This window comes from Pelagicoccus sp. SDUM812003, assembly GCF_031127815.1.
In the GTDB taxonomy this organism is placed as follows: domain Bacteria; phylum Verrucomicrobiota; class Verrucomicrobiia; order Opitutales; family Opitutaceae; genus Pelagicoccus.
On sequence record NZ_JARXHY010000014.1, the window covers coordinates 1 to 45,000 of the forward strand.

At 59.3% G+C, this 45,000-nt stretch carries 31 protein-coding genes and 1 pseudogene (1 of these 32 only partly in view); 21 read left to right on the plus strand and 11 right to left on the minus strand.

Features of this window, described 5'->3' with window-relative positions:
• Window positions 1-631, minus strand: a 631-nt coding sequence (locus tag QEH54_RS17120; protein WP_309019930.1) for a hypothetical protein, incomplete at its 3' end; no start/stop codon positions are given.
• A 99-nt stretch (window positions 632-730) separates the two neighbouring features.
• On the minus strand, window positions 731-1,309 hold the full coding sequence (coaE, locus tag QEH54_RS17125; RefSeq protein ID WP_309019931.1) for a dephospho-CoA kinase: 579 nt from the start codon (window positions 1,307-1,309) through the stop codon (window positions 731-733).
• Between the two features lie 206 nt (window positions 1,310-1,515).
• Between coaE and QEH54_RS17130 the strand changes: the two genes are divergently transcribed.
• The 7 genes and pseudogenes from QEH54_RS17130 to QEH54_RS17160 all read left to right on the plus strand — a co-directional run bounded on the left by QEH54_RS17130 (window position 1,516) and on the right by QEH54_RS17160 (window position 15,255).
• A complete protein-coding gene (locus QEH54_RS17130) occupies window positions 1,516-3,054 on the plus strand; it encodes a YifB family Mg chelatase-like AAA ATPase (RefSeq protein WP_309019932.1) in 1,539 nt (512 codons plus the stop codon).
• A 246-nt stretch (window positions 3,055-3,300) separates the two neighbouring features.
• Window positions 3,301-4,740: a circularly permuted type 2 ATP-grasp protein gene (locus QEH54_RS17135; protein WP_309019933.1), complete on the plus strand. Its 1,440-nt coding sequence runs from the start codon at window positions 3,301-3,303 to the stop codon at window positions 4,738-4,740.
• Between the two features lie 63 nt (window positions 4,741-4,803).
• Window positions 4,804-5,793 (plus strand): alpha-E domain-containing protein, encoded by a 990-nt coding sequence (locus QEH54_RS17140; RefSeq protein WP_309019934.1) that lies wholly within the window; start codon window positions 4,804-4,806, stop codon window positions 5,791-5,793.
• 220 nt (window positions 5,794-6,013) lie between these two features.
• Window positions 6,014-8,578, plus strand: a complete 2,565-nt coding sequence (locus QEH54_RS17145; protein WP_309019935.1) for a circularly permuted type 2 ATP-grasp protein — start codon at window positions 6,014-6,016, stop codon at window positions 8,576-8,578.
• Between the two features lie 4 nt (window positions 8,579-8,582).
• Window positions 8,583-9,461, plus strand: coding sequence for a transglutaminase family protein (locus tag QEH54_RS17150; protein WP_309019936.1), 879 nt, complete (start codon window positions 8,583-8,585; stop codon window positions 9,459-9,461).
• A 607-nt stretch (window positions 9,462-10,068) separates the two neighbouring features.
• Window positions 10,069-11,601, plus strand: a pseudogene (locus QEH54_RS17155) (endo-1,4-beta-xylanase).
• A gap of 276 nt (window positions 11,602-11,877) precedes the next feature.
• Window positions 11,878-15,255, plus strand: coding sequence for a transglutaminase family protein (locus QEH54_RS17160; protein WP_309019937.1), 3,378 nt, complete (start codon window positions 11,878-11,880; stop codon window positions 15,253-15,255).
• Here QEH54_RS17160 and QEH54_RS17165 read toward each other — a convergent pair.
• Complete coding sequence (locus tag QEH54_RS17165; protein WP_309019938.1) at window positions 15,242-19,057, minus strand: two-component regulator propeller domain-containing protein; 3,816 nt, start codon at window positions 19,055-19,057, stop codon at window positions 15,242-15,244. The genes QEH54_RS17160 and QEH54_RS17165 overlap by 14 nt on opposite strands.
• Window positions 19,058-19,359: 302 nt before the next feature.
• Between QEH54_RS17165 and QEH54_RS17170 the strand changes: the two genes are divergently transcribed.
• Complete coding sequence (locus QEH54_RS17170; RefSeq protein ID WP_309019939.1) at window positions 19,360-20,709, plus strand: HAMP domain-containing sensor histidine kinase; 1,350 nt, start codon at window positions 19,360-19,362, stop codon at window positions 20,707-20,709.
• Between the two features lie 85 nt (window positions 20,710-20,794).
• On the opposite strand, the gene QEH54_RS17175 is transcribed toward QEH54_RS17170, so the two are convergent.
• A complete protein-coding gene (locus tag QEH54_RS17175) occupies window positions 20,795-24,475 on the minus strand; it encodes a bifunctional proline dehydrogenase/L-glutamate gamma-semialdehyde dehydrogenase (RefSeq protein WP_309019940.1) in 3,681 nt (1,226 codons plus the stop codon).
• A 288-nt stretch (window positions 24,476-24,763) separates the two neighbouring features.
• Between QEH54_RS17175 and ald the strand changes: the two genes are divergently transcribed.
• The 3 genes from ald to QEH54_RS17190 all read left to right on the plus strand — a co-directional run bounded on the left by ald (window position 24,764) and on the right by QEH54_RS17190 (window position 27,708).
• Entirely contained in the window at window positions 24,764-25,897 is a 1,134-nt protein-coding gene (gene ald / locus QEH54_RS17180) for an alanine dehydrogenase (protein ID WP_309019941.1), read from the plus strand.
• Window positions 25,898-25,964: 67 nt separating this feature from the next.
• A complete protein-coding gene (locus QEH54_RS17185) occupies window positions 25,965-27,047 on the plus strand; it encodes an endonuclease/exonuclease/phosphatase family protein (protein WP_309019942.1) in 1,083 nt (360 codons plus the stop codon).
• 91 nt (window positions 27,048-27,138) lie between these two features.
• Entirely contained in the window at window positions 27,139-27,708 is a 570-nt protein-coding gene (locus QEH54_RS17190) for a rhomboid family intramembrane serine protease (protein ID WP_309019943.1), read from the plus strand.
• A 61-nt stretch (window positions 27,709-27,769) separates the two neighbouring features.
• Here QEH54_RS17190 and QEH54_RS17195 read toward each other — a convergent pair whose 3' ends face one another.
• From QEH54_RS17195 to QEH54_RS17215, 5 genes are all read right to left on the minus strand, one after another.
• A complete protein-coding gene (locus QEH54_RS17195) occupies window positions 27,770-28,771 on the minus strand; it encodes an NAD(P)-dependent alcohol dehydrogenase (RefSeq protein WP_309020062.1) in 1,002 nt (333 codons plus the stop codon).
• Between the two features lie 274 nt (window positions 28,772-29,045).
• The gene (locus QEH54_RS17200; protein ID WP_309019944.1) at window positions 29,046-29,918 is read right to left on the minus strand and encodes an SPFH domain-containing protein; all 873 of its coding nucleotides are present in this window, start codon (window positions 29,916-29,918) and stop codon (window positions 29,046-29,048) included.
• A 16-nt stretch (window positions 29,919-29,934) separates the two neighbouring features.
• Window positions 29,935-30,912: an SPFH domain-containing protein gene (locus QEH54_RS17205; RefSeq protein ID WP_309019945.1), complete on the minus strand. Its 978-nt coding sequence runs from the start codon at window positions 30,910-30,912 to the stop codon at window positions 29,935-29,937.
• Between the two features lie 221 nt (window positions 30,913-31,133).
• On the minus strand, window positions 31,134-32,528 hold the full coding sequence (locus tag QEH54_RS17210) for a hypothetical protein (protein ID WP_309019946.1): 1,395 nt from the start codon (window positions 32,526-32,528) through the stop codon (window positions 31,134-31,136).
• Window positions 32,529-32,675: 147 nt separating this feature from the next.
• The gene (locus QEH54_RS17215) at window positions 32,676-33,566 is read right to left on the minus strand and encodes a glycoside hydrolase family 43 protein (RefSeq protein ID WP_345785676.1); all 891 of its coding nucleotides are present in this window, start codon (window positions 33,564-33,566) and stop codon (window positions 32,676-32,678) included.
• A 254-nt stretch (window positions 33,567-33,820) separates the two neighbouring features.
• On the opposite strand from QEH54_RS17215, the gene QEH54_RS17220 reads away from it, so the two are divergent.
• From QEH54_RS17220 to QEH54_RS17250, 7 genes are read left to right on the plus strand one after another with little or no spacing between them, the layout of a single operon-like run.
• A complete protein-coding gene (locus QEH54_RS17220) occupies window positions 33,821-35,620 on the plus strand; it encodes a hypothetical protein (RefSeq protein ID WP_309019948.1) in 1,800 nt (599 codons plus the stop codon).
• A 54-nt stretch (window positions 35,621-35,674) separates the two neighbouring features.
• Window positions 35,675-36,463, plus strand: coding sequence for a DUF3450 family protein (locus QEH54_RS17225; protein WP_309019949.1), 789 nt, complete (start codon window positions 35,675-35,677; stop codon window positions 36,461-36,463).
• Window positions 36,460-37,884 carry a MotA/TolQ/ExbB proton channel family protein gene (locus QEH54_RS17230; protein WP_309019950.1) on the plus strand — a complete coding sequence of 475 codons (1,425 nt, stop codon included), beginning with the start codon at window positions 36,460-36,462 and terminating at the stop codon, window positions 37,882-37,884. The genes QEH54_RS17225 and QEH54_RS17230 overlap by 4 nt, the downstream gene beginning before the upstream one ends.
• On the plus strand, window positions 37,881-38,399 hold the full coding sequence (locus QEH54_RS17235) for a MotA/TolQ/ExbB proton channel family protein (RefSeq protein ID WP_309019951.1): 519 nt from the start codon (window positions 37,881-37,883) through the stop codon (window positions 38,397-38,399). The genes QEH54_RS17230 and QEH54_RS17235 overlap by 4 nt, the downstream gene beginning before the upstream one ends.
• Window positions 38,399-38,806 (plus strand): biopolymer transporter ExbD, encoded by a 408-nt coding sequence (locus tag QEH54_RS17240; protein ID WP_309019952.1) that lies wholly within the window; start codon window positions 38,399-38,401, stop codon window positions 38,804-38,806. The genes QEH54_RS17235 and QEH54_RS17240 overlap by 1 nt, the downstream gene beginning before the upstream one ends.
• Before the next feature lie 6 nt (window positions 38,807-38,812).
• Complete coding sequence (locus tag QEH54_RS17245; RefSeq protein WP_309019953.1) at window positions 38,813-39,511, plus strand: energy transducer TonB; 699 nt, start codon at window positions 38,813-38,815, stop codon at window positions 39,509-39,511.
• A gap of 2 nt (window positions 39,512-39,513) precedes the next feature.
• Window positions 39,514-40,920 carry a tetratricopeptide repeat protein gene (locus tag QEH54_RS17250; RefSeq protein ID WP_309019954.1) on the plus strand — a complete coding sequence of 469 codons (1,407 nt, stop codon included), beginning with the start codon at window positions 39,514-39,516 and terminating at the stop codon, window positions 40,918-40,920.
• Window positions 40,921-40,953: 33 nt separating this feature from the next.
• Here the strand turns inward: QEH54_RS17250 and QEH54_RS17255 are convergent, their stop codons facing one another.
• Window positions 40,954-41,916 (minus strand): alpha/beta hydrolase-fold protein, encoded by a 963-nt coding sequence (locus tag QEH54_RS17255; protein WP_309019955.1) that lies wholly within the window; start codon window positions 41,914-41,916, stop codon window positions 40,954-40,956.
• Window positions 41,917-42,084: 168 nt separating this feature from the next.
• On the opposite strand from QEH54_RS17255, the gene QEH54_RS17260 reads away from it, so the two are divergent.
• From QEH54_RS17260 to QEH54_RS17270, 3 genes are all read left to right on the plus strand, one after another.
• Window positions 42,085-43,137 (plus strand): SMP-30/gluconolactonase/LRE family protein, encoded by a 1,053-nt coding sequence (locus QEH54_RS17260; protein WP_309019956.1) that lies wholly within the window; start codon window positions 42,085-42,087, stop codon window positions 43,135-43,137.
• Window positions 43,138-43,209: 72 nt separating this feature from the next.
• Window positions 43,210-43,983, plus strand: coding sequence for a DUF1080 domain-containing protein (locus tag QEH54_RS17265; RefSeq protein ID WP_309019957.1), 774 nt, complete (start codon window positions 43,210-43,212; stop codon window positions 43,981-43,983).
• A gap of 132 nt (window positions 43,984-44,115) precedes the next feature.
• Window positions 44,116-44,652 carry a glutathione peroxidase gene (locus QEH54_RS17270; protein ID WP_309019958.1) on the plus strand — a complete coding sequence of 179 codons (537 nt, stop codon included), beginning with the start codon at window positions 44,116-44,118 and terminating at the stop codon, window positions 44,650-44,652.
• Between the two features lie 67 nt (window positions 44,653-44,719).
• Here QEH54_RS17270 and QEH54_RS17275 read toward each other — a convergent pair whose 3' ends face one another.
• On the minus strand, window positions 44,720-45,000 hold the final stretch of the coding sequence (locus tag QEH54_RS17275; RefSeq protein WP_309019959.1) for a hypothetical protein. The gene runs 883 nt beyond the window's last position; only the last 281 of its 1,164 coding nucleotides appear in the window; its start codon lies off the right edge, out of view; its stop codon occupies window positions 44,720-44,722.

Below are 45,000 nucleotides of genomic sequence, written 5' to 3' on the forward strand. Positions count from 1 at the left end.
GCCAGCCGCCGCCTTGCTTGCCGCGGTTCTTGTTCTTGTTGAACTGCCCGCCGCCTCCGCCTTGCTGGTTCGGGTTTCCGCCGCCCTTTTTCTTCTGCTTGAACTTCTGCTTCTTCTGCTGGCGCTGCTGGTTGTGGCTGGAGTTCTGCTGGTTGTGATTCGGATTCTGTCCCTGATGGTGCTGTTTGGGAGAATCGTTTCCGTCCTTGCTGGAGGAGGAACCGCGGTCCGACGCGGAGCTGTTGGCTTGCGGCTTGGGCGTTTCCTCGCGGGAGGGCTCCTGCTTCCTGCTGGAGTCGGCCACCACTTCCACGTGATTGCCATCGTCGCTGTGCGAGCCGCGGCTCTTGAAGTCGGTCGGGCGAAAATCGGAATCGCTGTGCTCCGACGGCTTCGGACGGGCCGCGGGGGCCACGCTTTCCACCTTCAGTTCGGAGGAGGAGCCGGTTTCGTCGCTGGGTCTAGCGGTCTTTCTGGCAACCTTCTTGGCCGCTTTCCTAGCGGTCTTCTTAGCCGCTTTTTTAGCTGCCTTCTTCGCGGCTTTCCTGGCCGCTTTCTTGGCGGGCTTTCCCTCGCCATAATCCAAGGGCAGGTCGCCGTCTTTATCGGTTGCTTCGAGATCGCTAGACATATCGATTATAAAACTTCGAGCAGCCCAAGTCGGCCGCCGGTATAGAGGTGGGAAAGACGACCACGCCGGTCGCGCTTTCGCGCAGAACAATAAGTTATACTAGTGGAGTTTTTTTATGCGGGGGATCAGACAATCCAGTTGTTCGTCGAGGGCAGTCAAGGATCCATCATTCAAGATGACGAAATCCGCTAGTTCTGCCTTCTCCGACAGCGGCATCTGCCGATTCATGCGGGCCAACGCTTGAGAACGATTCAGGCCTCTCTTCTCAAGCCGTTCGACTTGCGTCTCGAGATCAGAGAATACGCAAATCGTAATATCAACGTTTTTCTGTAGGTTTTTTTCGAAGAGCAGCGGGATCTCGATGACCCAATCCCCCCCTTGCGAAGCAGCCTTGGACCAGCGCTCGCGCACCCGCGGATGGAGGAGCGACTCCAGCTCTCCAAGCAGGGCCTTGTCAGAGAAAACGCGCTCGCCCAAGGCAGCGCGATCCACCCCGCCTCCAGGTTTCAGCACCTCCGGACCAAACAGCCTTTCCACAGCCGCGATGGTATCCGCGTCCTCGGCCAGCAGATCATGCACGATCCGGTCGCAGTCCAGCGTTTGAAACCCGCGCTCGGCGAAGCGCTTCGCCACCGTGGACTTCCCGCAACCGATTCCGCCTGTCAGACCTATCTGCATCCCTCAACCGCATAACGTCCACTAGACGCTGGTCTAGCCCAAAGCGCCGACCATCGCCACCCGGCAAACCGAGCGGACGCGACGCAGGCCTGGAGAAACGAGCCCCGAAATTGCCTTGCCTCCCCAAAGAGGCCACGCGAGCATCGAGCCACTGTTACCCAAGCTCTTACACGAAGCGCACCTCCACCTCAACCCTCCTCCCACTCATGCTCGCCATCGTATCAAGCGCGGCTCTTCAGGGCATCCACGCCGTGCCTGTTCTGGTAGAAGTCAACTCCGGCGAAAGCGGAGACCCACGACTCATTCTCGTCGGCCTGCCCGACGCCGCGGTGAAGGAATCGGACGATCGCGTCTTCTCCGCCCTGGCGAACAGCGGCTATCGCAAGCCGCAAACCCGCACCACTATCAACCTCGCTCCCGGCGACCTGCGAAAGGAGGGCCCCATGTACGACCTGCCGATAGCCCTAGGCATTCTGCAGGCCACCGGACAGCTATCCGGCGAGCGGCGGCTCGACGCGTTTCTGATCGCGGGCGAGCTGAGCCTCTCCGGCGCCACCCGTCCCATCCGCGGAGGGTTGGCCTTCGCCATGCAAGCCCGGTCAGCCGGCAAGCGGGGAGTGCTCCTTCCCATGGCGTCCGCCCGCGAAGCAAGCCTGGTGGACGAAATCGAAGTCTACGGAGTCGAGAGCCTAGCCCAAGCGGCTGGTTTTATCGAAGGCAAAACGGACCTGCCAAACCTCGCCGGAACGAACGCGTTCGAAAACGCCAAAGAAACAAGTGACGACGGTCTCGATTTCTCCGACGTGAAGGGGCAGACCGCCGTGAAACGAGCCGTGGAGATCGCGGTCAGCGGCCGGCACAACCTGCTCATGATCGGGCCGCCGGGCTCCGGCAAGTCGATGATCGCCAAGCGCATCCCTGGCATCATGCCGGAGCCGAGCCTGGACGAGTTTCTGGAGATCCTGCAAATCGAATCGGCGGCCGGGAGCACACGCCGCGAACGCATCCAACGGCGGAGGCCCTACCGAGCTCCGCACCACACCATCAGCGACGTCGGCTTGCTGGGCGGCGGCAGCATTCCCGGTCCGGGCGAGATCTCCCTCGCCCACAACGGGGTGCTTTTCATGGACGAGCTCCCGGAGTTCAAACGCTCCGCTCTGGAAGTGATGCGACAACCGCTGGAGGATGCGAACGTCACCATCTCTCGCTCCGCTGGAAAAGTGACGCTGCCTTGCAACTTCATGCTAGTCAGCGCCATGAACCCCTGCCCTTGTGGCTATCTCGGCTCCCAGCAAAAGGAGTGCAGCTGCTCGCCCCATCAGATCCACCGCTACCGGCAGCGGGTGAGCGGACCGCTCCTGGACCGCATCGACATACACATCGAAGCCCCCGCTCTCACCATATCGCAGCTGCGCGACGCCAGCGCTGGCGAATCCTCCGCCAGCATCCGCCAGCGCGTGGAAGCGGCCCGCGCCCGACAGCGGAAGCGCTTCGCCGGCACCACCATTCGCTCCAACGCGGACATGTCGCACCGCAGCATTCGCCAGCATTGCCAGATCTCGCCCGACCTGGGCGACCTTCTGCAGCAGGCCATGGAGCGCCTGGGCCTTTCCGCTCGGGCCTACGATCGCATCCTGAAGGTCAGCCGCACCATCGCCGACCTCGCGGAGAGCGAAACAATCCAGAGCTCCCACCTGCTGGAAGCCATCCAGTACCGCAGCCTCGACCGCCTGGGAAGCGCATGATCGTGGCCGAGCGCTTACTCCTCGTTCCCAAACATCAAAAACGGGCGCCGCGTGCAGACTTCATTACAAACCGGCAAAAAATCGCATCTCATGGAGACTTGCGCTAGCTTGTCCTCGCTTTTTTTCCACCAGCCTTGGTTGCTGTCATTCAGTAGGCACGCCCCTTGCTAAAATGCAGGCATTCACTCACTCTCTCAACAAACACCCCAGTTCCCGAGTCAGCGACAGTCTGGCTCCAACGCTTCTATGAATATTCAGTACGACGTCGGCGAATTTTTCGACGAGATGTTCGAGAAGGACGGCTCGGTCCGTCCCCACTACCAAACCTTTTTGCAGCGCCTTTCGGAGCTCAGCGAAGACGCCTTTCACCAGAAGCGAGAAGCCATCGACTTGGCGTTCCTCCAGCAAGGCATCACCTTCACCGTCTACGGCGACGAGCAGAGCACCGAGCGCATCTTTCCCTTCGACCTCATACCCCGCATCATCCCGGCTAGCGAATGGTCCCACCTTTCGGCTGGCCTGGAGCAGCGGCTGGTCGCCCTGAATCTTTTCCTCAAGGACGTCTACAGCGATCAGAAGATCGTGAAGGACGGCGTGGTGCCCGCCGACATCCTCAACTCCTCCAAGCACTTCCGCAAGGAACTGGTGGGGCTGAAAGTGCCGAAGGACATCTACATCCACATCTGCGGCACCGACATGATTCGCGACGACAATGGCGACTACCTGGTGCTGGAGGACAACGGACGCTGCCCATCAGGCGTTTCCTACATGCTGGAGAACCGTCAGGCCATGAAGCGGGCGTTCCCGCGCTTCTTCAGCGACGCTGGGGTTCGCTCCGTTCTCGAATACCCGCGCTACCTGCTCAACGCCCTCAAACACATCGCTCCGGAGGGCATCGACAATCCGACTGTGGCGGTGCTCACCCCGGGCGTATACAACAGCGCCTACTTCGAGCATTGCTTCCTGGCCCGCCAAATGGGGGTAGAGATCGTGGAAGGCCGCGACCTGGTGGTGAACAACGACGATCGCGTCTACATGCGCACCACCACCGGACTCAAGCGAGTCGATGTGCTGTATCGCCGCATCGATGACGATTTCATCGACCCCGAAGTCTTCCGAAAGGACTCCCTGCTCGGCGTGCCGGGACTGGTGCGGGCCTACCGCAAAGGCAATCTCGGCCTGGCCAACGCTCTGGGAACCGGGGTGGCGGACGACAAGGTCATGTACTGCTTCGTGCCCGACATGATAAAGTACTATCTCGACCAGGACCCGATCCTGCCCAACGTGCAGACCTGGCTTCCCTACCGCGAAGACGATCTCAAGTACACCTTGGAAAACACCGAGAAACTGGTGATCAAAGCGGCCAACGAAGCGGGCGGCTACGGCATGCTGATCGGCCCGCACGCCACCAAGGAGGAGGTGGAGAAATTCCGAGTCATGGTGAAGGAGAAGCCGCGCGACTTCATCGCCCAGACCCCGATTTCCCTTTCCCGCCACCCCACCTTCACCAAGGACGGATTCGATGGTCGTCACATCGATCTTCGCCCCTACATCATCAGCGGCGAAACCACCGAGATCATCCCCGGCGGCCTGACGCGCGTCGCCCTTCGCAAAGGCTCGCTCGTGGTGAACTCGTCCCAAGGCGGAGGCAGCAAGGACACTTGGGTCCTCAGCACCGATTCCTAACCTGGCCCGTTTCGCCAACTTCACCTTCACTCACCCCACAGCTTTCACAAACTCTATCTCCCTATGCTTTGCCGAGTCGCAGACAGTCTCTTCTGGATGAGCCGCTACATCGAACGGGCCGAAAACACCGTTCGTCTGGTGGACGTCACCTTGCAAACCTTGCTGGAATCCGAGTCGCAGGACCCTGAAACCAGCTACATCCACTGGTCCGCCATCCTGGCGTCGCTCGGCGATCTGGAGCTCTTCGAAAGCCTCGACCTGCCGCAAACCAGCCAAAGCGTCACCGAATTTCTCAGCTTCAATCGAGAGAACCCGAGTTCGGTCTTCAACTGCATCGCCCACGCCCGCGAGAACGCCCGCATGATCCGCGACCAGATTTCCTCGGAAATGTGGGAAACCATCAATCGGCTCTACCTCTATTTGAAGAAAACCGACCCCAACGAGGTGTGCGGCGACATCGATTTCGAGTTCTTCGAAACCATCAAGCAGTACTCGCTGCTCTTCCAAGGCATCACCGAAACCACTTTCCCGCACAAGCTCGGCTACGAGTTCATCTCCTGCGGACTCTATATCGAGCGGGCCGACAAGACCTGCCGCATCCTGGATGCGAAACGATACATGCCGATGCCCGAAAACGAGGATCAAGCCGCCGTGGGAGCAGCCCAGTGGTCCGCCATCCTCAAAGGCTGCAGCGCCTTCGACGCCTACCACCAGGAGTTCGTCGACGAGGTTCGCGGCCCATCGGTTCGCGCCTTCCTCATGCTGTCCCGCGAATTTCCCCGATCCGTGCTCTATTGCCTCCGACGCCTGCAGGGAGCCATCCACGCCATTTCCGGATGTCCCATCACCCACTTCCAGAACGAAGCGGAACGCAGGCTCGGCATGCTGATCTCGCGCCTTAACTACGCCACCGCCGCGGATCTGGAGCGAAGCAGCGCCAAGCGCCTGCTCTCCGACATCGAGGACGAACTGGCGGCGATCGCCATCGAGATCAGCGACCTCTACATGTTTTCGGAAATCGTCGATCCAGCCCTCGAGGTGGTGGAGTCCTAGCCCAGCCGCCCTCTCAAAAAGCTCCGACCGAACGCCCCCAGCCGTTTCGCCACCGCCTCGCCAGGCCTTGGGCGCCACTGTTATTTGCAACGTTGCAACAAAGCGTTGCCCCCCACGGCTAACCCGTGGGAACGGGGAACTCCTGATAAAAAAACGCTTCCCACCGCTACGCCGATAGGCATCCTAGCCTCACGCCCGGTTTCGCGGGCTCACCCGCCGAATGCCCGACATAGACAACAGCAAGCCTTTGACTCGCAACTGGATGCGAGAGTACAGCCCGCCAGAGGGGTATTACGACGAGTACCTAGACGCCGAGGGCAAGCCGCGTCCCCATTGGGCTCGAATCTCGGACGCCTTCGGGCGCATCGACAAGGATTCCTGGAAGCGCCGCAAGCGCCAGCTCGATCGCCTGATTCAGGACAACGGCATCACCTACAACGTCTACGGCGAGAACAAGGCGCACCTGCACCCCTGGTCCATGGACCTGCTTCCTCACGTGCTCGGCCCAGAGGAAGTCGCCAAGATCGAGTCCGCGCTCTCGCAGCGGGCCACCCTGCTCAACATCGTGCTGGGCGACGTCTATGGGCGCCAGACCATGCTGCAGAGCAGCCGCATGCCGCCCTTTCTCATCTATTCGAACCCCAATTTCCTGCGCCCCTGCCACGGCCTGCTGTCTCCGCGATCCAAGCACATCCACCTGTACGCCGCGGACATATCCCGGGCTCCGGACGGGAACTGGTGGGTGTTGGGCGACCGAGTCGAGGCCGCCTCGGGCTTGGGCTACGCTCTGGAAAACCGCATGCTCTCCTCGCGCATCTTCCCTAAGATCATGTGGGAGGCCCGCACCCGGTCCTTGCAGCCCTTCATCAACGCCTTCACCCAGCACATCGAATCGCTCGCACCGCAGAACAGCAACAGCCCGAACATCGCTCTGCTGACCGCCGGGCCCAACAACGAGACCTACTTCGAGCAGTCGTTCCTCGCCCGCAATCTCGGCTACACGCTGGCGGAAGGGGCTGACCTGACGGTTCGCAACAACCGCCTCTACATGAAAACCATCGGTGGGGTGCAGCAGGTGGACGTGCTGCTTCGACGCATCGACTCCTCCTGGACCGACCCGCTGGAACTGCGAAACGAGTCGCTCATCGGCATCCCAGGTCTGGTCAACGCGGTGCGACAAGGCAACGTATCCATCGCCAACGCCCTAGGCTCCGGCTTCGTGGAGACCTCCGCCATGCTGGCCTTCCTGCCCTGGTTCTGCCGAAACTACTTGGGCGAGAATCTGGAGATGCCATCGGTCGCCACCTGGTGGTGCGGCCAGGAGAGCGAGCGCAAGTACGTGCTGGACAACCTGGACAACCTCGCCATCAAGCCGACCTTCTGGGGCCCGGGCGCCGCGTCGTACTTCGGCCCTTCTCTCTCCTCCAAGCAAAAGGAGGAGCTGGTCGCGAAGATCCACCGCTACCCGGAAAGCTTCTGCGGCCAGGAAATCGTGTCAAACGGTACCATACCGGTCGACATCGACGGAGCGTTGCAGCCGCGCCACTTCCAGCTGCGGGTCTTCCTCGCCCCAACGGAGAACGGGTGGAAAATGATGCCCGGCGGCCTGCTGCGCTACGCCCAGGAGGAAAACGACGTGGTGGTCTCCATGCAGCAAGGCGGGGCGACCAAGGATACCTGGGCCCTGCGCTCGAAGTCGGACAAATCGGAGCGGAGCTACGGATCGAACCACGATCGCGTGGTGGTGGAGCGTCGGCACTACAACGACCTGCCCAGCCGCACCGCGGACAACCTCTTCTGGCTCGGCCGATACGTGGAGCGGGCCGAAGGACTGACCCGCGTGCTGCGCTCTCTCTGCTCCATGATGGTGGACGAAGCGGACCGCGAAACCCATCAGGCGGCCCTGCCTTTCCTGCGCCAGATCCTGCCCCCAGGCAGCGATACCAAAGCCTTCGTCGACCCGAAAACCGCCTCGCCCAACCTGGAAAAAGTGGAAAAGGCCATCAGCTTCGCCCTTTTCGAGGAAAAGAATCTGGAAAGCCTGGTCTCCAACTTCGCCAGCATCGATCGAGCCGCCAACAAGGCCAAGGAACGCCTCTCCAACGAAACCTGGTTTCGCCTCACCGAGCTCAAGGAGCTGGCCCAAGCCTCGGTGGACAACATGCCCACCGTCTTCGACGACGAAACGCTCTACCTGCTGGACAAGACGCTCGAAACCCTGGCCAGCTTCTCAGGCAACCTGGCGGAGAACACCACCCGCAGCCAGGGCTGGCGCTTTCTGGAGATCGGACGACGCCTCGAACGGGCCCTCTCCATTTCCTTTCTGCTCTCGGCGGCCTACAAGTCCACCGGTCCCAACGACGAGACCCTGGTGGCGAAGCTGCTCGAATGGGGCGACAGCTCCATCACCTACCGCAGACGCTACCTCAACAACATGCTGGACACCAATCTGCTGGAGGTTCTCTGCTTCGACACCAGCAACCCGCGCTCGCTCGCCTTCCAAATCGAGCAGCTCCGCCACCTGCTAGAGAAGCTGCCGCACACCGTGAATTCCAAGCGCCACCCCATCGATCAAGCCGCCCTGCGTCTCTACAGCCGCATCGGCCTAAGCAGCCCTGAGCAGCTGATGAGTCGCGGACTCAACGCCGGCGGCTCCCTGCCCCTGCTCTCGTTTCTCGAGCAGACCAACGACGATCTGCTCATTCTCGCCCAGCGCCTGGAACAGTCCTATTTCGCTCACACCCAGGTCGCCCAGCAGCAAAAGTCCTACATGAACCTCGCCTGAGGCTATGGCACGCTACGACATCAAGCACAAGACGACCTACCGCTACGCGTTTCCCGTGAACGTGTCGCACCATTCAGCCCGTCTCCAGCCGCTCAGCGACGATCGGCAAAGCTGCGAGAGCTTTCAGCTAAACATCAGCCCCAGCAGCGTCGACCTGATCGAACGCATCGACTACTTCGGCAACACCATGCAGATGTTCTCCGTGCAGGAGCTGCACGAATCGCTGGAAGTCGAATCCCGCAGCAAGGTCATCGTGACCGCCGAGGCCCTCGATCTCAGCTCGCTGGACCTGAGCTGCGCCTTCTGCTCGGAGGCCATCAACAACTTTCGCTTCCCCGACAACATTGACGCCAAGCAGTTCGTCTACGCGACCGATACCACGCAGCCAACCGACGAAGTGGAAGCCTTCGCTCGTCGCTTCGTTCAGCCGGAAGCGCCCATCGGCAAGGCGCTCTCGGACATGCTGGACGCCTTCGCCACCGAATTCACCTTCGACCCGACCGCCACCGAGGTCAGCACCCCCATCACCCAGGTGCTCGAACAGCGCAAAGGCGTTTGCCAGGACTTCGCCCACCTCATGATCTCCGCCCTGCGCAGCCAAGGCCTCGCCGCCCGCTACGTGAGCGGCTACATCCTCACCGAGCCGCCCGAAGGCCAGGAGCGCCTCGAGGGAGCAGACGCCTCCCATGCATGGCTATCGGTCTACGTTCCCAAAGAGGGCTGGATCGATGTGGATCCGACCAATCGTCTGGTCTGCGGCGATCAGCACATCCGAGTGAGCGTGGGACGCGACTACTTCGACGTCAGCATGCTCAAGGGCGCCGTGACCGGCGGGGGCGAACAAAAGCTGTCCGTCGAGGTCACGGTGCGTCCAGTCGACTAGCGGTCTTCCGCCCGTGCCCAACCGAGCAGCGAGACGCCGGCGGTAAACGTCGAGCTGGGTAGTTCGTGCCTTGCCGAGGCTTCCCCCGCACCCTGACGAAACCTGTCACATCAGGCTCGTCACCCGCGAGCATGCACCCCCCGACACCATCCGCTGCACCATGCATTCTCACCCCTTCGCCGCATTCACGTTCGCTGCCCTACTGTCCCTCCCGAGTTCCCTTTGGGGAGCCGCCGCCATCGTTTTCGAGGCGGAAACCGGAGACGCTGGATCGCAAATGGCTACCATCACCCTCGACGGCGAATCCGCCATTTCCACCACCACCGACGGAGCTGGCAACGCCCCCGCCACCGACGCTCGCGTGGTCAGCTACTCCGTCACCTTCACCGAAGCAGGCACCTACCAGCTCTACGCCAAGCTCTACGTCGGCCCGGGAGCCGCCAGCGACGACAGCTTTTTCTACGGCAACGGATTCGGATCCAAGGACGCCGGCGACGAGGCGGACTGGATCACCGTGAATCAACTGGCCAGCGGCATCGGCTCCACCGCGGCCGACGACTTCGTGCCTGGCGAGGGCGCCGCCAGCGGCGAGGTCTGGAAGTGGGTCATGCTCTCCGGCTACAGCGGAGGCGAAGACCCGGTCAACTTCGAAGTGCCTGCGGGCTCGCTGACGCAGACCCTGCAGATCGGGGCTCGCGAGGACGGCCTCTCCCTCGACAAGCTGGCCTTCGGGAAGGACGGTTTCTACTACACGGTGGAAAATCTGGAAAACGGCGAGCACGGCACCGAAACCACGCCCAACGAGCCGTTCACTCCTACCGGTCCGCCCATCGCCACCGGCAAATGGAAGTTTCTGGGAAACGTCCACTCCTCCAACCAGCTGCAGGACTTCGAAGCCTACTGGAACCAGGTCACCCCGGAAAACGCCGGCAAATGGGGCAGCGTGGAAGGCGCCCGCGACGTCATGAATTGGGGCGGCCTCGACGCAGCCTACGATTTCGCCAAGGAAAACGGCTTCCTTTTCCGCATGCATGTCATGGTCTAGGGAGCCCAGCAGCCAGCTTGGATCAACGACCTGGAGCCCGCGGAGCAGCGCCAGGAGATCGAGGAATGGTTCGCCGAAGTGGCAGCTCGCTACAAGGACATCGACTACCTGGAGGTGGTGAACGAACCGCTTCATCAGGCCCCGGACGGCGGCGATACCGGAGTGGTATCGGGACGGGCCAACTACGTCGACGCTCTGGGAGGCGACGGCGAAACGGGCTGGGACTGGATCATCACCTCCTTCGAGCTGGCACGAGAATACTTTCCCGACACGCCCCTTGTCATCAACGACTACGGCATCATCGGAAACGCTGCCGAAGTGCAGGACTACCTCGAGATCGTCGACCTGCTGAAGGAGCGCGACCTGATCGACATCATCGCCTTCCAGGCTCACGCCTTCTCCACTCGCGCCAGCGCCGATGTCCTGAAGGCCAACCTCGACACCCTGGCCAGCCGCGAGCTTCCGCTCATGGTCACCGAAATGGACGTCGACGGGGCCACCGACATCAGCCAGCTCTCCGACTACAAGAAGATCTTTTCCGTGTTCTGGCAGCATCCCGCGGTGATGGGCGTCACCCTTTGGGGCTTCCGCCCGGGGCTCTGGCGAAACGATCAAGGCGCCTATCTGGTGCTGGCCAACGGGGCCGAACGCCCCGCCATGAAATGGTTGAAGGACTACGTGGCGGAATTCGATCTGCCCACCTTCGATAGCTACCTGAGCGCCGAAGGACTCTCGGAGAGCGATCACGCCTTTGCAGCCGACTTCGACGGAGACGGCCGCCCTACTGGGCTCGAATACCTGCTGGGCAGCGATCCAGAGTCGGCGGAGTTCCAACCGCCGCTCTGGACCCAGCAAGAGATGAGGAACGGCCTGACGATCAACGTCTCCAACCAAATTCGAGACGGTCGCATCGTCATCCAAAGAAGCATGAATCTCTCCGATTGGGAGGACGTCGCCTCCTACGACCTGCTCTCCCGCTTCGCGGTCAAGCTAGACGCGACACAGGGCGAGTTCAGTCTCCAACTCCAGTTCGACGCCTCCCTGGCCAGCGACAGCGACGAGGCGTTCTATCGTCTCGCCTACCGGAACCGCTAGAGCTAGGCGGATCCGCTTTGGCCCCGGTTCCTCACCCAGACGAACGCTGCAGGATCTTTTCGGGGGCCTTCGCGCGTTTGGCGCGGGATTCGCAGGGAGGAGCGAAAAACCTCCTTGCAATTCGTATCAGGACAAACCGACGCAATGACCGCGTGTCTTTTCAAGCGCCGCTCGCCGCTGCGCTTAAAAATTGCCATCGCGCCCATCCGGAGCAAACCTCTGCTCACTACAAGCCGCTCGCCCGTCCTCTAACCAACCACTCTCTCGAAAGCTCCTATGGCTATCCGTGTCGCTCTTAGCCACAAAACCCACTATCACTACGATCGTCTGGTCACCCTTGGCCCGCAAGTCGTCCGACTGCGTCCCGCGCCCCACTCGCGCACGCCGATCGTCAGCTACTCCCTCAAGGTCACGCCCAGCAAGCACTTCCTGAACTGGCAGCAAGACCCGCAAAGCAACTACCTGGCGCGACTGGTCTTCGAGGAGCAGACTCGCCACTTCGGCGTGGACGTCGATCTGGTGGTCGATCTCGCGCCCATCAACCCATTTGACTTCTTCCTAGAGGACAGCGTCGAAAAGTATCCCTTCATCTACTCCTCCAACGCCAAGCGAGAGCTCCGCCCCTATTTCGCCAAAACGGCGGCCACGCCTCGTCTCAAGGAGCTGGTCGCATCCTTCGATGAGGTGAAGGACGTGCGCACCATCGACTTCCTCTCGATCGTGAACCAACGCATCAACGGCATGCTGCAGTACACCCTGCGAATGGATCCAGGCATCTTCACCCCGGAACGCACGCTCAAGGAAGGCAAAGGCAGCTGCCGTGACATGGCTTGGCTGATGGTTCACGTTTTCCGCCGCCTCGGCATAGCGGCTCGCTTCGTATCTGGATACTCCATACAGCTCGTAGCCGACGAAAAGCCGATCGATCCCAACGCTCCCGCCGGCGTGGCGGAAGACATCTGCGACCTGCACGCCTGGTGCGAAGTCTATCTTCCCGGAGCTGGCTGGATCGGTTTGGACGCGACCAGCGGGCTCTTCTGCGGCGAAGGGCACATCCCGCTCGCCGCTTCCGCCAACGCCAAGGAGGCCGCCCCGATCACCGGCGGCGTCTCCCAATCCAAGTGCGAATTCGAAGTGGAAATGACCGTGACGCGCATCCACGAGGATCCCCGCGTCACCAAGCCCTACACCGAAGGCCAGTGGAAATCCATTCTCGAGCTCGGAGATGTAGTCGATCAGCGACTACAGAACGGGGACGTTCGTCTCAGCATGGGCGGCGAGCCGACCTTCGTCTCCAATCGCGACCAGGAAGGCGAGGAATGGAATACCGGCGCCGTGGGCCCGACCAAGAAACCGCTATCCGAAAAGCTGATACGCCGCCTCCGAAGCCGCTTCGGCCCGGGCGGATTGCTTCACTATGGACAAGGGAAATGGTATCCCGGCGAGCCGCTGCCTCGCTGGGCATTGGGGCTCTATTGGCGCAAGGACGGCGTGCCGATGTGGGCGAACGAAAAGCTGCTTGCGGACGAGTCTCGAGACTACGGATACACCCACAAGGATGCCAAGGAACTGGTCGACGAGATCACCCACCAGCTGAAGCTCGACGCGCGCTACATCAACACCGCCTACGAGGATCCCGTCAAATTCTCCCTGCGCGAACGCGAACTCCCGGTGAACGTGGACCCGCTGGATAGTCGACTGGAGGACCCGCAGGAGCGCGAGCAGCTGCTCAAGGTTTTCAGCCGAGGGCTCAACACTCCCGTAGGCTACGTTCTCCCCGTGGAGCGGACTTACAATTACGACGGCCCCACCTGGCAAAGCGGCATCTGGATGCTGCGCGGCCATCGGCTCTACCTCACTCCCGGCGACTCGCCCCTCGGCCTGCGCCTTCCGCTAGAAAGCCTGCCTTGGGTTTCCAAGGAGGAGTATCCCTACGTCTACCCAGCCGATCCTTCGGCCCCTTGGCGCCCTCAGCTCCCTTCGCGTCGAGCCATGATCGTGCCCCAGCTCCCGGAGGATGATTCCAAGGGACGAATGGAGAAGAAGGCGAAAGAGGAAAAGAGAAAGGCTGCGGAGAGCTTCGAGGAGGTATTGGAGGAGCAACGACAAAACTCGATTCCCCAAGTGGGCGAGTCGGCCCCTTGGGTCGTGCGCACGGCGCTGTGCGTCGAGCCGCGTCAAGGTCGCCTCTACATCTTCCTCCCTCCCGTATCCAACATCGAAGACTACCTCGACCTTCTCACCGCGATCGAACACGCGGCGGAGATCACCGGAAAGTCCATCATCATCGAAGGCTATACGCCGCCGCACGATCCAAGAATCGAATACATGAAGATCACTCCTGACCCGGGCGTCATGGAGGTGAACATACAACCCGCGTACTCATGGAGGGAGATGGTGCGCAATACGCAGATCATCTACCAGGAAGCCCGCCAATTGGAGTTGGGCACGGACAAGTACCAGCTCGACGGACGCCATACGGGGACCGGAGGTGGCAACCACATCGTGGTGGGAGGCTCCACCCCTGCGGACTCGCCTTTCCTGAGACGCCCCGACGTACTGAAGTCGCTGATCGGCTTCTGGTTCAACCACCCCTCTCTCAGCTACCTCTTCAGCGGGCTGTTCATCGGACCGACTTCCCAGGCCCCGAGAGCGGACGAGGGACGTCCGGACGCGGCATACGAGATGGACATCGCTTTTCGTCAGGTCCCACGCTACGGCGAGGGCAGCATCCCTCCGTGGCTGGTCGACCGCATTTTCCGTCATCTGCTGACTGACCTGACCGGCAATACGCACCGAGCGGAGTTCTGCATCGACAAGCTCTTCTCGCCCGACAGCGCCACCGGACGTCTCGGGCTAGTGGAATTTCGCGGCTTCGAGATGCCGCCGCACGCCCGCATGAGCCTCACGCAGCAGCTGCTGCTTCGCGCCATCATCGCCCACTTTTGGGAGACTCCCTACGAAGCGCCGCTCACCCGCTGGCTCACTCAGCTGCACGATCGCTTCCTGCTGCCCCATTTCGTGCGCGAGGACTTCAAGAAGGTGATCGATCGGCTGCACAACGCGAACTTCCCCTTCCAGCTCGACTGGTTCACCACTCACTTCGAATTTCGATTCCCCATCATCGGGAAGGTCACCTACGACAACGTATCCATCGAACTGAGACAGGCGATAGAGCCGTGGCTCGTGCTCGGCGAGGAAGCGGGCGGCGGAGGCACGGCGCGCTATGTCGACTCCTCCATCGAGCGACTGCAGGTTCTGGTGAGCGGACTCAACGAAACCGCTCAAGCCATCTCGGTGAACGGTATCGAACTTCCCCTTACACCCACTGGCAATCCGGGCGAATACGTGGCAGGCGTGCGCTACCGAGCGTGGCAGCCGCCGAGCTGCTTGCACCCCACCATCCCGGTGCACGCGCCTTTGGTCTTCGATTTGATCGATCGCTACAACTCCCACGCCATCGGCGGCTGCACCTACTACGTGAGCCATCCAGGCGGGCGAAGCCACGAGACCTTCCCGGTCAACGCCTTGGAAGCCGAGACGAGGCGGGCGGAGCGTTTCAACAGTTTCGGGCATACGCCCGGTCCATTCCAGATGCGCACCATCCCGCGCAGCCCGGAATTCCCCGTGACGCTGGACCTCAGACGGCAGTAGCGCGCCAGTCCTCGCGTTCCAGAAGATGCTTGCGCACCGTCTCCAGAAAGTAGCGGTGATTGATCGGCTTGGTCACGCAGTCGTCGAATCCAGCGAGACGTAGGGATTCGCGGTCGCTCATCAAGGCGTGGGCGGTCAGGGCGACCGCGGGAATGCCAGGCGCATGCTTGCGGATCTCTTCCAGGGCCCGATACCCGTCCATCACCGGCATGGCGATGTCGAGCAGCAGCAGATCGATCTGCGATTCCTTCTTTCGAAACAAGTCGAGGGCCTGCTGCCCGTCCGCACCGCGATAGAGCTTGGCATTGGTCGGAGCGAGAAAGCGTTCGACCACCTGGTAGTTGCTATCCACGTCCTCCGCGATCAGGATGGATTTCCCCGTCAGGTCCAACTCCACGATGCGAGGCTCCTCGCGGCGCGGTCCCTTTCGATCGTTCGCCTGCTCCTTCACCTTCACGAGCGAAATGCCGACGGTGAAGGTGGAGCCCAGTCCCTTTTGGGACTCGAGATCGAGCGTGTAGCCGAGCTGATCCGCCAGACGCTGACTGATCGCCAGCCCCAAGCCCGTACCACGCACCTTCGGCCGGTTGTTGTCGCTATCAGCGAGCTTGTAGAACCGGCGAAAGACCGCCTGCTGCTCCTCCTCGGCGATGCCGATTCCGGTGTCCTTGATGGAAAACAGCACTCGATTGATCGACCTCTCGAATCGCGCGATCAACGAAATGGAGCCCGATTCGGTGAACTTGCAGGCGTTGGTGACGAAGTTGGTCAGGATCTGTCGCAAGCGAACGCGATCGGTCTCGAAGAGCAGATCGACCTCTTCCGGCAGCCGACAGTCCGCCGCGAACGCTACCTTGCCCTGAGTCCGGCTCTCCACGATTTGCACAAACTCGAAACACATCTCCTCGAAGAAACGCCTCGCCTCCAGCGGCTCCGGAAAGACATCGAGCTGATCCGATTCGATCATGGAAAGATCGATGATGTCGTCCAGCAGCTGGGCCAGCATCTCCGTGTTTTCTCGAATCCGGTCGCTGAACTCCTCGTACTCGCCATTGCCGCGCGCCTCCATGGCGATGAGGTTTGAGAATCCCATGATCGCGTTGAGGGGCGTGCGGATCTCGTGCGACATGTTGGCGAGAAACGCGGATTTCAACTGGTCCGATTCCTCCGCCTTCTCCTTGGCTCGCAGCAAAGCGCCGGTGCGCTCCTCGATCAGGTCCTCCAAATGCTCGCGATGCCGCATTAGCTCCTTGTTCTGGGCCGCCAGCTCCTCCTTGGCCGAAGCGAGCTCCCTGGTTCGATCGGCCACCTTCTCGGCAAGCTGGATACCCGACCGCTTCAGGGCGTAAGTGCGCGCCTTGTAGATGCCGACGAAAACCAGAGCGACCGAAATCGCGATCAGCGATCGGAACCAAGGCGTCATCCACCAAGGCGGCAGGATATTGACCGCAAGCCGCGTTTCCGAATCGGACCAGATCCCATCGCGGTTGGTGGACTTGACGCGAAAAACGTATTTCCCCGGATCGACGCGGGTGTAGATAGCTTGGTCGTCGCCCTTGCTCGATCGCCATTCCTGATCGTACCCATCAAGCAGATACCTGTACTCTATGTCCTTGCTTTTCGGATACGACAGCGCCGAGAAGCCGAATCCGATGACGGGATGCCCATACTCCAAGTCAAGCTCTCTGAGAAGAAAGGGCTGGACAGGCAGGTCGACCGCCGAGTCGTTCGGAAGGATCCGACGATTGAGAACGTAGAGATTCGTCAAAAGCACCTTGGGAAAACTCTCGTCTACCGCCATCTGATCGGGCTTGAATCGAGTGAGCCCTTGAGTGCTTCCGACGTAAATTTCTCCAGAGTCGGCGACGAAGCTAGAGCGCTTGACGAACTCGACGCCTCCCAAGCCATCGCTCCGGCCGAAACTGATGAAATGCGGATCCTCCTCGGCAGCGATCCCGTTCACGAATTTGCTGAGCCCCTTGTTCGTGGTCATCCAAAGGTTTCCACGCTCGTCCTCCGAAATCGAACGGATGGAATTGTTTGGCAGTCCGTGGCGAGTGGTGAAGCGGGTGTGCGACCCACTCACCGGATCGAACTTGAATAGCCCCACCTCCGTGCCGAGCCAGATCTGGTCACGACTGTCCACGAAGACCACCTCCAAATCACCGTTGTTGCGTCCGATAGGCTCCCCAGTGTGGCTGAAATGAGCGACCTCCCAAGTCTCCGGATCCAGACGATCCAGACCGGAGTACAATGATATCCAGAGCATCCCATCGGCAGTTTGCGCGATATCGTTTATGAAGGCGCTGTTGAGCGATTTGGGGTCGGCGGGGATATGAGTGATGCTTTCGAACCGTTTGGTGTCGTAATGGAAACGATTCAGGCCCGCGCCGACCGTTCCGACCCAAAGCCGCCGCTCGCTGTCCTCGAATATGGTGAACACGTTGTCGCCGCTCAAGCTGCCCGTATCCTCCGGATCATGACGAAAGACTTCGAAATCGTCCGTGTTCGGGTCATAGCGGCTCAACCCTCCATCCCAAGCGCCCACCCAAAGGTATCCCCTTGTGTCTCGAAAGATCGAATACACAGCATTGCCACCGAGCGAACGCGGATCCGACTCGTCCGCGAGATAGTGAACGACCTCGCCCGACTCCGAGTCCTGGCGCAGCAGCCCCATTTCCGTACCCAGCCACAGTTGCTCGGATTCGACGAGAATCGCGTTCACCTGGTCGCTGGTTTCCTTGTTCGGAGACAGCCCCGTCGGTCTAGTGGTCACGAAAATATCGTTGCGCGGCGAATAGAAGCTCAACCCATTGGAATAGGTCCCAATCCAAACATGGCCATCCACGTCCTGAAAGATCGATTCGATACTGTTGCCGCTTATGCTCGAAGGGTCGTATTGGTCCCACCGATACAGCTCCTTGGATCGCTCTTCATCGCGAAACACCTCCAAATCGCTGACTTCGATACCTAGGCCCTGGCCATGGCCGATCCACACGCGGTTTTCACGGTCCAGCATCAAGCGATGCACGCTGCCTTCTCGAACAAAACGGGCGTCTTCGAAAGCGCGACTGCCGGATTCGCAGCGAAAAAGCCCTTCCCGGGCTCCTATCCAGACCGTGCCCCAAGGATCCTCCATGATCGTCTCGACCTGCGACTCGCTCAGCAGGCTTTCATTGCCTTCGGCATCCCGAATGCGCACGAAGACATCCTCTTGCGGCAGGTAGACCGAAACGCCGAGCTGCGTGCCGACCCAGATGCGACCCAGACGATCTTCGTGGACCCGCCAAACGATGTTGCTGCTGAGGCTGCGCTGATTCTCCGCGTCGTGAACGAAGAGCCTCTGCCCTTTTCCGTCGATTCGCCAAAGCCCATTTGGCGTGCAAAACCAAAGCTCGCCGGTGCTCGATTTCAACATGCTGCCCACCGTTTCCTCACCCATCGGCGCGAAGCGGGCGAACCAGTCCTTGGCGCTGTCGTAGCGGTAGACGCCCGCCAGCGTGCAGACCCAGAGGATGCCCTTGGGGTCCACGTAGATGTCGTTGATCGACCCGTTGCCGAGACCTCGCGCGTTCGCCGTCTCTGGGCTGTAGATCCGAAACTCCCGACCGTCGTAGCGATTCAAGCCATCCTTGGTCCCAAACCACATAAAGCCGTTCTCGTCCTGGTTGATGGTTTGCACCCAGCTCTGGGAGAGGCCATCTTCGACGCCGAGGCGGGCGAAGCGCTTGGTTTCGTCGAAACCGAACGCTCCATTGAGCGTCAGCGCCATAACGAACCAGATGGAAAACCAGCGGGGCATGGTAGGAATAGAGGTGAGACGTGCTGCCGGGGCTCGCCGCGAAGGTCGCGAGCGTCCCGTGCGTGGTACGGCTAGAGATAGAGAAGACGAAGCGCCTCAGTTTCCACCCGTAAAACGCCTATGCCACCCTTCGTCGGTATGTTTATCGGGATATTTACACCTCTCTTTGCCGCCTCGCTTGATTCCAAAGTCGCCTACCCGAAGCTTCCCCTAGGCGACCTACGTATCCCGAGATTTCATTTCAAAACCCGTATGGCCTTCCCGGCTCGCAAAGCCTATCGCTAGGAAACGCCTTCTCATCCATGTCAAAACCGTTCCAGTACAAGCTCGACGAGCCTGAGCAGGAAGCAACCTTTCGCTCCTCGCGACTAGCTCAAGACAAGCGACAGCTGACACTCATATGCTGTCTCGCAGGCGCGCTGATGTGCGTTTTCCTGCCTTTGGACTACTTGTACATGCGGGCTCAGGAGGGACTGGTCCCCGTGCTGGCGGCGCGGGTGATGGGCATCGCCGCCATAGTCGTCTGCATAGCGCTCGTGCGCAGATCGAAAGACGGGCGGTCCTTGGACCGATCCGTTTTCGCCTGCGAGCTGCTCGTCATCGCCCACATCGCCCTCATCAACGAGTTCCAACACGCCGATCCCATCTCGATCGCCGCCTGGGATATCGTGGTCATCTTCGCTCTCTACATCCTCATCCCCGTCCGATTCGGATATCAGGTCGCCTGCGCTTGGGCCCTGACCGCTGGCAGCTTCTACACCTGGATCGCTCACACCGCTCCGTCCCTCGAATGGGTGGAGAGCCTGGCGACTCCGCTTGCCTACCTTGGGGCCAACCTCTTTGGAGCCCTCTTCTCCCTGAATCTCAACCGCGTGCTGCGCCATGAGTTTCAGCTTCTGAAAACGGAACGCGCCCTGAAGTCGGACCTGCAGCAAACCAACGCGTCCCTGCAGGAAAGCATCGGGACCCGGAACCGGCTGTTTTCCGTGCTGGCCCACGACCTGCGCAGCACCATCGGAGCCCTTGGCTCGATCGGCAGGCTGCTCAATTCCAAGACGCCTCGATCGGAAGAAGAGCGCCAAAACCTGCTCGACCTGCTGTGCGTCGGATCGAAATCGAGCTACGACGTTCTCGACAATCTGCTGCAATGGGCCCTCTCCGAAACTGGAAGCATCGCTCCCAACCTGCAACCCGTGCCGCTCGAGCAAGCCATCCAGAACAGCATCGATTTCCTTTCCGTCTCAGCTTCTCAGAAGAACATCGAATTGAGGGACGAGAGTTTCCAATCCCTTGCCGCCCAGGCCGATCCCCAAATGCTCGACACCATATTGAGGAACCTCATTTCGAACGCCATCAAGTTCACCCACCGTGGAGGTTCCGTCAGCATCACGCAACAGCAGCACGACGCCCAAACCGCCACCATCATCGTCGAGGACAACGGAGTGGGCATCGCCTCGAAGCAACTGGAGAACCTCTTCCAGCTGGACTACGGGCAAGTGTCCGTAGGCACCGCCGGGGAAAAGGGCTCCTCACTTGGCCTTCGCATCTGCGCCGAGTTCGCCGCCAAACAAGGCGGACGCCTTTGGGCGGAGAGCGAAGCCGGGCGCGGGAGCCGCTTCTACCTTTCGCTACCGCTCGCTGGTACCGCCTAGCGCCGCGCCACTCAGGACCGAGCGGTTCGAAAGCGCCATCCTCGAACCGCGATCCAAACCAGCGTCCGACAAGGCGGAAGCGCTCCTAGGAAACGTCTTCCGGATCGGCCGGCACGATGAAATCCTCGTCGTCATCGTATCCTCGATACACCTCGTCAGGCAAGGCTCCTGGGGCCAGCACGTCCTCCGCGTGGGGATTGAGCTGATGCTGGCCGAGGTTTCCGTAGCGGTGGTAGCAATGCGTGACGCACTGCTCCCTGAAATAGAGCAGGAGCTCCAGGCGACCGTCCATTTGCGGCGGGCTTGCCGCCAGATAAACGCCCCATTTCGCAGCGGTCTTCCAGAGCTCCTCGCTCACCGCCTCCGGCGAAGCGAAACGGATCCTCTCCACCGATCGCACCCGCTCGACCAGCGCGGACTGCGGCTCCTCCTCCAACTCGAGACCGAGCTCCGGGGCCCGCAATCGAAACCAGGTTTTCACCGGGCCATCCAGCTCGGGCGAGATGCTGAGCAACACCTTGTTGCTGGAAAGCAGAGCGTTGAACAAGCGAGAGAAGATGCTGAAAACGGTATCCGCCGGCTCGATACGCAGCAGGATGTCATGCAACTTCAGGTAGCGACTTTGATTGGTCTCCCCGCGAATGCGAAAGTAGTCCTCGATGCGGCTGAAGACGCGGTCATGCTCGAAAAGAGAGCTTTCGAATGCCGCCCGCAAGTCCTTCGTTGTTTCCTCTCCAATACTCTTGGGGAAGGACTCCATCAAAAACCCGAACTGATCGAGCATCGGATGGTTCGGCAATCGATCGACCGGACGCCCGATTTCCTCGGCGTTTGCGAACTCCAGCGGGTAGTTCCATCCGCCGACCTTGATGCCTGGGCCGATGGCGGATTTGGCCATGCCGCCAAATGGCTGGCGCATCACGATCGCTCCCGTGGTGCCGCGATTGATGTATAGGTTTCCGGCCCTTATCTCCTCCCGCCAGCGAGCGATCTCACGCTCGTCCAGCGAATGCAGTCCGGAGGTGAGCCCATAGTTCGTCTCGTTGACCAGTCGAATCGCCTCCTCGATGGTATCGTAGGGCATCACGCCGATCACCGGACCGAACAGCTCGTGGCGATAGCAATAGGATTCCTGCGTGACGCCCCACAGCACGCCCGGCGAAAGCAGGTGCGGATCGCTCTCCGATATCTCGGGCTTGAGCAGCCATTGCTCCCCCTTTTTCAAATTGACCAGAGCCTCCGCCAACGCCCCTCCAACCGGGTTGGCCAAAGGGCCGAGCTTGCTCTTGAAATCCCAGGCGTAACCGATGGGCAAGCTCTTGGCGGCGTCCACCAAGGACTCACGGAAGGATTTGTCGTTGTAGAGCGAGCGGTGCAGGATCACAAGCGAGGTAGCGGAACACTTCTGTCCCGCGTTTCCGAAGGCCGACTGCACGATGTCCGCGATGGCTTTATCCCGGTCCGCCGCCGCCGAAACCACCATGGCATTCTTACCACCGGTCTCCGCGTAGAGCGAGAGACGGGGACTCCGACGCAGCATGCCGAGCGCTGTGCGGGTGCTGCCTGTGAAGATCACGAAACCCGTCTTCGGATGGGCGGTGAGGTACGAAGCCTCCGGATCGTTTCGACAGGGAAGAAATTGTAGCGCTTTTTTGGGCACGCCCGCTCGCCAGAGCGCTTTGCAAATGAGCCAGGAGCAATAGGTGGCCTGTGGCGACGGTTTGATGAGCGTATTGTTTCCTGCGGCCAGCGAAGCCAGCACTCCTCCGGCAGGGATCGCGATCGGAAAATTCCACGGCGGGATCACCACGCCCACTCCCTTGCCTTCGAAGCGCAGATGCTCGCGCTTGGCGAAGCGTCCCATGGCGAACGGATAGAACTCCGCGAAATCGATAGCTTCGGAAACCTCCACATCGGTTTCCACAAAGAGCTTCCCGACTTCGGCCGCCGCCACTCCAATCAGATCCCCCCGGGCTTTTCGCAACTCCGTCGCTGCCTTTCGCAAGATCGCATGGCGCTGCTCATGATCCATGCCCGCCCAGCCGCTTTCGTCCTTCGAAGCGGTTTCCATCGCCTGATCGATATGCTCCTTTTCCGCCAAGGCGTAGCGAGCGATCGGAATCTTGGCTTCGTACTGGGACTGATCGATAAGCTCCACCGTATCCAATCCGTCATACAAATCGTCGCCCCCCACGGAGATAGGAATGCGACGCAGATCCTGATCCTTCGACCCTTTCCATTTCTCCACGATGCTACGGGCCCATTTCACATTGGCGCCGAGCGTCCAATCCGTATCAGGCTCGGGAACGAAACTCGAAGGATCGTCCTCCTGGTCCGGAGAGTCGTATCGCTCCTGCGATCGATTCTGCAGACGAAACGAACCATCCGGCAAGCTGGAGATCCGGTCGAACGACGCCCGAAACTGAGTCGATAGATAATTCCAATCCTCTCCTTCCGGCTTCAGGTCGAAACTGTGCGTGAGGAAATTCTGGGCGCTGGTGTTCTCGTCCAAGCGGCGCACGTAGTAGGCGATGGCGTGAGTGAAGTTGCGGCGCGTGGCCACCGGCGCGTACAACAGGACCGGGACCTTCTCCTTCTTCATCACCGCGACCGTCGCATCAGCCATGCCTTCGAGCATCTCGAACACCACGAAGTCCTCCACCGAGCGCTCCTGGGAAAGCAAACGAGCATGAGCGAGTTCGAAGAGGTTATGCGAAGCGATGCCCAGCTTCACGCAAGCGGCCCGTTCCCGAGTCATGGCGTAGTCAAGCATGCGCTTGTAGTTGGCGTCGGAGTCGATCTTCTCGTGAAACGGAGCCTGCGGCCAGTGGCGCATGGACGCTTCGGTCTGCTCCATGTCCATGTTCGCGCCCTTGACCACGCGAAGCTTGATGGGGGCCCCTCCCTCCGCCACGCGCGACTGGGCCCACTCGGTCAACCCACGCTGCCAGGAGAAGCTGTCAGGCAAATAGGCCTGCAAGACGATGCCCGCCTCGAAATCCCTGAACGCGTCCTTCTCCAAAACGCGCTTGAACGCCTCCACGGTGAGTGCCAGATCTCGATACTCCTCCATGTCCAGGTTCACGAACTTGTATCGCTTCGAGCCATCCTCCGTCCGGTAGAGGTTGTCCTTGGCCGCCTGGAAGATCCGCGTCAGCTTCTCCACCAGAAGCTCCACCGTCTGCTCGAAGGCAAGCGAATTGATCTGGCTGTAGATGGTCGAGATCTTGATGGAAATGTAGTTCACATCCGACATAGCAAGCGTGTCCAGGTAGATCTGGATACGCTTCTCAGCCTCTTGCTCGCCCAGCAGGGCCTCCCCGATGATATTGAGGTTCACGCCGGTCTTTTCCGAGCGACGGCGGCGAATGTGCTTCACCAGCTCGTCCTTCTCCCCTTCCAGGATGACGCCTGCCGTCTCGCTGCGTATGCGATTGACGATCGCTGGCACCGATACCTTAGGCACATGGCGGCCCGCCTTCTGAAACAGCTCGATGAGCAGCGACTCGAAACTATCGAAGAGATCGACGTTCTTGTATTTCTTTAGCAAATACACCAGTTGATCGGCGATGCGCTTCGATTCGATCGGCCGAAAGCTCTGATCGATCAGCTCGGTCAAGAAGACTTTGTTGACGGGGTTTCGGACCATTTTGGCCACCTTTTCGTCAAACTCCTTCTGACGTTTCGACTTGAGCTGATTGCTCTTCACGAGCCAGCTCTCCGCCAGCTCGACGCTCCGATCCACAATAGATTTCGTTTCTGTCATTATCCGTATCGCAGCCCTCCCCACGTTTTCCCTTCGATCGCAGGCGGCAGACTGGCTCTTTCCCTAGCAGACGACATTCCACCACAACTGATTGTGACGAATTAGTCCGCGACTCCAACCAATCGAACTTTTCAAACGGATCAAGGAAAGCCGCTTCTTTTCTTTCGGATCCGCCGATTCGTATGTACGAATCCCCTACAAGCGAGCCCCGCGAGACTCGAGAAAGCGCCATATGATCAAAATCGCTCCGCTGCTTGAGAGCGGCTTCGAACTTGCTATGCTTTTCCCATGATTATCGGAGTGGTGCGGGAGAAGAAGTCCGAGGAGAATCGCGTGGGCCTTATTCCATCAGGGGTCGAGGCCTTGCGCCCGTTCGGACACGAGATTCTAGTGGAGACGCAAGCTGGAGCGGGCAGCGACTTTTCCGATTCCGCCTACGAGGAAGCGGGAGCTGAGATTCTTGAGAGCAACCGCGAGGTCTTCCAGCGGAGCGATCTGGTGGTGAAGGTAAAGGAGCCTCTGCCGGAGGAGTACGACTTGATCCGCAAGGGGCAGATCCTTTTCACCTATTTCCACTTCGCGGCCTCCCAGGAACTGACCGAAGCCATGGCGCGTTCCGGCTGCATCGCCCTAGCCTATGAAACCATCCAAGAGCCAAACGGCTATCTTCCGCTCCTGATGCCGATGAGCGAAGTGGCAGGGCGCATGGCGATCCAGCAGGCCGCCAAGTACCTCGAGCGGGAACATGGCGGACGCGGGGTGCTCTTCGGCGGCGTGCCGGGCGTGGCTCCGGCAAACGTGGTAATCATCGGAGCGGGAGTCGTGGGAAGCAACGCGGCGCGGATGGCTGCCGGGCTGGGAGCCCGCGTGCAGGTGCTGGATATCGACCTGCAAAAGTTGCGGCATCTCTCCGACACCATGCCCCCGAACGTCATCTCCCTGATGTCGAATCCAGCGAACATTCGCTCAGCCCTGGCGGAGGCGGATGTCGTAGTATCCAGCGTTTTGATACCAGGCAGCAAGTCGCCCAAACTGGTCAAGCGCGAACACCTCGCCCTGATGCGCAAAGGAGCGGTGATCGTCGACGTAGCGATCGATCAGGGCGGCTCCACCGAGACTTCGCGGCCGACTAGCCACAAGGACCCGATCTTCGTGGTCGACGGCATCATCCACTACTGCGTGACCAACATGCCTGGAGCGATGCCCGTCACCTCCACCCTGGCGCTGACCAACGCCACTCTCCCCGTGCTGCTGGAAATCGCGAACAAGGGATGGCGACGAAGCGCTCGAGAGCGTCCAGCCATCGCCAAAGGGCTGAACATGGTGGAAGGGAAAATAACCTACCAGCCCGTCGCGGACGCCTTCGACCTGCCGTTCCATCGTTTGGATACGATTCTCGATTCGACTGAGGAATCGCCCTGACGGGCCACCGCTTTCGCCCGCGCCCCCCGCCTTTTCTTCCCATCGCCCTCAGCCCCTCTCTCCGTCCATGCCTGACTACCAACGTATCGATACCCGCACCGTCGAGGGAGCGCGCACCGCCCAGCGGCTGATCGTCCTTCGTGACGCCTTGTCGGAAATCCCGCCGAAAACATTGGACGACAACCTTCTGCTGGCCACCTGGAACATTCGCGATTTCGACAAGCCGACCTTCGGCGAACGCAGCGAGGAGGCGATCGCCTACATCGCGGAGATCATTTCCCGCTTTGACCTGGTTGCGGTTCAGGAAGTCTATCGCGACCTCAAGGCTCTCGACCGTGTTCTGACGGCGTTGGGACCGTTCTGGAAGGTCATCGTCAGCGATACCACCGAAGGCGACTCGGGCAACGACGAGCGCATGGCGTTTCTCTACGACTCCCGCAAGGTTCGCTTCGGAGGCCTGGCGGGCGAGCTCGTCCTCCCCCCTGTGAAAACGGATGGCGGCTCGATGGCTCCGGCTCACCAGGTCTGGCGTAGTCCCTATATCTGCGGCTTCGAAGCCGGCTGGTCGCGCTTCATGATCTGCTCGGTGCACATTCTCTGGGGCAAGAAACGGGCCTTCGGCGGCAAGGAACCGGAAGATCGCATCGAAGAAATCCGCAAAGTGGCGCGTTTCCTCAAGCAACGCACCGAAGACCCCTTCGCATGGGCCCGAAACCTGATCCTGCTCGGCGACTTCAATATCTTTTCGTCCAACGAAAACGGGGCCTTCGGCGAGCTCACCCAAACCGGCGAGTTCACCATCCCGGAAAACCACCGGGCCTTCGTCACCAACGCCGCCCGCACCAAGAGCTACGACCAGATCGCCTACCGCATCCAGGAGGACCGTCTAGGCTGGACCGGCCGAGCGGGCGTGTTCGACTATTTCAAATACGTCTACACCGAGGACGATGTCGACCTCTACAAGGATGCCATGGGCGACTCCTACCACACGAACAGTCGGGGCCAGCCGCGCAGCGATCGCAGCAAACGGAACTACTACAAGACCTACTGGCGCACGCATCAGATGTCCGATCACCTGCCGCTCTGGGTGGAGCTGGACATCGACTTCTCCAAGCGCTTCCTTCGCCGCAAGCTCGATGGCCAGGCCTGAAGCCTCGAGGCCCGAGTCGAGAGAGCCGCTTCAACCTCTTCGAAGCTTTTTCATTGCCCCGGTCGCTGGCGGCCAATCAATCTCGCCCGCGATGCGCAATTCCTGGATACAGCGATTCATTCCTTTGCTTTGGCTGGTGGCTCTGATGTGGGTTGTCTTCCTCGTCGACTCCGCAGCATCTCTCCAGCTCTCCCGTTTCGGCATCCTGCCCCGAAACAGCGAGGGGCTGCTTGGCATCGTCACCTGGAGCTTTCTCCACGGAAACCTCTCTCACATCGCGAACAATTCCGTGTCCTTGCTCATCTTCGGAGGCATCGTCGCCGCCCGCAGCCGCGACACCTTCATCAAACTGACCGCCTACGTCATCCCAATCTCGGGAGTCTGCGTATGGGTCTTCGGACGGCCCGCGGTCCACATCGGCGCCAGCGGGCTGGTGTTCGGATATTTTGGATACCTCGTGACACGCGGCTTCTACGATCGACAGTTTCTTTCCGTTACCATCTCCATCGTGGTCATCCTGGTCTGGGGCAGCCTGGTCTGGGGCGTGCTGCCCAGCGATGGCCCCGTCTCATGGGAAGGACACCTCGCCGGTTTGCTAGCGGGAGCCGCTTTCGCTCGCGTATCCAAAAAGCCAAGAGGCAAACGTCGCCGAGCCTACTGAAGAGGACTGGCGAAGCGAGCGATCTACCGTCGCTAGCCCCGCTCACGTCTTACTTGATCGACTAGCGAGCCGATGGGGCTTCGTCACGACGATCAGGCTGGAGTATGATGGCGCCGTCGCGCTGCTCCATTTCCACTATGTGGTGAGCTTGAGCGGCTTCACTGAAGGGAAAAACGCGATCGACCAGGGAGCGAATACGTCCCTCTTCGATCCACTCGGTGAGGGTATCTAGCTCGTGTTGGGCTTCGGCCGCGAAGCGGACGTAGGCACGTTTTTGGGAAAACAGCGAAGTGAAAAGCGCGCGGAAGAAGTCAAGGAACCGAACGTTGCCCTTTAGGTAGCATCCGTCTGGGACGAGCGCTGAAAGCGTCTTGGAGTACGGACTGCGAACGACCATATCGAAGATCACGTGGTAGGCGTGGGGCTCGTTCCGAAAGTCGAGGCGAGTGTAGTCGATGAAGCGGTCGGCTCCCGCTCGGCGAATGACAGTTTCCTTCTGGGGCTTGTCGACCACAGTGACATGAGCGCCCATGGATTTGGCGATTTGGATGGCGAACAATCCGATGCTGCCGCCACCGCCGTTGATGAGAACGGATTGCTCCGGTCTGATCTTCGCCAGCCGGAGAAAATGCAACGCATTGAGCCCCCCGAGCGGGACCGCCGCAGCTTCGGCGTGGCTTACATTGGGCGGCTTCTTGGCGAGTGTACGTTTTTGCGGCAGACAGAGGTACTCTCCGTAAGCGCCGAGCGAGAATTGGCTCGATCCATAGATCTGATCACCAGGAGCGAAACGGGGATTGGCATGGTTTGTAGACACGACCTCGCCTGAGAAGTAGGATCCGAGAACGGGGTTGCGTGGACGGAAAACGCCTAAGCCGAGACGAAGCGGGAGCCAGAACCAGAAAACGGGAAAACGAAAGCTTCGCATTTCGCAGTCGGCTTTCGTGACCTCCGCGGCATGGACGCGGACCAGGATTTCCCCTTCCTTCGGAGTGGGATCGGGAAGATCCCGATAGGCTAGGACTTCCGGCGGTCCGTAGCGCTGGTAGGCAACCGCTTTCACTGCGAACAAAGTGCAGGGCTCGAGAGTCCGAGTCAAACAATGATGCCAGCTCCACTCACGAGGGCATTGCAATCGCAGATGCGGCACCAACGAGCGAGGACATGCGAGCGCCAGGCAGGCCGCCTACCCGACCCAGTTTCGAGCGCGGCCACTCGAAGATGGAATATCCCTAGCCTGTACCATAAAATCAAATACGCGATAAGACGAAACGATCGACCGGTCCGATGGTGGACCGGTCGAATCCCAAACCTTTCGATATCCAGGCAAGGCGGACTTATACTTGCTTCACGAACTCGATGCCGCCGCCAAGGGCCACGATCTCCACCTCGGGCTTGGCTTCGATGAGCTTCTCCGTTTCCAATACGGTGATCACCGCATCGCGAATCTCCGGATCCTTCCCGCCGATTTCGTTAAGCATATTGCCCACCACCTCAGGACGCATGGCCATGGCTCGCGCCATTTCCTCCGAGACGCGCCGATTGGCCTGGCTTCGAATCAGTCCCACGCGATTCTCCCCATCCTGCTTCATGGCGCTAGTCACCTGCACCAGGCGTTTCACCACTTTGCCAGTGATGTCGTGCACCATCTGGGCATCGGTGAATGCCACCTTGCGAATGTAGACCGAACCGAGCTGATAGCCCCATTTTTCCGAAAGCGGGGAGACATGAGAACGGACTGAGCGGCTCAAGCTGTGACGATCCTCCAGCATGGTTTCCATTTCAAGATTGCTCAGTACCGAAACCGTGGCGTTCGCCACGTTCGCCTCCAGCGACTGGTCCGGATTCGCGTTCACGAAGAGGAACTTCTCTGGATCGATCACCTTCATTTCATACCAGATGCCAACCCCCATAGGCGTGCCTTCCTCCGAATTGACCATCTGGTTGCGCAAATAGCTCTGACGCATGGAAGAGCTCACGAAGTGCCGCTTGCCAAAGAACGGCACCAGCAGAGCTCGCATTCCCAGCAGCCGCACGGGCGAGTGGAGGCCAGCTTCGTCGATGCACCCGATGACCTTGCCAAACAAGGTGAAGACCACGCTGGTGCGTTCCTGAACCGCAATGAAAAGCCCGAAAAACGAGAGCAAGGATAGAAAAACAGGCACAAACAGGATGCCTGCAAAAAACGCGATAGCAGCAAAGATTTCCATTTTCGTAGCCTCCGTATTAGTTGCTTCGATACATCTTCTTAGCCTGCCCCAAGAGCGGGACACGCATGTTCCTGAGGTAGACTTCCAATCCGGAAGAACCGCCTTCCTGCTTGATCTTGCTCAGCGTCTCGCTGAGCTGCTTGAGCGGGGCGACCTCCGCTTCCGCATTGTTGGTGGCGATCTCCACCGCTCGCTTGGAAAGCGTGATTTGCTGATCTGCGTCAGCCTGAGCGGTCGAGATGTCCGCCGCGACTTGGTTCCGGGTGCTGTTGATCGCCGCCAATGCCCGGTCCACTTCTTCAGGCGGATCGATTTCCGTGATGAGCGCCGCGTCGAGCTCGATCCCGTAGCGTGCCGCCGTCGTCTGGCATTGCTCCTCCATATACTTGTTGATCAAAGGGAGGTTCTTTCTCAAATCGTTGATCGAGACGCCCTCCTGAGCCTCCTCCGGCACGCTGTTCCCCAGCTCCTCTCCGCCGACCTCCATCTTCAGCAAGCTGGGACTCTTGGGATCCACGAAGTTGGAAATGCGTTCCCGCAAAATGGATACGAAATAGCCCATCACATGCTCGAGGGGACTCTCCACGCCGAACAAGTACGCGTATAAGTGATTTTCTGATACACGATACCGGATCTGTCCTCGAACGCCTGTCGTGAGGTTGTCCTTGGTCACCGCCTCGATCGTAGGCTGATCCTTGGAAGGGTCCCAGGTGATGTCCATGGACTGCGTCGAAATGTTCACCTTGTAAACCTTCTGCCAAGGCCAGCGAAAATAGGGGCCGCCAGGCTTGATCACCTCGACTTCGGGGAAATTGTATCGAACGGCTTCTTCTTCGCTCAAGCCGTTCGCTTGAGGATCGCCTTTCAATCGGCGAGCTCTGCCAAAGGAGGTGATGACCGCCCGTTCGTTTGGTTTAACCGTGTAGAATCCTGAAAGGATGCAGCGAATCAGGCCGTAGAGGAGCAGGCCGACGACAAAGAGCAATGGGGTCATTTTATCTAGGGTTGGGTAGAGTGAGGATTGCTGAGGAAAACGGACTCCAGCCTCGCCGCCCCCCCCGTTTCGATTTATCGGAGCGGTTCGGGGACTCAAGGGTTGGATCCAAGGAGCGCCGGCTGGCGATGCCAGCCGAACGTGGCTACCCAAAGGCGCCGACTGCGGATCGTCAATCGCCCAATTGCCATGCGACCGGTCAAACCGGCGCCGGACACCACTCAGTCACCGATGCCTGGCCGCGTTCGAGTGAAGGCGATCAAAGGCATCGCCACTGCCAGACCGAAAGCGATCCAACCGTTCAAGACCGCTGAATACGCCAGAGTCGAAGCGACATGAAGTCCGCTGCTCGATTCACGAATCGCCTCGAGTTCCCCCAATCTACGGTTGCAGTATACAATCCAGCCAAGCGCTGCCAAGCAGCCCGCCACCGAATAGATCCGAAGCCGGACCGCCGAAACATCCAAGCTCAAGAGAAAGTCCACCTTTGCCACCTCTTCGGATCGCTTCGCCGACGTATCCAAAATGTTAAGATAGCTCGACCGCTTCACGAGCAACCAACCGACTCCCGCCCCCAGCGAGCAGGCAATCCAGAACGGCATGAGCAAAACGACATCCCCGATGCCCAGCGGCAGCCAGCTCATGGGGCCGAGCAATTGCGTCATGGTTCCTTCGAAAGCGGCAAACGTCGCCTCGAGATCCGCCTGCCTTTTCTCCAGCTCCGCGCTCGTCTCTTTCAGGGTTTGCAACTCGGAGCTCAGGGTTGCCACGATCGACTCGTAGCCCAACGCCTCTCGAAGCGTCTCCATCACCTCCTGCAAGCTGCGCAGCTCCAGGGAACGGGCGCCGAGCTTACCCTCCATCGACCACCACCATCTCTCGTCGCTCGGAGGTGTCAGACTGATCGACTTCAGGCTTTCCTCCGCTCGCTCCGACGCGTCTTCAGCCTTGTTCCATGCTTGTTGCAGCTCCGGCTCCAAGGCGCCGAGATTGCTCGGCCGCCAACCGTTCGCCTTTTCAATCCGAGACAACGCGTCATCTATCGCCTGCTGCAAATCGACATTGTACTCAGAAACCCTTACTTCAATGACCTGCCGCTCCACCACCTCCTGCAGGAGCTCCCGAATCTCCCGCCAACTCGTCGCTTCACCGAGCTCCACCTGGACCGAATAGGGTATGTGCAAAGAGGCGGCTGGGACGTCGCTGGAGAGCGGCATCTGCATCGCCATGCTCGACGGATCGCTCTCCTCCATTCCCAACTCGGCAAGGGGCTTTCTCAGCTCGTCTCGTATGTAGCCATTCACCTGATACGTCAATTGATCCAGATCGCTGGCGATGCCGTCCATCATCGTTTCGAGCAGCCTTTCGACATCCGCTTCCAGTTGCTTCTGAAGCTCCACGTAGGCCGCCTCGCGCTTCTCGAGGTTGCGAAGCAAGGCATCGACCTGCTCCTTCTCGTTCTGAGAATCGCTCAGACCACGAGTGGTCTCGATGTAGGGGTCGAAGATAAGAAACTGGAAAGCGAGCAAGGTCGCGATCGAAAGAAAGACCAAGCGGGCTTGCTTCAAATAGCGAGCGCGTCGCTCCGTCACGATCGACAAGAGGGAGTCCGGCATGGGAATAGGGCGTTGATGTTGGCAGGCAGGTAGAGGACTGGAACCTACCTTGCCACAAACCCCGTGAGACTCAACACTGCGATGGGGACAAAAAAAGAGCGAACCTAAGCGGCTCGCTCCTACGAAACAGAAACGCCCTCGTTTCCCCTATTCCACCGGATCGACGCCTTCCGTGGTCATCACCACGCGCTTGAGCGTGCCATCCTCGTTGTAGTGGAGATAGTCGATACAGACCGAGCGACGGAAGCTGCCGCCGTGCACGTCGGCGCCGCCGTTGTGGTAGAAGAAGTAGTCCTTACCCTTGTACTCGATGATCGCCTGGTGGTTGGTGTTACTATTGCCCGCCAACTCGTTGAGGATGCCTTTGTACTCCCAAGGGCCCTCGATGCTGCGGCTCATGGCGTAGGCGATCTTCTCCGGAAACTCAGCCGCGTAGCTCAGATAGTACCAGTCGCCCTTCTTGTGGATCCAAGGAGCCTCGGTGAACTTAGGCAGATCGAGGATGTGGATCTCGCCCTCGATCTCGGTCATGTTGTCCTTGAGCTTCACCCATTTGCAGCTCTGGTTTCCCCAGAACAGGTAGGCCTGACCGTCTTCTTCGATCCAGACCGTCGGGTCGATGTCGTCCCACGAGATGGGACGATCGGTCGTCATGTCGTTGGTGATCAGAGCTTCGCCTTTCGCGTCGACGAACGGCCCGGTGGGACTATCCGACACCGCGACCCCGATGGCCTTGCCCGGGATGGTGGCGTGCTCGACCGTGCTGTAGAAATAGAACTTTCCGTCGCGCTCGATCACCTGCGAAGCCCACGCGTCGCCCTTCGCCCACTTGAAGTCCTTCGCGTTGAGGGCCACGCCTTCCTCCTTCCAGTTCACCATATCGGTGGAGGAAAACACCAGCCACTCGTTGAGCACGTAAAACTCCACGCCGCCCGGTTCGTCTTCGTCGTGCCCAACATACAAATACACCGTGTCGTCGTGCACGATCGCTGCAGGATCCGCCGTGTACTTGTGGGTGATGATTGGATTCTTGGCCATCAATTGGCCCGTCCCGAAAACAGTCGCTGCAAGCGCCGAAAGAGTGAGAGTAAGGGTTTTCATAGGGCAAAACCTAGGACCAGGTTCGCCGTTTCTCAATCCGTGGCTGACTTTACCGTACCGCATCGTGAGCCGAGGGCTTGCGTAGTTTACTGTCTGAGTTATTCTTCGTAGAAGAGCTCGTCTCCGAATGACAGCCTTCGAGGGCCCACCCCTTGACTTTGCCTGTACCCCAGCAAACCCAACGTCGCCCTATGCAAATCTCTACGACAAGAGCTTTCATCGCACGAACCCTAGCCTTCGTTTACCTGCCTCTGCTCGTGGCCGCGCCTCAGCTCTGCCTTGGCGCGAAACAAAGCAGCGTCGGCGCCGATGAAGCCCTACGAAGCACCATCTCCAAACTCCGTTCGGATCTCTCGCTGCTCGAAAGCGACAACATATCGAGCCGAATCCAGCTGCTGCAAACCATGCTGGAGCTCTCTTCCGACCCCCTTCCCAAGGAGAGCAAGGAGCTTGCTTCCCTGCTCGAAAGGAAGCGATCGTTCGAGACAGAGCTCGAAATCGCCAATTCGCGCCAAAGCAGCCCGATCGAGGATCTCGACCGTCTCGCCCCCTTCGCTAAAAACCTTGCTGCGGATCAGAAGCTCTTGCGGGAGCTCCGCAATTCCCCGTTTAGCGAAGAGCTCACGTTCTTCGCCAACCGCGCCGCTGCCACCGCCGACTTCACCCGCCTGGAAACGCTCGACCGAGCGCTTTCACGATCCGGACTCGCTCCCGCTCTCCAAGAGGACGTCGAACGAGCGCTTGCAAGCGGATTGGCAGATCATTTCAGAACCGCTTTGGCATCCTCGGAGCTTCCCGATGACGATCGTCATTCGCTATCGGTCATCACCAGCAGGTTGCTCGATAAAGAGACAGCGAAACTCGCCATAGCGCTGCAAATCGATGCGGGCGACGCCGAGCTCGCTTCGCTCGTGATGGATGCCCTCGCTCGGCAGAAAGGCCACCGTTTCGAGCTTAACGAGGCCTCCGCCAGTAGCGGCCACTCGGATGCTTCCACCCTGAAGCTGAAGCTCGAGCTCGAGGAAGTCGTCGAAAAGTCCCAGGTCACGGAAACCCTGCTCGACTCTCAGATTCCAGGAAAGGTGACGGTGAAGGAGAATCCGGAATTCGCCAAAGCCGTCTACCTGTACGAGAGCGCCAACAGGATGTACAAGGAGGAGCTTGAGCAATTCTACCGCTACGAGCACGGCCAGTTCCTCGAAGACCTGGAAGACATCAGGACCGCCGCGAAGGAAGAGATCGCCGCCCGCGACGAGCCCGCTTTCAATCCCGGCGCCACCGAAGATGATGACGACCTATCCATGGAACCTCCGCCTGACGCGAACGAAATCGTCTCAACCGAGATGCTGGTGCGCGAGCGAGCCCGCCTGGTAAACCTCAAGCAACCCGAGCGTCCCGAGCCACCCCACGAACGCCTCCTGAAGAACGTGCAGGACACTCCCAGCACCCTCCAGGAAAGGGAAGACGACACCCCCTATCAGTATACGCATCGACGCATCGAAACCGTTTTCGCCACCAAAGCGATCATCCAACTCTCGCCAATCGATTCCGACATCCAAATCGAAACCGCTCCAGAACTCGAACACAGCAACCGATGGTTCCAGAACCTCGACGTTCACCCGCTTGACGCGAGCCCGGCCCGAAGCACCTACTCGCAGGAACGCAAGGACTCGGCCCGCAAGCTCTTTATGCTCGAGTTCAGCGCCGACTGCAGGAAGGAGCTCGACAAAGCCTTCGACGAGCTGGCAGAGGAGCTCGCCGCAAAGCCCGATCTCCACCACGTGCAGCTCGCCGCAGCGATCAAACTCTCGAACCAGCCACCGAACAAATCGCAGCTTAGCTACGGCGAGCTGCTGGAATTGACGAGAGCGCTTTCGTCCAAGACAGGACAGCTCGAAGAACTACGAATCGATATCCTCAAACTGGCGCTCTCCAAAACGGACTGGGTCAAAACGCCGAACATCGAAAAGTGGTCAGGAAGCGATTCATAGTCGACCCAGCACCGACCGATCGGTCCTGACCGTCCCTTTATTCTCCCCCAAAACATGCCGCGCCCCAAAACGATCCTTCTCCTCGGTTTCACGTTCGCGTCCTGGGCTGCTTCAGCCATGATTGGCAGCACCGAGGACTCGCCCCTGCAGCAACTCAAGCGCTACCCGTCGGAGAGCATCGAAGTCCGCATCAGAGAGGTGGAAGCCCGACAACGCTGGCGCACGGAAAAGGAAGTGCTCCAGCACAGCATTTCAGTGATGCGGGAAACGCTCGACGAGCTGCAACGCCAAATCGAGCAAAGTCGGGAACGAGCTCAAGCCGCTTCGGCGTCAGAAGAAAAAACCAAGAGCGCCCTCGACGACAAGGAGTCCGGCAATCGCTTGCTCGCCTCTCGGATCGACCTACTGGAAGCAAGGACCCGTGAACTGGCTCGATTCGCCCCTCCCCCACTACGCAAACAAATCGAGCCACAACTGCTTCGGCTCGGAGGGACAGGAGAAGACGATTCATTGGCAATTCGTATCCAGTCTATCACCACGATCCTCACCCGTTTCGACCAATTCAACAAACAGATCACCGACACCCGCACCATACGAAAAACCGATGCGGGCGAGGCACGCGAAACGCGAATCCTCTACTGGGGACTCGCCCAGGGATACGCGATCAGCTCGAACGGGAGCGAAGCCTGGCTGCTGACGCCTGCTCTCGACGATTGGAAATGGTTGGAACTCACCACAGAGCGAGATTCCGTCGCTCGACTCTTCGAAACCTACGACAAGGACCTGATGCCACAGTTCGTATCCGCTCCGGCCCGACAAAGCAAGGAGGAGCCGGCCCGATGAAACCCCATGCGCTAGCCGCCTCTCTGCTCACGTTGGCCACCTGTTCGCTTTTTCAGCCTATTTGGTCGCAATCCGAACCCGCACCGCAAGACCCGGAGCTGCAGCAGATTGCGAGCAAGCTGAAACAGGAGCGAGAAGATGCCATCGAATCCTACAACCGAACCCTAGATGAGATCGAAACCGAGAAGCTCGAAATCATCCAAGAAACCAACCGCCTGGAGCGAAACCTCATCGACAGCAAGAAACAGCACCGTGAAGTCCGCTCTGAAACTCAATCCGCATTGGAATCGGAAAGAAGAGCCAAAGAACAACTCGATCAACTGAATTCGCAATCCGGATACATCGTTGGAGTGCTACGCGAGTTCTCCAGCAACTTCCTGCCCCGCATCGATATATCCGAACAGCAAAGATTCCTCCCTCTCCTCACCAAGACCAACGAGACCGCCCGCGACGAAGGCGCCAGCTACCAGCAGAAGATCGACACCCAGCTTCAGACGCTCGAAGCCTCGCTCGACCGCCTCTTCGCCACCGTCGGCGGCAACTCCTTTCCCGCAACCGCCCTCGATCAAAACGGCACCCTTATGGAAGGGACTGCATTGGTGTTCGGCCCATCCTCCTACTTTCTCGATACCTCTTCCTCCGCCGGCCACACCCTGACCTACAACGCGGGCACCATCGAGCCCCGGGCGGTATCCCTGTCCCCCGAGCAAAGCGAGTCCATCGCAAGCTTCATTCGCTCTGGAGCAGGCGACCTGCCCCTAGACCCGACGGGCAGCGCCCTTTCGTTGGAAAACGCCCGAGGAGGAGTTCTCAAACACATCCAGAAAGGCGGCTGGGTCGGCTACGTCATCATCACCCTCGGCCTCGTTTCCGCGATCCTGAGCGCGGTCAAGCTGATCATGCTTCAGCGCGAACGACCGACCGCGCCGCAAGCGATCGACTCCATCGCCCGCGATTCGAAATCGGGAGCCATCCAAACCGCACAGGACAAACTAACTGGATGCACCCGAAGCGTCAGAAAACTCCTGAGCGCCGGCATAGAGAACGCTCGCGAATCCTCAAACATGCTAGAAGAGTGCCTCCTGTCGGTGATTCTTGAATACAAGCTCAGGCTGGAACGCTACACCCCGGCCCTGGCCTTGACTGCAGCGACCGCTCCATTGCTGGGATTGCTCGGAACAGTGGTGGGCATGATCAAGACCTTCACCTTGATAACCGTCTTCGGCACTGGTGACGCGAAATCGCTCTCCAGCGGCATCTCCGAAGCGCTCATCACCACGGAGCTCGGACTCATCGTAGCCGTGCCCGCATTGATCATGCACGGGCTTATTCTTAGAATGATCAAAGCCCGCACCTCCGCGATGGAGAGCATCGCGTTCGAGTTCGTCAAATCCAGTTCCTCCCAACGCGATCCAGAGTGAACCTGCAACCACTAGCTGAAGCGGTCGAACAAAGCTTTCGCAGCGGAGGCATTCCTATGGCGGGCCTCGCAACGCTTTCCATCATTCTGTACAGCAGCCTCTTCGCATCCCATCGCTTCGTCGCCCGAATCAACCGAGCAGCTAAGAGCATTCACCAAACACAGGCCGTGGCCGCCAACGCCTTTCCCGAACTACGGATCCAGTTTCGCGAAGCGGTCAGATCCCGCCTGAAGTTCGCCAGAGTCCTGATCGTATCCGCCCCGCTTCTCGGACTGCTCGGCACCGTGATCGGAATGCTCAAGACGTTTCAAGTCCTCTCGGAAACAAAATCGCTCGATACCACGCAAGCAGTCGCCGACGGCATCTCGATGGCCCTCGTCACCACTCAAGCGGGGCTCATGGTCGCTTTGCCGGCCTTGTTCATCACTGAATCCATTCGCCAAAAGTCCAAGCGCTGCGAACAGAGCCTCTTCGCGCGTCCGCACGCCAACATCCCGCCCAGCCCTACCGCCTAATGATCAAGGAAAAGCTACGCGATGAAAGCAACGAACAGGTTGAGATCAACCTGTCGCCCATGATCGACTGCATCTTCATCCTGCTGATCTTCTTCATCCTGACGACCGTCTTCGTCGAAGAAACGGGCATAGAAGTGAACAAGCCGAATGCCGCGAACTCCGTCATGCTGGAAAAAAACAGCGTATTGATCGCGATCAACGCCCAGGACAAAGTGTACTATGGAGGACACGAAATCGGCATCTCCGGCGTCCGTCCGGTGGTCGAGCAGGCGTTGAGCAACACCGAGTCCTCCATCATCATTCAAGCGGATAGACTCTCCACTCACCAGACCTTCAGCGAGGTCTACGGCGAGGCAAAAGCTGCCGGAGCAGAACGTATCCAGTTTTCAACTAACAAAAGCGATTAGCACCCCATGTCGACCGACAGGCTAGAGCAACTTCTCTCCTCAAAGCGACCTTCCCTTATCGGCAACCTCGTGGGCATCGGCGCGACCTTTCTCCTTTTCGTGGCCTTAGGTGCCAGTCGCTTGGATATTGAACTGCCCGAATTGGCAGAAGAGCAATCCCTCGAGGAATTCACCCTGCCGCCGCCCCCACCGCCGAAGCCTCCCCCGCCCCGAGCGAAGACGAAACCGGTGGAAATCGATTTCTCAGTCCCCATCGACCCGACCCCCTTCGAAATGAGCCTCGACTTCCTTCAGGTCAGCGTGGGGGTGGAAAACAAAGCAATCACGGAAGTGACCTTCGATCACGAACGCGCCTTCGAAGATTTCAGAAACAAAGGACTCGAAGAACTGCGCGTCTACGAACGAAGCGAGGTCGACACTCCCCCAAAACCGATCAAGCGCTTCGAGCCGAAGCTACCGTCTCACCTCAAAAACGCCGAATACAGAGCCTTCGTTCAATACCGTATCACTCAAGACGGCTCAGCCACAAACGTCATCGTGCTCGATTGCGACCTGCCCGAAGCAATACCCGCGATACGAGTCGCCATACGAAAATGGAAGTTCAAACCGGCAATGAAAGACGGACAACCCGTGGAATGCTGGGGTCGCCATCCCATTTCGATCAAAAAGCAGGACCGTCCCGACAACCCGTTCGCACGCGACTAAATATGAGAACCCTTGTATTCAGCATATCATTACTTCTATCCGCAAATACCTTCGGTCAGCTGGAGCAAGGCGGTTCTCCAGAACGCCTCTTCGACCTCGGCTATCGCCTCCAGAGCGACGAATCGTTCCGCAAGCGCATGCTTGGCAGCTATGGCGTCCTCTCCCAACGCGAACCACCCATCACCGAGACAGAACAAGTGATCCTCGAAAAAGCGGTCGAAATGTTCGAGGTGAACACGGCCTACGCTCAAACCATGCTCGAGGCGATGCTCAAGCAGGAAGCGAATGTAAGCGCCACCTTCAACTACCTGCTCGGGAACCTCTACTTCGAAAACGAGGAATACATACTCGCCGAAAACGAGTATCGGCGGGCGATCGAAAAGTTCCCAGACTTCCAGAGAGCTTGGCGCAATCTGGGCGCGCTTCGTATGCGTAGCGAGGATACGGACGGGGCATTGGATGCCTACGCCCGCGCCGTGCAGCTGGGCGACAACTCCTCCGGCACCTACGGACGATTGGCATACTGCCACTTCCTCAAAGGAAACGTGCGCTCAGCCGACGCCGCCTACACCCTGGCCATCCTGCAAGATCCGGAAAACCGACAGTGGCTCGAGGGAAAGGTGGAACTCTACATGCAGGCAGGCCGCTTCGAAGACGCCACCGAAATGCTCGACGAGCTGATCTCCATCGCCCCGGAAAGCAGCATCTATTGGCTCGCCCAGTCCAACGCCTACCTCGCGCTCAACAAGCATCGCCTCGCCGCTCGCAACATCGAAGTCGTACGCAGCATGGGAAAAGCGCATCGCGCTGAGCTGCAGCAACTCGCCAGCCTCTACGCCTACCTTGGCGTCGGCAGCAAATCGTATTCATATTTCAGTGACATTCTATCATCCGGAGAAAAGCCCGCTATAGCCGACCTGATTGAGGCTGCCATGTCGCTTCAGGAAAAAGGAGACCTGCAAAGCTCGCTGAAGATACTGGGCCTGGTTGACCTCAACGAAAACGACATCCCCGAACAGGATGCGGAGCTTTATTTCCAGCTCAGAGCAAGCCTGGCAGAGCAAACCGAACAACCGCAGCAAGCGATCGCATATTGGGAGAAAGCCTCCCGGCGCTCGCCCACAAATGGGCAGTACCTTCTCAGGCTGGCGAAACTGCACAAGGATCTCGATCGAATAGATCAGGCGCAAGTCCTCGCGGAACGCGCCGAGCTCGACCCCGCGGCCACCTTTCAAGCTACGCTTTTTAGATCGAAGATTCTGGTGGAGGAGAGACGGTTCGGCGAAGCGCTTCCGCTTCTGCAAAAAGCTCTCAAACTGAATCCAAGCGACAGCCTGCAAAACCTGTACAACCGCATCGTGGAGGCCGAAGCCTTGGTCAGAAGCGACACCCCGAGCGAGCCTCTCTAATTCCGAGTGCCGAGAAAAGGCTCCGCTCTATCGCTACGGATCAGGAAACAGTATATCCAAAGCCTCGTCAAAGGACGGATCGGCCACGTCGTTGTGCACCACAGGATAGCTTAGGCGGACAATCTCCAAGCCCTCGTATTCACGCTCTTGGAGACGACTCTGGAACCGCCCGACAGCGATATGGTTGTTCGGGTAACGCGTCGCGCTCGACAGAATCAGCCGCGCCTTCATGGTTTGGCTCGCCTCGAACCGGGCCTGCTCCAGAGCGTAGGTCTCCGAACGATGGGTGTAGAAACTGCCGTCGAAAGAAAGATAGTTTCGAAAGAGCGGGGCCTCGACATCGTCCATCAAGAGCGACAGTCCTACGAACAGACCGCCGTAGGACGTGCCGCACAAGCTGCGGTTTTCCGTATCGATCGAGTAAATACTCTCCACCGTCGGGATCAGTTCCGTCTTTAGAAACGCGAAGTAGTCGATCGCCCCAGGCAGCAGGTAGTCGATCGCCCTGCGATCTCCCGGTCCTTGCTCGATCGTCACGAGGATCGCCCGGATTCCCTTCTCCTCGATCATCGAGGAAAAGCTGCTCGTGATCCACTGGCCGTCCGTCGCATAGATGATCGGCAAAACCTCCGTTTCATCGAGTCCAGGTGGCTCGTATACATGGATCGGATACTCGATACCCGTTATTTCAGACAGGAAATGATCGTCCAGTTCGTAGGTGATGCGAAAGAACTGCCGATCTTTTAGAGTCGGAACCACGATCTCGCAGAGACCTCCGTTACCCGAAGCGACATGGTCTGTGTTTTCCCATTGCTTCAGATCTTCGCTCTCCTGCAATCGGTAGAGACGCCCGCGCTGGGATTGGAAACGAAAGCCGAGCGCTGCAGTCTCAAACTCTCCACTTGCCGCCCAAACCGAATAACGGACCTGCAGCAACCGTGGCTCCTGCGAGTGTAGGGAAGCCGCAAACACGATCGTAGCAGCAGTGCTCAGCATGAATATCAGTCGGAAACGCATCACTCGTCGTCGGGCGGAAACGCCATCCTCGCTCCTCTATACCCGGACTCTGGTCAAAGCCCTTCAACATAGCTCCATGATGGCCTGGAAAATTGACGACACCGTTGGTTTGCGCTGCTCGGCCCATTCGCTCACCGTATGGGAACAATGCTCGAAAAACGATCTCGATCACTTTTGATGGCAGCTTGCCTGCTCGCCTGGCCCAGCCTCCTCACCTCTCAGGAGGATCAACCGCGAGCGCGCCAGCAGCCCTACCAGACGATCGGAGAAGTGATACGACTCGACCCTCGTCTAGATCAGCTGCTCGCAGAGGATGCTCGCCTGGAAATCATCACCAGCGGTTTCGACTGGTCCGAGGGTCCAGTTTGGGACGCCTCGCAGGACCGTTTGCTCTTTAGCGACATTCCCCGAAACGCGGTCTACGCATGGAATGAGACGGAAGACCTTTCTGTCTTCCTTCAACCAAGCGGCTTCACCGGCGAACAGTTCGATGGCCGCGAACCGGGCTCAAACGGGCTCGCTATCGACAGCGAAGGACACTTGCTTCTATGCCAGCACGGGGATCGGCGGGTCGCTCGACTCGCAGCGGATCAATCGAGTTTCGTCACCTTGGCTGACGCCTACCGCGGGGATCGTCTCAACAGTCCGAACGACCTGTGCAGCGACTCGCATGGCAATCTCTTTTTCACCGACCCTCCCTACGGACTCCCCTACAATACAGCTCAGGAGCTCCCGTTTCAGGGCGTCTATCGATTGACTCCTAGCGGTCAACTGACCCTGCTCACCAAGGAGCTCTACCGCCCGAACGGGATCGCGCTCTCTCCGGACGAAAAAACGCTCTATGTCGCAAGCTCCCACCACGAGCAGCCTTTCATTATGGAGTATCCACTGCTCGACGACGACAGCCTCGGCAGCGGCCGGATATTTTTCGATAGCTCACCCTTAAGACAGAACGGCATGCGCGGGAGCAACGACGGGCTCAAGACGGACGTGCACGGCAACGTCTGGGCTACGACCGCTGGCGGCCTTGCAGTGCTGAGCCCCAAGGGCGAGCTTCTCGGCCATCTCCTCACCACCCGTCTCACCGCGAACTGCGCCTTCGGCGGGGAGGACGGCAAAACGCTCTTCCTGACCGCGGACGACCTGATCCTTCGAATCGAAACGAAAGTCCGCGGCTATTCCCCCAAACGGACCGATTGACCAAAGCGCTCCCTGTCACGCTGGCCGTTTCTCCGAAAACACCGACCAAAGCTACCCCGAATCCCAAAGTAAATGAGAGTCTTCACCACCTTCCTCGCCGCTGTTCATCTGCTCGTTCTCGCCCCTTCCGAAGAGCTCGCCTGGAAGCCCTTGTTCGACGGGAAAAGCCTACATGGTTGGACCGTCAAAGTAGCCAAGCATCCGCTAGGGGAGAACTTCGCCAACACCTTCAGAGTGGAGGACGGCATCCTCAAGGTCAGCTACGACGACTACCAGAGCTTCGACATGCAGGTCGCGCACCTCTATTCCGACCTCAGCTACTCCCACTACCGCCTTCGGCTGAAATACAAGTTCGTCGAGGACTTTCGCGCAGACGCTCCTCCCTGGACCAAGCGCAACAGCGGCGTAATGCTTCACTCACAATCGCCTCTGAGCATGGAGCTAGACCAAGCCTTTCCGGTGAGCATCGAAGCCCAGTTTCTTGCCGAGGAAACGGAGGCGGGACGGCAAACCGGAAACGCGGCCACACCCGGCACCCATATTTCGATCAACGGCCAGCAGACAACCGATCACATTATCGATTCCTCCTCCGCGCTGCATCCCATCAACACCTGGATTCAAGTGGAGGTTTTGGTTAGAGGGCACGAGGAGCTCGTCTATTTCATAAACGGCGAGGAAGTCCTTCGTTTCCATTCACCAGTTCTCGATCCGGAGGACCCCGACGCGAAACGGCTGCTCGACGCCGGAGCATCGCCAGCGATCGGCTTCGGACATATAGCCCTGCAAGCCGAGGGACAAGCCATCTGGTTTCGCGATATTGAAATCATGCCCCTTGCCAAACCATAGATCGCAAGCGCCCTCGAATCGAGGCGGAAAACCACCTCTCGCGCCTCGTCAAAACACGAAGCGACGCATCCATTGCCCCATCTCCATCGTTTCCTCGACAAACCTTCCAACCGAAACGACCGACCCGTTACCATGCGCAAAGTACTCGCACCTCTCGCCACCTTGATCTTCGTTGCCGTCATGAACGCCGCTTCAAGCATTTACGAAATTCCGCTCGTCGACATCGACGGAAACGAAACCACCCTAGCCGAGCACAAGGGCAAGGTCATGCTCATCGTGAACGTCGCATCGAAATGCGGCTACACCAAGCAGTATGACGGTCTCGAGAAACTCTACGACCAATACAAGGATCAAGGAGTGGTCGTGCTCGGATTCCCTTGCAACCAATTCGGAGGACAGGAACCCGGCACCGAGGCCGAAATCGAAGAGTTCTGCCGACTCACCTTCGGCGTCAGCTTCCCGATGTACTCGAAGATCGACGTCAACGGCCCCGATCGCCATCCCCTCTACCAACACCTGGCAGGCGAAAACTCTCCCTTTCCGGGCAAAATCAGCTGGAACTTCAACAAGTTCCTCGTGGGCAAGGATGGCGCCATCCTGCATCGCTACCCATCCAAGGTGGAGCCTCTTTCCGACGAACTATTGACCGATCTGAAAGCGGCGCTCTAAGACCCGCCACTTAGTCGCTGGCAGAAACGGCTGGGCCGACTCGTCCTCCGTCCCAGCCAACTCGCACCTACCAGAAATAGCTAACTCGGTAGGAAACCTCTTCAAAGGTCTCGCCTTTCTGCAAACTCACGCTGATCGCGGCCTCGCTGCCTTCGGGCAACCGCTTCTGCAGGCTAAAACCGCAACTGCCAAACTGAGACACCCCAGCGTCTTCCAGAAAGTCCGTGCCCGTCAGAAACGTCCGCAATTGAAGGTCGCTGGAGATCTGACAATCCCACGTCAGTGATGCCTGAGCGATGGTCTGCTCCACTTCGCTATCGAGATCGAAGCCTTCGTAGCGAATGGGGA

What these genes read in the sequence shown, in the direction of transcription:
- coaE (WP_309019931.1), bottom strand. Translation starts at nt 1,309, where the DNA reads ATGCAGATAGGTCTGACAGGCGGAATCGGTTGCGGGAAGTCCACGGTG.
- QEH54_RS17130 (WP_309019932.1), top strand. Translation starts at nt 1,516, where the DNA reads ATGCTCGCCATCGTATCAAGCGCGGCTCTTCAGGGCATCCACGCCGTG.
- QEH54_RS17135 (WP_309019933.1), top strand. Translation starts at nt 3,301, where the DNA reads ATGAATATTCAGTACGACGTCGGCGAATTTTTCGACGAGATGTTCGAG.
- QEH54_RS17140 (WP_309019934.1), top strand. Translation starts at nt 4,804, where the DNA reads ATGCTTTGCCGAGTCGCAGACAGTCTCTTCTGGATGAGCCGCTACATC.
- QEH54_RS17145 (WP_309019935.1), top strand. Translation starts at nt 6,014, where the DNA reads ATGCCCGACATAGACAACAGCAAGCCTTTGACTCGCAACTGGATGCGA.
- QEH54_RS17150 (WP_309019936.1), top strand. Translation starts at nt 8,583, where the DNA reads ATGGCACGCTACGACATCAAGCACAAGACGACCTACCGCTACGCGTTT.
- QEH54_RS17160 (WP_309019937.1), top strand. Translation starts at nt 11,878, where the DNA reads ATGGCTATCCGTGTCGCTCTTAGCCACAAAACCCACTATCACTACGAT.
- QEH54_RS17165 (WP_309019938.1), bottom strand. Translation starts at nt 19,057, where the DNA reads ATGCCCCGCTGGTTTTCCATCTGGTTCGTTATGGCGCTGACGCTCAAT.
- QEH54_RS17170 (WP_309019939.1), top strand. Translation starts at nt 19,360, where the DNA reads ATGTCAAAACCGTTCCAGTACAAGCTCGACGAGCCTGAGCAGGAAGCA.
- QEH54_RS17175 (WP_309019940.1), bottom strand. Translation starts at nt 24,475, where the DNA reads ATGACAGAAACGAAATCTATTGTGGATCGGAGCGTCGAGCTGGCGGAG.
- ald (WP_309019941.1), top strand. Translation starts at nt 24,764, where the DNA reads ATGATTATCGGAGTGGTGCGGGAGAAGAAGTCCGAGGAGAATCGCGTG.
- QEH54_RS17185 (WP_309019942.1), top strand. Translation starts at nt 25,965, where the DNA reads ATGCCTGACTACCAACGTATCGATACCCGCACCGTCGAGGGAGCGCGC.
- QEH54_RS17190 (WP_309019943.1), top strand. Translation starts at nt 27,139, where the DNA reads ATGCGCAATTCCTGGATACAGCGATTCATTCCTTTGCTTTGGCTGGTG.
- QEH54_RS17200 (WP_309019944.1), bottom strand. Translation starts at nt 29,918, where the DNA reads ATGGAAATCTTTGCTGCTATCGCGTTTTTTGCAGGCATCCTGTTTGTG.
- QEH54_RS17205 (WP_309019945.1), bottom strand. Translation starts at nt 30,912, where the DNA reads ATGACCCCATTGCTCTTTGTCGTCGGCCTGCTCCTCTACGGCCTGATT.
- QEH54_RS17210 (WP_309019946.1), bottom strand. Translation starts at nt 32,528, where the DNA reads ATGCCGGACTCCCTCTTGTCGATCGTGACGGAGCGACGCGCTCGCTAT.
- QEH54_RS17215 (WP_345785676.1), bottom strand. Translation starts at nt 33,566, where the DNA reads ATGGCCAAGAATCCAATCATCACCCACAAGTACACGGCGGATCCTGCA.
- QEH54_RS17220 (WP_309019948.1), top strand. Translation starts at nt 33,821, where the DNA reads ATGCAAATCTCTACGACAAGAGCTTTCATCGCACGAACCCTAGCCTTC.
- QEH54_RS17225 (WP_309019949.1), top strand. Translation starts at nt 35,675, where the DNA reads ATGCCGCGCCCCAAAACGATCCTTCTCCTCGGTTTCACGTTCGCGTCC.
- QEH54_RS17230 (WP_309019950.1), top strand. Translation starts at nt 36,460, where the DNA reads ATGAAACCCCATGCGCTAGCCGCCTCTCTGCTCACGTTGGCCACCTGT.
- QEH54_RS17240 (WP_309019952.1), top strand. Translation starts at nt 38,399, where the DNA reads ATGATCAAGGAAAAGCTACGCGATGAAAGCAACGAACAGGTTGAGATC.
- QEH54_RS17245 (WP_309019953.1), top strand. Translation starts at nt 38,813, where the DNA reads ATGTCGACCGACAGGCTAGAGCAACTTCTCTCCTCAAAGCGACCTTCC.
- QEH54_RS17250 (WP_309019954.1), top strand. Translation starts at nt 39,514, where the DNA reads ATGAGAACCCTTGTATTCAGCATATCATTACTTCTATCCGCAAATACC.
- QEH54_RS17255 (WP_309019955.1), bottom strand. Translation starts at nt 41,916, where the DNA reads ATGCTGAGCACTGCTGCTACGATCGTGTTTGCGGCTTCCCTACACTCG.
- QEH54_RS17260 (WP_309019956.1), top strand. Translation starts at nt 42,085, where the DNA reads ATGCTCGAAAAACGATCTCGATCACTTTTGATGGCAGCTTGCCTGCTC.
- QEH54_RS17265 (WP_309019957.1), top strand. Translation starts at nt 43,210, where the DNA reads ATGAGAGTCTTCACCACCTTCCTCGCCGCTGTTCATCTGCTCGTTCTC.
- QEH54_RS17270 (WP_309019958.1), top strand. Translation starts at nt 44,116, where the DNA reads ATGCGCAAAGTACTCGCACCTCTCGCCACCTTGATCTTCGTTGCCGTC.